The following is a 41,993-nucleotide window of genomic DNA, read 5'->3' on the forward strand; positions in this document are numbered from 1 at the left end:
CCGGGGTCGAGGAGGGCGGCGAGGTGTCGATCTTCTATGACCCGATGATCGCCAAGCTGGTGACGTGGGGCAAGACCCGCGACGAGGCGGCCGATTTGCAGGTCGCGGCGCTCGACCGTTTCGAGATCGAGGGGCTGGGCCACAATATCGATTTCCTGTCGGCGATCATGCAGCATCCGCGCTTTCGTTCGGGCGAGCTCACGACCGGTTTCATCGCCGAGGAATATCCCGAAGGCTTCCACGGCGCCGACGCGGACGAGGATGTGACGCGCGCACTCGCCGCAATCGCCGGCTTCATGGCGTCGGCGGAGGCCGACCGCGCCCGCCGCACCGACGGCCAACTCGGCGACCGACTGGATCCGCCCGCCAAATGGCAGGTGACGGTCGGCGGCAGGGACCACAAGGTGAAGGTTGGCCGCAAGCATATCAAGGTCGATGGCGACAAGCTTGACATCGCGCTCGAATATACGCCCGGTGACCGGCTGGTGGTGGCGGAGATCGACGACGGCGAACTGGCCGTGAAGGTCGCCAGAACACGCACCGGCTGGACGATGACGACGCGCGGGCGCATTCACGACGTCCGCGTCCTGCCGTGGCATGTTGCGCCGCTGACCCGGCATATGATCGAGAAAATCCCGCCCGATCTGTCGAAATATCTCATCTGTCCGATGCCGGGACTTCTGGTGGCGCTGCACGTCGGCGAAGGTGACAAGGTCGAGGCGGGCCAGCCGCTTGCGACGGTCGAGGCGATGAAGATGGAAAATATCCTGCGCGCCGAGAAGGCGGGCGTGGTGAAAAGCGTCAACGCGGCGCAGGGCGACAGCCTGGCTGTCGATGCGGTGATTCTGGAGATGGAGTAATTCCCCGGCCCGGTTGCACCGAGATTGTCGCGGCATCGCAGTTTCTTGTTCCCCGCGCTGAAGCAAGGAACAGCCATTTTCCTGCGCGTCGACATCCGTATCGGCACCATTGTCGAAGCGGGCGCTTTTCCCGAAGCACGCAAGCCCGCGTTCAAACTGAAGTTCGACTTTGGCCCCGTGATCGGCGTGAAGAAAAGCAGCGCGCAGATCGTCGATCGTTACACGCTGGACGAACTGGTCGGGCGGCAGGTCGCGGCGGTGGTCAACTTCCCTCCGCGCCAGATTGGCACGTTCCGGTCCGACGTGCTGACCCCGGGGTTCGCCGATGAAGACGGTGCGGTCATCCTTTTTGCGCCCGACCGCGCGGTCCCGAACGGGTCGCGGCTGTTCTGACCATGTCAGCGATGAACCGGGAAGGGCGTTCCGGTAAGCCGTCGTCCCCGGCAGGTGGCACCGGCCGCCGGCGTTATTCTGGGCTGCCTCGCTGCGTAAGCCGTCAGCGGCGCCCGCTTGCACAGGGTGTCGGCTGGTTCCGGTCGTTAAAGGCCGTCCGGTTCAGCCATCCACCAACGCCACGGCTCTGATCCATCCCGCGCTCGCGCGCTCGATCTTCACCGGAAAGCAACTGACGGTGAAACCCGTCGCGGGGATCGCCGACAGGTTTGTCAGCTTTTCAATCTGGTAATAGGGCCGGATGCGTCCCGCCTTATGCCCTTCCCAGATGATCGACGGGTCGCGCGTTTCGGCCCAGCGCCGCGCGGTATGGCTGAACGGCGCGTCCCAGCTCCACGCGTCGGTGCCGACGACCTGCACGCCGCGCTCGGTCAGATACAAGGTTGCTTCGGCGCCCATGCCGCATCCCTGATCGGTGAAATTGTCGGTTCCATAGACCGCGCCCGACTGGACGAGCACGATGTCGAGCGGTTGCAGGTCGTGGCCGATGCGCGCGAGTTCGGCCTCGACCTCGGCACTGCTCACGACATGGCCGTGCGGACGATCCGAAAAGTCGAGCTTCACGCCTGGACGGAAAAAGAGGTCGAGCGGGGCTTCGTCGATCGACGGGGCAGGGGAGGCGCCGCTATCGGTCGTCGAATGATAATGCCACGGTGCGTCCATGTGCGTGCCGTTGTGCGTGCTTAGCGACAGCATCTCGACCGCCCAGCCTTCGCCATCGGGCAGGTCATCGCGCGTCAGGCCGGGAAAGAACATCGCGATCTGTTCCCATGTATGTTCGTGGGTCATATAGCTGATCTGCGGGCGCATCACCGGCGGGTCGGAGACGACATCGTTGGTGATCGGGATGGACAGGTCGATGAATTGCATGAAAGGCATCCTGCCACCGGAACGGCGCGACGCCAAGAAGGCTTGCGCAGCGTCCGCCGCCCGTTAGAGATGGCGCAAAGCCCGCAAGGGGCAGGGGAGAGCATATGACCGACGCAGTTGCCGTCGCCAATCATGGCGCGGCCTATCAGCCGACGCAAAAGGAAATCCGCATGGTCATCGCCGCGTCGTCGGCGGGGACGGTGTTCGAATGGTATGATTTTTTCATTTACGGCACGCTCGCGGCGATTATCGGCAGGGCTTTTTTCCCCAGCGACAATGCGACGCTTGAAACCCTGCTCGTCTGGGCAGGGTTCGCCGTCGGCTTCGGTTTCCGGCCATTGGGTGCGGTGCTTTTCGGCTTCCTTGGCGACCGGCTGGGGCGTAAATATACCTTTCTCGTCACCGTCACCCTGATGGGCATCGCCACCGCGGGGGTCGGCATGATTCCGTCGGCGGCAACGATCGGCATCGCGGCGCCGATCATCGTCATCCTGCTGCGGATATTGCAGGGTCTGGCGCTCGGCGGCGAATATGGCGGTGCGGCGATCTATGTCGCCGAACATTCGCCGCCCGGAAAGCGCGGCTTCTATACCAGCTTCATCCAGGCGAGCGTCGTCGGCGGATTCGTGCTCAGCCTGGTCGTCGTGCTCGGCTGCAAGGCGATGATGCCCGACGCGGTTTGGGAAAGCTGGGGGTGGCGCGTGCCTTTTCTGCTGTCGCTGATCCTGCTCGGTATTTCGTTGTGGATGCGGCTCAAGCTGTCGGAAAGCCCGGTGTTCCAGGCGATGAAGGCAGAAGGTGAGATCGCCAGCAATCCGCTGAAGGAGAGCTTCACCTATCCGGGCAATCCGCGGCGCATCTTCATCGCGCTGTTCGGCATTGCCGCCGGGCTGACGGTGATCTGGTACACCGCGATGTTCTCCGGCCTCTCCTTCCTCAAAGGCCCGATGAAGGTCGAGGATACCGCCGCCGAAATCATCGTCGGGGCCGCGGCAGCGATCGGCATGGGATTTTTTATCTGGGCAGGGCGTCTGTCCGACCGCATCGGGCGCAAGAAGCCGATCGTCTGGGGTTATGGCGCGACGCTGCTGCTGCTGTTCCCGCTGTTCTGGTGGATGGGGAGCGTCGGCAATCCCGCGCTGACCGCCGCGGCGGCAAGGGCGCCGGTCGTCGTCACCGGTTCGCAGTGCAGCTTTGATCCTTTCGCGCAGAGCCAGGCCACGGCGTGCGGGCGAACGCTGGGCGAACTGACGAAACTTGGCGTGCCCTATGCGGTGGTCGAGACGCCGGGCGGCCTCGACAGTGTCGCCGTCCGCATCGGCGGCCGCGAAGTCGCGGGGGAGGATCCCGCGCTGCTCCGGCCCGCGCTCGAGGCGATGGGTTATGATTTTGCGAAGCAGGTTCCGGACCCCGGCGGGATTGCGATCATCTTCCTCGCGCTGCTCGGCCTCAGCGCGCTGTCGGGCTTCACCTATGGCCCCGTCGCGGCGCTGTTGTCCGAAATGTTCCCGCCGCATGTCCGCTATTCGTCGCTGTCGATTCCCTATCATATCGGGACCGGCTATTTTGGCGGATTTCTGCCGCTGATCGCCAGCTTCATCATTGCCAAGACGGGCAATGCCTACGCCGGGCTCTGGTATACCTGGGTCGTCGTGCTTGGGGCGTTTCTGATCACGGCCTTCATGCTCAAGGATCCCGTCGCGGGGCAGTGGGACCGGGCAAGGCATGGGGGGGCGTCCGCGAACTGACGCGCCCCATTGGCGCGGCGCCCGAAGCCGTATAGGGGCGGGGGGATGATCGCCATCGCTCCGCCGCTCCGCCTCCGTCTCGATTCCGCCGCGCTGGTCGCCAACTGGCGCTGGCTTGCCGCGAAAAGCGGCGCGGCGGCGTGCGGCGCGGCGATCAAGGCTGACGGATATGGACTCGGCGCGCGCGCGGTGATGGCGCGGCTCGCCGTCGCGGGTTGCCGCGACTTCTTTGTCGCGACCTGGGCCGAGGCCGCGGCGCTGATGCCGCTGCCCCAGGGTGTTTCGCTGTCGGTGCTCCACGGCGTCGGGGCGGACGATATGGTGGCGGCGCGGCTGCTCCCCGCGCGGCCCGTGCTGAACAGCGTCGAACAGGTGCAGCGCTGGCGCGAAGCGGGGGAGGGGCAGCCGTGCGACGTGATGGTCGATACGGGCATGAATCGCCTTGGTCTGCGCATCGAAGAAGCGTTGAGCGGCGCGCTCGACGGGCTGGCCATTGACACATTGCTGAGCCATCTCGCTTCGGCGGATGAGGATAGCGAGCAGAATGCGAGACAAGTCGCGACCTTCCGCGCCGTTCGCGCGCGCGTTACGGCGCGGCGCTACAGCCTTGCGAACAGCGCGGGTATCTGTCTTGGCGTCGATTATGCCTTCGACCTGACGCGTCCCGGTATCGCCCTTTATGGCGGCACGCCGCGCGAGGAAGCGCGGGGTCATATCGGGCAAGTCGTCTATCCCGAAGCGCGCGTGCTGCAACTGCGCGACGTTCGGGCGGGCGAAAGCGTCGGCTATGGTGCGACATGGCGCGCGGCGCGCGATACGCGCGTCGCGATCGCCAACATGGGCTATGCCGACGGCTATCTGCGCTGCCACGCGGGTTCGGGCGGTGCAACATGGCACGGCCGCGCGTTGCCGCTGATCGGGCGGGTGTCGATGGATTTGACCGCCTTTGACGCGAGCGGCGCAGAAGGGTTGCGCGAAGGCGACTGGCTGGCAATCGATTACGACCTGCCCACGCTCGCGGTCGGCACCGGCTTGTCGCAATATGAACTTCTAACCGGACTGGGAACCAGGTTCGGGCGTCTTATGTGCTGAACATCGACCTGCGCAACCTGCATCCATTCGTCGTCGCATTGAAATCGTGAAGCAAAGAAAAAGCCGCCTTCCCGAAGGAAGGCGGCGAGTTCTTGTCCAATTTCCAAACTATTACCAGCTCGCTTTGATACCGGCGTAGAAGTAACGACCAAAGCTATCATAAGGATCGCCGGCCGCAGTGCCGAGAAGTCCCAGCGGCGGTTGTTTGTCGAACACATTGTCGATGCCGACGTAGAAGTTGAACTTCTTGTCCACTTCCAGATTCGCCCGGAAATTGTGATACAGGGCATCGGGATAATATATCTGTGGAAACTGGTCAGCATTCTGCGGCGGAAGGGTCACGATGTCTCCGGGCGTGCAGGTGCCGCCGCCGGGGATGGTCCCGGTGGACGGGCACGGCCCCTTATAGGAGTTTTGTGCCTCCCACGTCCCGATCGTTTGCTTGCCGATATAACGCAAAGACCAGCTCAGATCGAGATCGCCGAAATCATAGTTGATACTGGCATTGGCTGCCCAGCGCGGGTCGCCAAGTTCGCTCATCTGACGGTTGGGGTTGTTGGGATTCAACGGATCGGTGAAGTTGTCGAGCCGCAGCAGATGGGTAGCGATGGCACGCAGCGACAGGCGATGCCCGTTATCGAACGTCCGGCGATAGGCCATGTCGAAGTCGATGCCTTCGGTCTTTTGCGCCGCAAAGTTGACGCCACCCGAAATCACCGCTCCAGCGGTCTGATCAAACAGGCCGGTTGCCGGATCGCGATTGATCGTCGCACAGAACTGGTTGTTGATCCCGTTTGGACTGTCGTAGCACAGGTTGATGATCGTTTGCGCCGTCAGCGTCGCGATCAGGCTCTTCACCTTGATCTTGTAATAATCGACCGTGAAGTTGAAACCGGGCAGGAAGCTTGGTTCGAACACGGCCCCGATCGTCAGGCTCTTGCCGATTTCATTCTGCAAGGTCGGGTTGCCACCCTGCTGAAAGCTGGTCGACGACGTGCGCGCCGTGCAGTTCACCCAGGGCGAACCGACGGGGTTGTTGAACGCCGTCGAGGAACAGGCGGCCTCCACAGCAGGCGTTACGGTAGCCGGCACACCCGCAGCCGCGCAGTTCGCGGTACGATTGGGGCCGTTGCCGATATTCTGGCTGTCGCACGGGTCGGCGATTTGCGCAAAGTTCTGGCTGAGCGGCGAAAACAGGTCCGATTGCGTGGGTGTGCGAACCGATTTCGCATAGGCCGCGCGGAAGCGAACGTCTGCGATCGGCGCGTAGAGACCCTGGACGTTATAGGCCCAAACCGTACCAGCCGATGTGTTGTAGTCGGAAACGCGAGCCGCCGCACTGACGGTAAGTTCCTTTGCCAGGGGTGCGTCGGCGAGCAGCGGGATGCTGATTTCGCCAAACGCTTCCTTCACCGTCAGCTTGGGCGGCGTGAACGGCTGGATGGCATTGAGGAACGTGCCGCCGCTGGCGGTCAGCTCGTCAAATGCCGATGAGGCGGTCTCCTCGCGATATTCGGCACCCAACGCGAACCCGACCGGACCGCCGGGCAATTCGAACAATTGCGACAGGTCGCCGCCGATGCTGGCCAAGGCCACGAACTCTTCGGCCTTTTCCTTGCGGATGGCCGTCGTGTTGACGAAATCGAGCGCAGCCTGGCTCGGCGCGCCGAAACCGAACACGTTGATCGGCACGCAATCGGGACGATCGTTGGTGGTGCTTGCATCGGCATTAACGCGGCAGACTATCTGCCCCTGTGCGTTGCGCGTCGCATCAAGCGCCAGAAGGAAGCCATCCGGATTGCCGTTGAGGTCAAACAGTTTGAGATTGTTCAGAGACCGCATCTTGGTCTCTAGACGGCCATAGTTCAGCGAGACTTCATAATTCCAGTCGTCGTTGAACGTGCCTTCGACGCCACCCACGATACGGAAGGTGTCGCGATCGTGCAATTCGCCGCGCCCCCCGAAATCGACGTTGAACCGCGACATGGCAAAGGCCCGCGAATCCGGCGTCGCGTTGCAAACACCAAAGCTGCGAAGTGTGTTGAACGCCTGCGAGGTCAGGAAGGGGTTGTCACAGCGCAGGTTGACCCCGCCACCGAAGAAGCCGGGAATGCTGCCCTGCCAGAAGCTTGGCTGGCCTTCCTGCACGGCGTCGACGTGGACATATTTGGCCTCGATGAACGGGCGAAACGCATCGCTGACGTCATAATGCGCGAGCAGATTGATCGCATAACGCTTCAATCCGGCCGCCAGCTGCCCGGTGTTGCGCAGAGTCGATCCCTGGCCGCCCTGCTGATTGCCCGATCCGAAGGGTGAGAAGGCACGGTCAGGAGTATCGATGAAAATATTCCCGTCAGGACCGAAGCGCAGATAGCGGCGCGTAGCGCTGGAGGCCGGGTCAATTGCACCAATCGTACCGCCATCGCTGATCGACGCGTTGTTGATGCCGCACAGGAAGGTATTGTCCGGAATGCCGTCGCCTGCAGCCGGCTCGCCCGTCGTGACGTCGGTCAGCTGGAACTGGCACCGCCCCGAATAAGCGCCCGTCAATTTGTCGCGATCGGTAAAATAGAGCGCGTCCGATTCGGCATATTCCGCAGAGACGGCGACATTGCCGCGGCCATCGGCAAAATTGCGGCCGAAAGTTCCGCTGATAAAGACGTTGCCGCGGTCGCCGCGCGATGAGATACCGCCCTGAGCGCGCAGATTGATTCCTTCAAAGTCCCTCTTGGTGATAAAGTTGACAACGCCGGCGACGGCGTCGGAGCCGTAAATCGCCGAATTGCCGCCGGTGACAATATCCACCCTTTCCAACAGGTCTACGGGAATGGTGTTCACGTCAACCAGGTAGCTGCCAGGGAGCGCAGTAATGTGCCGCTTGCCATTCACCAGCACCAATGTGCGGGCGGTGCCGAGACCACGAAGATCGAGGATATTGAGACCGGCGGTGCCGATAAAACGGGTCGAGTTTCCTTGGCTGAACGTGGAGCGGAGCGAGGGCAGGTCGTTGAGCGTATCACCAAGCGACACATCGCCAGTGTCCGTCAGTTCATCGACCGAAACAGACGTGAGCGGAACGGAGGATTCGAGCGTCGGCCGGGCGATACGCGAGCCGGTGACAACGATCGAGCGGTCACTGTTTTCGTCGGCATCACACACCCCATTTTCATTCGCATCGACGCAGCCTTCGGCCGTGTCCTGCGCAAAAACGGGCTGGCTGACAGATATGGCTACTGCAAAGGCAGCAGCACCCATAAGCAGGTGCGACTTTGTCATTGAATAACTCCCCGGTTGGCCCGTTCGAAATCAGAGAGGAACGGATTGCCTCTCAGAAAGACCGAAAATGCCCTAGGCACAAGCCCTTCATGGCAGTTTTGTGTCGCAACGTCGTGAACTCAGAACATCTGTGACATTTGCGCAACAGTGTCGCAACCATCCAGCGCGAGACGGCGGATAATATGGTTAGCCGGTGACGACAGGAATGCACATCATAACCGGTTCATATGAGAAAATATTACGTATGTATGGTTACTGATGTAACTATATTGCATCGAAGGTTGTGATGCGCGGCTTGGCATCGCTGAAGCAAACACCGAAAGCCGCCGCCCTGTCGGCGCCTTGGGACTCTGTCTCTGCATCGTGCCGCGACCGCGATCTTTGCAAAAGGACGCGCGCATCGAGTCGCCGAAATCATCCGCGCCGCATGTTGCGACGCATCATCATTTGGTGCTAACGCCCAGACTTGTCCGGAACGGCGCGGCTGCCACGAAACCGGGATGTGCAGGAGCTGGGATCATCATGGCGAAGTCCAAGGGGACGGCCGACGACGATGTCGTCACGATCAAGAAATATGCCAATCGGCGGCTCTATGACACCGAGCGCAGTTGCTACATCACGCTCGACGATCTCGGCACGATGGTTCGCGACGGGCGCGAGTTCCGCGTCGTCGATGCCAAGAGCGGCGAGGACATCACGCACAATGTGCTGACGCAGATCATCATGGACACCGAAACGCGCGGTGAAACATTGCTGCCTGTGTCGTTCCTGCGTCAGCTGATCGGCATGTACGGCGACAAGATGCAGGCGATGGTACCGCAATATCTGGAAGCGTCGATGGCGGCTTTCCGCAAGAATCAGCAGGATGTCCGCGCGGCGTTCGAAGGGGCGTTGGGCGCCAGCCCGCTTGCCGAGCTGACCCGACGAAACATGGAAATCTTTCAGCAGGCCGCGGGCGCGTTCCTTCCGGGAGCGAGCAAGGCAAAGGACGCCGAGATTGCGGCGCTGAAGGCCGAGATCGCCGAACTCAAGGCCGAACTGGCCGAGAAGAAATAAGCGCCGCGCCATTCCGCGCCCGAGTATAGAAACAGGACCGATGATCAAACATGCGCTCAGCGTAACCCGTCAGGCCGACTTTGCGGCCTGGTATCAGGACGTGATTGCCGAAGCCGACCTTGCCGAGGAATCGGGCGTGCGCGGCTGCATGGTCATCAAGCCGTGGGGCTATGGCATCTGGGAACGCATCCAGACGTTGATGGATGCAAGCATCAAGGACGCGGGCGTTCAGAACGCCTATTTCCCGCTGTTCATTCCCTTGAGCTTCTTTGAGAAAGAAGCCGATCATGTCGATGGTTTTGCAAAGGAAATGGCCGTTGTCACCCATCATCGGCTGATCGCCGACGGCAAGGGGCGGCTTGTTCCCGATCCGGACGCGAGGCTGGAAGAGCCGCTGATCGTCCGTCCGACTTCGGAAACCGTCATCGGCTCGGCGATGAACCGCTGGGTGCAGAGCTGGCGCGACCTGCCGCTGAAGGTCAACCAGTGGGCCAATGTCGTGCGCTGGGAAATGCGCACGCGCATGTTCCTGCGGACGAGCGAATTTCTGTGGCAGGAGGGCCATACTGCGCACGCCGACAGGGACGACGCCATGGCCGAGACGCTGCGCGCGCTCGGAATGTACCGCGCCTTTGCCGAGGATGTGCTGGCGATGCCCGTGATTGCCGGTGAAAAGCCAGAGAATGAACGCTTTCCCGGCGCGGTCGCGACCTATTCGATCGAAGCGATGATGCAGGACGGCAAGGCGCTCCAGGCCGGCACGTCGCATTATCTTGGCACCGGCTTCGCCGAAGCGGCGAACATTCGTTACCAGGACAGGGACGGCGGCCACAGCCTGTGTCATACGACGAGCTGGGGCACGTCGACGCGAATGATCGGCGGCGTCATCATGACGCATGGCGACGACGATGGCCTGCGTTGCCCGCCGCGCATCGCGCCGTTCCAGATCGTCATCGTCCCGATGCTGCGCGACACTGACGATGACTCGGCAATCCTCGATTATTGCCGCGACCTGGAAGCGCGGCTCAAGGCGCTCGATGCCTTCCGCGAGCCGGTGCGCGTGCTGCTCGACACCGGCGCGAACAAGGCGCAGACGAAACGCTGGGGCTGGGTCAAGAAGGGCGCGCCGATCATCGTCGAGGTCGGCCCGCGCGATGTTGCGGGCGGCAATGTCGCGGTGATCCGCCGCGATCGCCTGTATCAGGACAGCGGGAAGCTCAATTCGGCCTTCATCCCGAAAGATGCGTTCATCGGCGACGCGGCCGCAATGCTCGAGGATATTCAGGCCGGGCTATACGCCGAAGCCAAGGCGCGGCTCGACGCGAATATCCGCCGCGATGTCACCGACCTTGCCGACCATTACGGCGGCGACGACAAGTTCGTCGGCTGGGTCGAGGTGCAGTGGTCGCGCCCGACCGGCGAAAAGCTTGAAAGGATCGTCGAGCAGTTGAAGGCGCTCAAGCTGACGATGCGCAACACCCCGCTCGACGCCGCGCCCGCCGACGGCGCCTGCTTCTTTACCGGCGAACCCGCGGTCGAGCGGGTGCTCATCGGGCGGACCTATTGATATTGTTCACGCCGAGGCGCGGAGGCGCGGAGATGAGCGCGAGCGCCGAGGCGCCCGATAATCGATCGACCGGCGCGACATGGCGCGGCAAAGAGAAGGCTGTTTCCCGGCCGATGCGGCCTCTTCGCGCTCCCGCGCCTCCGCGTGAACCAGACAGGCGACGCTAGATGAAAAAGCCCAAGCCGCAGCCCGGCCTTCCCTCGCGCGACCAGATATTGCGCTTTATCGAGGACAGTCCCGGCGCGATCGGGAAGCGCGAGATTGCCAAGCATTTCGGGCTACGGGGCGCCGACAAGATCGCGCTCAAAGCCTTGCTCAAGGACATGACCGACGAAGGGCTTGTCGACATGGCGCCCGGGCGGGCGTTCCACAAGCATGGCGGCCTGCCGCGTGTCACCGTGCTGCGCGTCGCGGCGGTCGAGGGCGATGCCGTCTGGGCGGTGCCCGATCGCTGGGAGGGCGCCGGGGCGCCGCCGCGGCTGCGCGTGATGGAGAAGGGGCGGCGCGGCGCGCTGGGGATCGGCGACCGCATCCTTGCGCGGACCGAGGAGCGCGGCAGCGGCCATGTCGCGCACGCGATGAAAACATTGCAGGCGGGGGGAGAGACGATCATCGGCGTGCTCGTCTCCGACACCGGCCCCGGCGGCAAGCCGATGATCTGGCTGCGCCCCGCCGACAAGCGCGCGCGTTTCGACTTCGCGGTGTCGGACATGGGCGATGCGGCGATCGGCGACCTTGTCCGTGCCGAACTGTCGGGGGGCGGCCCGGCGACGAAGGCGCGCGTGATCGACCGAATCGGCGATCCCTTCGCGCCGCGCTCGCTCAGCATGATCGCGATCGCAAAGCATGAAATCCCGCACATATTTGGTGACGAGGTCATCGACGAGGCCGAGCGCGCGGCGAAACTGCCGCTGACCCCCGACGGACGCGAGGACCTGCGCGACCTGCCAATCGTCGCGATCGACCCCGTCGACGCGCGCGACCATGACGATGCCGTCTGGGCGATCCCCGACGATAACCCCGGCAACAAGGGTGGTTTCCGCGCCATCGTCGCAATCGCCGACGTCAGTTTTTACGTCCGTCCCGGCGGCGCGCTCGACCGCGAGGCGCGGCGGCGCGGCAACAGCGTCTATTTCCCCGACCAGGTCGTCCCGATGCTGCCCGAGACGCTCTCGGCCGGTGTCTGCTCGCTGAAAGCGGGTGAGGACCGCGCCGCAATGGCATGCCATCTCGTCATCGACAGGCACGGCAAGGTGACGTCATGGCGCTTCGCGCGCGCGCTGGTGCGGCTGCGCGCGAACATCGCTTATGAGGATGCGCAGGCGATGATCGACACGGGCAAGCTCCTCCCCTTCGAGCGAAGGGGTGGGGTGGGGGCTCCCGACAACGCGCCGCGTCGCACCGATAGCGTCCACCCCCCGACCCCCTTCCCTGGAGGAGAAGGGGAGATTTTGTCCGCGCTCCAGAACCTGTGGGCCTGCTGGAAACTGCTCGCCAAGGCGCGCGCGGCGCGGGCGCCGCTCGACCTCGATCTGCCCGAACGGCAGGTCATCCTCGACGAGCAGGGCGGCATCGCCGAAATCCGCGTGCGCGAACGGCTCGACGCGCACCGGCTGATCGAGGATTATATGATCGCGGCAAACGTCGCGGCGGCGAAGGCGCTGGAGGCGAAAAAATCGCCCGTGATGTACCGCATCCACGAACCGCCGAGCCGCGACAAGCTCGTCAGCCTGAAGGATTATCTGGAGACGTTCGATCAGCGTTTTGCCCTGGGGCAGGTCATCACGCCCGCGGTGTTCAACCGCCTGATCGACGGATTTGCGGGCGACGACCGCCTGCCGGAAATCATGGAGGCTATCCTGCGCAGCCAGACGCAGGCCTATTATGGCCCCGCCAATTCGGGGCATTTCGGACTCGCGCTCGGTTCCTACGCGCATTTCACTTCGCCGATCCGCCGCTACGCCGACCTCATCGTCCACCGCGCACTGGTCGACAGTTACCGCCTGGAAGCGCCGGGCAAGCCCAAGGGACTGCCTGCGAAAACCGGGTTGGGAGAGGCCGACGCCAAGGGGTTTTCGCGCATCGGCGAGGCGATCAGTGCGCTCGAACGCCGCGCGATGGAGGCCGAGCGCGAGACGGTCGATCGCTATGTCGCGGCATATCTGGCGGGCAAGGTGGGGGAAGTTGTCGCGGCGCGCATCACGGGGGTGCAGCCGTTCGGCTTTTTCGCAACCGTCGATGGTTTGGGCGGCGACGGGCTGGTGCCGGTATCGACCTTGGGCAGCGAGCGATTCTTTTACGACGAGGCGGCGCGGACGCTTGACAGCGAACATGGCCGCGTCAGCTATAGCGTTGGCCAGCGGCTCGAACTCAGGCTGATGGATGCCAATCCGGTAAGTGGCGCACTGCGCTTTGCACTGCCCGACGCGCCCGACGAAGGTTTCCGCAATCGGCCGCCGCGACGTGACGGGGTGAAGAAGGCGGGCAAGCATATGGTCGGCAAGCGCGGGCGACCGACGAACATCAAGCATAAGGGCAAGCGTCGCTGATCCACCCCGTCGGCATGCCCGCGAAAGCGCGAATCCAGAGCGGGCGTCGGCTGATCCCTTGCTGGTTTCCCGCTTTGGCGAAAATGAAGATATGGTCTACTGTCCGGCCATTTCCCGCAACAGCGCCGCGCTTTCCGCATCCGCCGGGAAAAAGGCCTCGATCGCCAGTTCGGACAGGGTGATGTCGACCGGCGTGCCAAAGATCGTCACCGTGGATACGAACCGGATCTGCCCCAGTGGCGTGTCGAGCATCAGCGGCACCGCGATCCCGTTTGCCGCGCTGCCGTCATGTCCGTCCGCTCCGTCGCCATAGCCCGCCAGCTCGGTCCGCAACGCGACCAGCCCCGCATCGGCGCTTGCGTCGATCTGGTGATCGAGCCGTTCGAACAGGTGCGCGCGCCATTCGCCAAGATTGACGATATGTCGCGCCAGCCCGTCGGGGTGCAACGCAACGCGAAGCACGTTGACCGGCGGTTCCAGCAGGTCGGGCGCCGCGAGCCGGGTGAGCAGCGCGACCGCGCCATTGGCGGCGATCATGTTCCAGTGCCGGTCGACCGCGAGCGCGGGATATGGTTCGTGCCCTTTCAGTACATGGTCGACGATCGCCTTCATGCCCGCCATTTCGGGGCTGTCGAGATCGCGTTCGCGATAATCGGGGGCATAGCCTGCCGCCAGCAGCATCGCGTTGCGTGCGCGGTTGGGCACCTCCAGGCAATCGGCAATCCGTTGCAGCATCAATGCGCTCGGCCGCGAGCGCCCGGTCTCGATGAAGCTGAGGTGCCGGGTCGAAATCTCGGTATCGAGTGCCAGGTCCATCTGGCTCATCCGGCGTCGGATGCGCCATTCGCGAAGCTGTTCGCCGACGGGTGCGGGGGTCATGGCCTGTCTCCTTCGTAACGGCAGCTATACCTCGGCCTTCGCTTTTTCCATTACCCTGGGCGTAATCGACGCCATTCGCTTTCGGGTCCAATTGGAGCGGGTCGAAAGGAGAATCACCATGTCGATCCGCAATCTCAAAACCATTCTTGTCCTCGATGCCGTCACCTGCGCCGGGGTTTTTGCCGCAGGCCTGCTGGCCGCGGACCCCGTCGGCGCGCTGTTTGGCCTGCCCGCGCAGGTGGTTTCGATCGGCGGCTGGATATGCCTTGCCGCCGCGCTGCTGATGATCGTCGCCGCGCGTCAGGCGGTGCCGAACGCCGCGCTCGTCAAGCTGATCGCGATCGGCAACCTCGGCTGGGTTGCCGCGAGCTTTGCTGTGCTCGCAACTTTCGCGGGCCAGATGACCGGCCTCGGCATCACGGTCGTAACCGTTCAGGCGCTCGGTGTGCTCGGCTTTGCGATTCTCGAATGGAAGGGCGCTGTAGCGCCTGCCGCTGCCGTTACCGTCTGAACGCGCATCAGCTCAACGCATCGAGCCGGGCGAGGTCGATCCCGCCCGGCACCAGCATCACCGGACAGGGGAGCGTGCCCGCATCCTGTCCGGTGAAATGCGACACCAGCGGGCCGGGCGCGCCGGTGGCGGCAGTGGCCAGCACGAGCGCGGCAATCTCGTCGCTCGCGCCGATGACTTCGCGCACGACATCGACGGGCTTGCCCGATTTCACCATGATCTGGGGCGTCACGCCGGCTTCCTTGACGACCGCGTCGGCGGCGGCGGCGACCAGTTGCTCGGCATGTTCGCGCGCCTCGGCCTCGATCGTTGCCTGGACGCCGCCAAAGGCGACGAAATCCTGGGGAGGGACGATGGCGAGCACCATGACGCCGCCGCCCGTCCGCGCCGCGCGCCGCGCCGCAAAGCGCAGCGCCAGCGACGCCTCCGGGCTGTCGTCGATCACCACCAGATATGTCCGCATCGCCCCGACCCCTTGATATCCTTGGGGCGAGACTGCGTCACATTCGTATGAAACGCAAGTTTGGCCCGCTGGACCTTGACCGGCGCACGGCTTATGGCGAGGAAGAATCCGTAGCGGCAGGCGCGGCCTGCAAGACTGACAGGGACACGCCTAGACATGCCAATCGAACTCAAAATGCCCGCTCTCTCGCCGACGATGGAGGAGGGCACGCTCGCCAAATGGCTGGTGAAGGAGGGTGATGAGGTCAAGGCGGGCGACCTGATCGCCGAGATCGAGACCGACAAGGCGACGATGGAGTTCGAAGCGGTCGACGAAGGCGTGGTGAGCCAGATTCTCGTCGCCGAGGGGACCGACGGGGTGAAGGTCGGCACCGTGATCGCGGTGATTGCGGGCGAGGGAGAGGATGCGAGCGAAGCGAAGGCGACGCCCGCTCCGGCGGCCGCGCCCGCTCCGGTGGAAGCACCTTCATCTCAATCCGTTCGCGCTGAGCCTGTCGAAGCGCCCCCCGCCTCGTCTCCGGCCGAAGGGAAGAAGGACGGTCCTTCGACAAGCTCAGGGCAAAGGGAAAAAGACGAAAGGATCAAGGCCAGCCCGCTCGCCAAGCGGCTCGCCGCCGAGCGGGGCATCGACCTCAAAACCCTGACCGGCACCGGCCCTGGCGGTCGCATCGTCAAGGCCGATCTCGAAAACGCGCCCGCGGGTGCCGCTGCGCCGTCGGCAACGGCCGCGCAGGTTCCCCCAGCCGCCGCGCCTGCCGCTGCCCCGGCCCCCGTCGGCCCGATCCCCGATTTCGGCATCCCGCACGAGGATGAAAAGCTGTCGGGCATGCGCAAGACGATCGCGCGCCGCCTGACGCAGTCGATGCAGGAAGCGCCGCACATCTATCTCACCGTCGATATTCGCCTCGATGCGCTGTTGAAGCTGCGCGGCGAACTTAACGCCAGCCTTGCCGATCGCGGCGTCAAGCTCAGCGTCAACGACATGCTGATCAAGGCGCTCGCGGTGGCATTGGAGCGCGTGCCGCAGTGCAACGTCAGCTTCGGCGGCGACGTGATGCGCTTCTACAAGCGCGCCGACATTTCGGTGGCGGTCAGCATTCCGGGCGGGTTGATCACCCCGATCATCACCGACGCGGGGGCCAAGTCGTTGTCGAAAATCTCGACCGAAATGGCCGAGCTCGCGGGCCGGGCCAAGGAAGGCAAGCTGAAGCCCGAGGAGTATCAGGGCGGCACCGCCAGCATCTCCAACATGGGGATGATGGGGATCAAGCAGTTCACCGCCGTCATCAACCCGCCGCAGGCGATGATCATGGCGATCGGCGCGGGCGAGAAGCGGCCCTATGTGGTCGACGACGCGCTGGCGATCGCCACGGTCATGTCGGCGACCGGCAGCTTCGACCACCGGGCGATCGATGGCGCGGACGGGGCGCTGCTGATGAAGACGTTCAAGGAACTGGTGGAGAGCCCGCTGGGGCTGGTGGCGTAAATGCCCGTGAAGGGGCAAAGCCCCTCTCCCGCGAGGGGAGGGGCTTTTGAAGGAGCCCATAATGGCTGATACCAAATACGACCTCATCGTGCTCGGCTCGGGCCCGGGCGGCTATGTCGCGGCGATCCGTGCGGCGCAGCTCGGCATGAAAACCGCAATTGTCGAGCGCGAGAATCTGGGTGGCATCTGCCTCAACTGGGGCTGCATCCCGACCAAGGCGCTGCTGCGCTCGGCCGAAATCTATCATTATATGCAGCATGCCGGCGCCTATGGGCTGAAAGCCGCCGAGATCAGCGCCGACATCGACGCTGTGGTCAAGCGCTCGCGCGGCGTCGCAAAGCAGCTCAATCAGGGCGTCGCGCACCTGATGAAGAAGCACAAGATCAGCGTTCATATGGGCGAGGGCAAGCTGACCGCGCCGGGGAAGCTGGAGGTCAAGGGCGAGAAGGGCACCGAAGCCCTGACCGCCAGGAACATCATCGTCGCAACCGGCGCGCGCGCGCGCGACCTGCCCTTTGCGCCCGCCGACGGCAAACGCATCTGGACCTATCGTCACGCGCTTGTGCCGCCCGAAATGCCCAAGAAGCTGCTCGTCATCGGATCGGGCGCGATCGGGATCGAGTTTGCGAGCTTTTACAGCGATATGGGCGCCGAAGTTACGGTGGTCGAGATGCTCGACCGGCTTGTTCCCGTCGAGGATGCCGATATTTCGGCCTTCCTTGAAAAACAGCTCAAGAAGCAGGGCATGACGATCCATACCGGGGCCGGGGTCGAGGAGCTGAAGACAACCGCCACCGGCATTACCGCGAAGATCAAGGGCAAGGACGGCAAGACCCAAAGCGCCGAGTTCAGCCACGCGATCGTTGCGATCGGCATCGTCCCGAACACCGAGAATATCGGGCTGGAGGCGCTTGGCGTCAAAACGACGAAGGGCCATATCGACACCGACGCGATGTGCCGCACCAATGTCCCCGGCATCTGGGCGATCGGCGACGTCACCGCGCCGCCGTGGCTTGCGCACAAGGCGATGCACGAATCGATCATCGCGGTGGAGGCGATCGCGGGCAATCACCCGCACGCGATGGACGTACGCAACATTCCCGGCTGCACCTATTGCCGACCGCAGATCGCCAGCGTCGGCCTGACCGAGGCGAAGGCGAAGGAGCTGGGTTATGAGGTGAAGGTCGGCACCTTCCCCTTCATCGGCAATGGCAAGGCGATTGCGCTGGGCGAGGCGGAAGGTTTCACCAAGACCGTGTTCGATGCGAAGACCGGCGAACTGCTGGGTGCGCACATGATCGGCGCCGAGGTCACCGAGCTGATCCAGGGCTATACCATCGGCAAGACCGCCGAACTGGTCGAGGATGACTTCATCGGCACCGTCTTTCCGCATCCGACGCTCAGCGAAACGATGCACGAAGGGGTGCTCGCGGCGTTCGGGCGGCCGCTGCATATCTGAGCGTCGTGCGCGTCCGCAATTTTTCCGCTGTCCTAATCGGTTCGCCTTTGCCATCTAGGCAAAGGGCATCAGCAAGGGACGGCCGCGATATGCAATTGAGCGTGAAACTGCACAGTTTTCTGGGGATCATGGGAATTGCCAGCATCGCGCTTGTGGGCGCGGCGAGCACGGGCGCCGCGGCGCAGGAAGCGGTGTCGCAGACGGTCATCACCGCGGCGCGCTACGTCGATGTGCTGAGCGGGAAGGCCGTCGAGCATCCCGCAATCTTCGTCGGTGCCGACGGCCGCATCACCGGCATCGCTGATGCGCGCACCGTGCGCTGGGGCAGCGACGTCAAACATATCGACCTGGGCGGCAAGACGTTGCTCCCCGGCCTCATCGACATGCACGTTCACCTCGACGGCCCCGCCGACATCGGCGGTTATCGCGGGCTGGAGTTTACCGATAGCTTTTGGGGCATGACCGCGGTCAAGAACGCGAACGACATGCTGAACGCCGGTTTCACCACCGTGCGCAATGTCGGGTCGTCCGACCGCAACGACATCGGGCTGAAGCAGGCGATCGATTCGGGCTATGCCACCGGGCCGCGGATCGTGCCCGCGGGCTATGCGCTGGGTGCAACCGGCGGCCATTGCGACAGCACCTTTCTGCCGCCCAGCCTGGAGAAGAAGGACGGCAAGGAGGAAGGGATCGGGGATACGCCCGACGAGCTGCGTTACCAGGTGCGCCGCCAGCGCAAATATGGCGCCGAGGTCATCAAGGTGTGCGCGACCGGCGGCGTCTTTTCGCGCAACACCGAGCCGGGCCAGTTGCAGGTGCCCGAAAACGAGCTGCGCGCGATCGCCGATGAGGCGCACCAATGGGGGCTGCGCGTTGCGGCACACGCGCATGGCGCAGCGGGCATTCGCGCCGCGATCGCAGCGGGCATCGACACGATCGAACATGCCAGCCTGGTCGATGACGAGGGCATCCGCATGGCGGTTGCCCGCCGGCAGCCCGTGTGGTTCGCGATGGACATATACAACACCGAATATACGCAGGCCGAAGGCGCGAAGAATGGCGTGCTGGAGGATAATCTGCGCAAGGATCGCGAGATCGCGCAGATCCAGCGCGACAATTTCCGCAAGGCGCACCGAGCAGGGGTGCGGATGGTGTTCGCGTCGGACGCGGGAGTGATGCCGCACGGCGACGTCGGCAAACAGTTCCGCGTGATGGTCGAATATGGGATGACGCCGATGCAGGCGATTCAGGCCGCGACGAAGAACGCGGCCGAAGCGTTGGGGCGCGAAAAGGACGTCGGCGCGATTGCGGTGGGGCGCTATGCCGACATTGTTGCCGTTGATGGCGACCCGCTCGCGAATGTCCGCGAGTTGGAAAGCGTCGATGCCGTGGTGAAGGGCGGGGTGCTGGTCAAGGGGGAGTAACGCCGCCCTAACGACCGTTCGTGCGGAGCTTGGCGCAGCACCGTTCTTCGTCAAGCGACGCCAAGGGCAGGAGCGGCCCTTTGACAAGCTCAGGGCGGACGCTTTTTGTTTCGACCTCAGCTACACCACCAACCGGTCAAGCAAAGCCTCGCGCATCGCCGGCGTGAAGTTCAGCACGGCTTCGGCATAGCTCGGCACGTCGCCATGATCGCGGCGCACGGTGGCGAGTGCGGCGTCGAGATAGGCGGGGTTGACCGACATCAGCGCGCGGATCGCATCGTCGCGGATTTCGGCGCCATAGCGCGACCGGATATGCGCCGCGCCCTGTGCAATCCGCTCCTCTATCTTGCCTGCGGTGTTGGTGAGCAGATAATCGTGCATCAGATCGTCCTCATGCACGCCGAGCAGCCGGTGCACGATCGCGACCGCAAAGCCCGTGCGGTCCTTGCCCGCGACGCAGTGGACGAGGCTGGGCGCGTCATATTCGGCGAGCGCCGCAAGATAGAGCCGCAGCGTCGCGACGAGCGCGGGGCGATAGGGCATGGCGGCATAGGTGTCGATCATCCGCGCGCGCGCCGTTTCGACATCGATCGCCCCCCCCGCCGCCTGAAGGTGCGGTGCAAGGCCCGCCGTCACGCCGCCTGCAAAGAGCACCCGCGCCGAAAAATTGTCCGACCGGCGACACGGGTGCATCGCGCGTTCGTCGTCGCCGCGCAGGTCGATGACTGTTTCGATCCCCAACTGGTCGAGCATCGCCAGATCGTCGTCGGTCGCGGCTTCATGGTGCGCCGACCGCCACAACATCGCATCGCGCAGCCGTCCGCCGCCTTCGACCGCATAGCCGCCATAATCGCGGAAATTATGGATGCCGGACAAGGGCAGGACGCGCTCGGCGAGCATGGTCATTCTCCTGTGAACACGGGGGACCGCTTTTCGACGAACGCATTGATCGCCTCGCGGTTATCCGCGGTTTCGTGGACGATCGCCTGATAGGCCGCGCTCAGTTCCAAAATATCGCTCATCCGGCTGTGCTGCGCTTCACGCAGCAATCGCTTCGTCAGGCGCAACGCCCGCGGCGGGTTGCAGACGATCCGATCGGCAATGGCGATCGCGCGGTCCAGCAGCTCCGCATCGGGCACGACGTCGGTGACCAGACCATATTCCTTTGCCTGGGCCGCGTCAAAGCGGTCGCCGGTCAGGAACAGTTCGGCGGCGCGCGGGTAACCCAGCACCTTTTGGAGCAGCCAGGCGCCGCCGTCGCCGGGGACGATGCCGACCTTGATGAAGCTGCATGCGAACTTCGCGCTTTCGGCCGCAATGCGGATGTCGCAGGTGCAGGCAAGATCGCAACCAAGACCGATCGCGTGGCCGTTGACCGCGGCGATCATCGGCACCTCGCAATCCATCAGCGCGCGGATCACCGCCTGCACCCCCTTGCGGTAATTGGCGCGCGTCGAGTCGGGCTGGTCGAGCACGCCGATGCCGGTGCGGTCCTGCATCCCCTTCAGGTTGCCGCCGGCGCTGAACGCCTTGCCCCTGCCAGTCAGAATGATCGCGCTGACGCTGCGGTCGTCACCCAGTTCCCGCAGCGTGTCGATAATGTCCCGGCAATCCTCGTGCGTGCCGATCGCGTTCATGCTTTCGGGCTTGTTCATGGTCAGGATCGCGATCCTGCCCCGCCGCTCGACACTCAGAAACTCGCCCATCGCCAATTATCCTTTGCTGCTTCCGAAAAGCTATTGCATGGCTGGCGCGACATGCAAGGCTTTGCGCTCTATCCCTTCGATCCGCCCGGCGATGTGGCCGCGCTGCGCGGCGAACTGCGCGGCTGGCTGGCGGCGAACCAGCCGACGGGCGACATCGTTGCCCGCGCGAATTGCTGGGCGAGTTTCGATCCCGATTTCAGCCGCGCGCTGGGCGGGGCGGGCTATATCGGGATGACGCTGCCGTCGCGCTATGGCGGCGGCGACCGGCATCCGCTCGAACGCTATGTGGTGATCGAGGAACTGCTCGCGGCGGGCGCGCCGGTCGGGGCGCACTGGATCGCCGATCGCCAGACGGGGCCGCTGATCCTGCGCTATGGCAGCGAGGAGCAGCGGCAGCGCTATCTGCCGGGGATCGCGCGGGGCGAGCTTTATGCCTGCATCGGACTGTCCGAACCCGGCGCGGGGTCGGATCTGGCGGCGGTGCGAACGGCGGCGCGCGAGACCGCCGACGGCTGGCGGATCAACGGCCAGAAGATATGGACCACCGGCGCGCATCTGTCGCACATCATGCTGGCGCTGGTGCGCACCGAGGAGGGGAGCGAACGAAATGCGGGCCTGAGCCAGTTGCTGATCGACCTCGACACCCCCGGCATCACGATCCGCCCGATCATCGACATGGCGGGGCGCCATGATTTCAACGAGGTTTTTTTCGACGATGTGCTCGTCCCGCACGGCGCGCTTGTCGGGGAACGCGGGCAGGGGTGGAAACAGGTTACCGCCGAACTCGGCCTGGAACGGTCGGGACCGGAGCGTTACCTGTCGAGCCATGCCCTGCTCGTCGCGCTGATCGACGCGGCGGGGCCTGATCCCGCCCCGCCGGTGGCCGCGCTGATCGGGGAACTCAGCGCCGAGTTGTGGACGCTGCGCCAGCTGTCGATGTCGACCGCGGCCAAGCTGGCGGCGGGTGAGGATCCGATGGTCGAGGCGTCGGTGGTCAAGGAACTGGGCAATGCGTTCGAGCAGGACATGCCACGCCGGGTGCAGGCGATCGTCGATTGCCCGTGGGACGATGCAAGCGATCTTGGCCGGTTGCTCCGTGCCTTGCTGATCGCATCGCCCAGTTTTTCGCTGCGCGGCGGGACGCGCGAAGTGATCCGCGGGATCATCGCCCGCGGACTGGGCCTCAGATGAGCGCGGCGCGCGAAATGCTGTGCGACACCGCGCGGGCGGCGTTTGCCGAGGCGGCGACCGCGGGGATGACGCCGGTCGAGGAGGCTGGCTTTGCCCTGCTGCTGGTGCCGGAGGGCGAGGGCGGTTTCGGCGGCGATTGGGGCGACGTCAATGCCGTATTGCAGATCGCGGGGGCGATGGTGCCCGACCTGCCGATCGCCGCACGGATCGCCCCCGAAGGCTTGCAAGCCGCCGCGACGATCAGCCTGATGGCGGGCGCGATGGGAGCGGCGCTGGCGTTGTCGATCGAGCATGTGAACACGCGCCAGCAGTTCGGGCGACCGCTGGGCAAGTTTCAGGCGGTGCAGCAATCGCTTGCCGTCATGGCGTGCGAGGTGCGTGCGGTGGAGGCGGCGGCAGCGGCACTGGCGGCGCGGCTCGACGTTGTCGGGCGTGATCCCGTGGCCGCTGATTTCGAGATCGCGGCGGCCAAACTCCGTGCAAACCGGGCGGTCGGTGTCGTGACGTCGATCGCGCATCAGGTGCATGGCGCGATCGGCTTTACCCGCGAATATGCGCTGAACCGGGTGACCATCCCGCTGATGCGCTGGCGCGGGGAGCATGGCAACGACGCCCATTGGGCGGCGCGGCTGGGCCGGCAGGTGGCAGGGTTGGGCGGTCAGGGGTTATGGGCGGCCATGACGGAACGGTCGGACAAGAACCGGATGCTTTGATCGGGAAGCGCTGGGCTTTCGCACAGGCGGGAACCGATCACCCGTTCGCGCCATCGGGAGCCAGCGGACGATGGGGCCCCGCCTTCGCGGGGATGCCGCGGCCCTTTACTTTACCGCGCCGCTGTCGCGCAGCGCCGCGATCCGGCCCGCGTCATAACCAAGCGCCGCCAGCACCGCATCGCCATCGGCCCCAACCGCGGGAGCGGGGCGCGGCGTGTCGTTGACCGTGACCGAATAGCGCGGCGCCGGGGCAGGCTGGATTGCGCCGCCGATTTCCACGAAGGTCGCACGCGCGACATTGTGCGGATGCCGCGGCGCCTCGTCGAGCGAGAGGACGGGGGCGAAGCAGATGTCGGTCATCTCCATGATCGCGCACCATTGGTCGCGGGTTCTGGTCGCGAACAGCGCGGTGAGCTTGTCCTTGAGCAGTCCCCATTTCGACGGATCGAGTTGGGCGTCGAAATCGGGGTCGGCGTCGAGGCCGGTCTTTTCGCGGAGCAGGGCATAAAATTGCGGCTCGATCGACCCGATCGAGATGAACTTGCCATCTGCGCACACATAGGTGTCGTAGAAATGGGCGCCGCCATCGAGCATGTTGACCCCGGCCTCGTCCTTCAGCCGCCCCATCGCCTTGAAGCCCCATGTCATGCCCGCGAGCAGCGCCGACCCGTCGGTCATCGCGCAGTCGATCACCTGTCCCTCGCCCGTCCGCGCCGCGTGGAGCAGCGCGCTGGTCATGCCGAACGCCAGCATCATGCCGCCACCGCCGAAATCGCCGACATAATTGACCGGCGGCACAGGCTTTTCGCCCGCGCGCCCTATGCCGTGGAGGACACCCGACAGCGCGATATAGTTGATGTCGTGCCCGGCGGCCTGCGAATAGGGACCATATTGACCCCAGCCGGTCATGCGGCCGTAAACGAGCCGGGGATTGTCGGCGAGCAGCACGTCGGGACCAAGGCCAAGGCGCTCCATCACGCCGGGGCGATAGCCTTCGATGATCGCATCGGCACCGCGGCACAGATCGCGCGCGACCTGCACCGCATCGGGGTTCTTCATGTCGAGCGCGATCGAGGTGCGGTTCCGCGACAGCGGGTCGCGCGGGTCGAGAAAGCCGCCGGGCCGGTCGATGCGGATCAATTCGGCGCCATGGTCGGCGAGCATCATCGCGCAGAAGGGGCCGGGGCCGATCCCGGCGAACTCGATGATCTTGATGCCGCTCAACGGACCCGTCATATCCAACTCCTCTTGTTCCCATTTTCCCGGTGCGCCTCGCGCGTTTGCCCCGGCCTTGTCATATTTGCGCCCTAGGGCACACCAAATCAAAAATCTGCAAGGACGCCGCCATGCTCGATCGCCGCAGTTTTGCACTTGCCGCTCTCGCCTTCGGGGGCTGGCGATCCAGTCGCGCGCGACCGAGAAAGGGCTGATGCCGACGGCGCCGGGCTATGGCCCGTTGCAGCCCGATCCCGCCGGGCTGATCGACCTGCCGCCGGGCTTTTCCTATCGCGTCATTTCCTCGCTGGGCGAGGCGATGAGCGATGGGCATCGCGTTCCCGACCGCGCCGACGGCATGGGCTGTTTCCAGCTGGACGGCGGCCGGATTGCGCTGGTGCGCAATCACGAACTTCAGCCGCGACACGGCAAGGATGGGCCGTTCGGCAAGGATGCGACGCTGCCCGCGGAAGCCTTCGACAGCCGCGCGGGCGCGGCGCTGCCGGGCGGAACGACAACGCTGCTGCTCGATCCCGACAGCCTGGTCGTGGAGAAACAATATCTGAGCCTGGTCGGCACGATCCGCAACTGCGCGGGCGGCATCACGCCGTGGAACAGCTGGCTGACGTGCGAGGAAAGCGTCGATGGCCCCGATCAGGGTGTCGGGCAGCCGCACGGCTGGATTTTCGACGTGCCCGCCGATGCCGGAAAGCTGGTGAAGGCCGAGCCGCTCAAAGCCATGGGGCGCTTCGTCCGCGAAGCAGCGGCGGTCGATCCGCGCACGGGCATCGTCTATATGACCGAGGACCGCGACGACAGCCTCTTCTATCGCTTCATCCCCGACGTGCCGGGATCGCTCCAGCGCGGCGGCCGCTTGCAGGCGCTGGCCTTTCACGACGAGTCGATCCGCGACAGCCGCAACTGGGGCGAACGCCGCATCGCTCCGGGAAGCTGGCTTTTCGTGCGCTGGATCGACCTTGACGACCCCGAAAGCCCCGCCGACGACCTGCGGCATCGCGGCGCCAGACAGGGCGCGGCGATCTTCGCACGCGGCGAGGGCATCCATTGGGGCGCCGACGAGCTTTATTTCACCTGCACGTCGGGCGGCGCCGCGAAAGAGGGGCAGATCATGCGCTACCGGCCCTCGCGGCACGAGGGGGCGGACCGCGAACGCACGGTTCCCGGCCGAATGCAGCTGTTCCTCGAATCGACCGATCCTGCCCATTACAGCTTTGGCGACAATCTGACGGTCGCGCCCAACGGCCATCTGATCGTGTGCGAGGACCAGTATCTCGATACGGTCGACAATCATCTGCGCGGCGTCACTCCCTTTGGCGAAGTCTATCCCTTTGCCCGGATCCGGGTTCAGACCGAACCGGCGGGCGTCTGTTTTTCGCCCGACGGCAAGACGATGTTCGTCAATCTTTACAGTCCGACCAAAACGCTCGCGATCCGCGGTCCCTTTTGATCAGACCCGCTCGATGATGATCGCGGGCGCCATGCCGCCCGCGGCGCACATGGTAACGAGGCCATAGCGGCCGCCCGATCGTTCGAGTTCGTCGAGCGCGGTGCCGATCAGGATCGATCCCGTCGCGCCGATCGGGTGGCCAAGCGCCATGGCGCCGCCGTTGATGTTCACCTTGTCGCGGTCAAGGTCGAGGTCGCGGATGAACTTTTCGGCAACGACCGCGAAGGCCTCGTTGATTTCCCAGACGTCGATATCGTCCTTGGTCAGCCCCGCCTTTTCGAGCACCTTCCTTGCCGCGGGGACCGGCGCATTGAGCATCAGGGTCGGATCGTCGCCGATGTTGGCATAGGCGACGACGCGGGCGCGCGGCTTCAGGCCGTGCTTGTCGGCATAGTCCTTCGAGGTGATGAGCAGCGCCGCAGCGCCGTCGACCACGCCCGACGAGTTGCCGGCATGGTGAAAATGCTGGATTTCAAGGTCGGGATAGCGGCGGTTGATCTGCTGCCGGAAGGTGAAGCCGCCCATGTCGAAATCGGCAAGCGCGGCAAAGCTGGGTTTCAGCGCCGCCAGGCCCTCGGCGGTGGTTTCGGGACGCGGAAACTCCTCATGGTCGAGCGCGACGCTGCCGTCGGGGTTGAGCACCGCGACGAGCGATCTGGCAAAGCGGCCTTCCTTGATCGCGCGGTCGGCGCGCTGCTGGCTGACGAGCGCAAGCGCGTCGAGATCCTCGCGGCTGATCCCCTCGATCGTCGCGATTGCGTCGCCGCAGACGCCCTGATGCGATTGCGGATGCAGTTCATCAAGTGCCTGGTGGCCCGATCCCATCAGGCGGGGTGGCAGGCCCGCGTTCGCCTGTTCGGCGGCGAAGGCGCTGGTATAGCTCATCATCTCGGTGCCGCCCGCGATGACGCAATCTTCCATGCCCGACATGACCGTTGCGGCCGCAAAGTTCACCGAACTGATGCCGCCGCCGCAAAAACGGTCGAGCGTCGTGCCGCTGGCCTTGACGTCATAGCCCGCCGACAGCGCCGCCATGCGGCCGAGATCGCCGCCCTGCTTGCCATTCTGCGACGAAGTGGACCAGACGATGTCGTCGACCGTCGCGGTGTCGAGATGGTTGCGGTCGCGGATGGCGGCAAGCACCGTCGCGGCAAGATGTTGCGGGTGCAGGTGCGACAGCGCGCCCTTGCCGGGCTTGCCGATCCCGCGCGGGGTGCGGACGGCGTCGATGATATAGGCTTCGGGCATAAAGAGTCCTTTCAGCGGGAAATAATGGTTTGATAGGCAAGCTCGCTGCTGCCCCCTTCATGTCGGGCGAATCGGGACAGCACGACGGCGGGCAGGGCCGATGGGCGTCTCGACTTCGCTCGACACGACGGGGGAAGGGATTCGCCATGGTTCAACGCGGGGCCATGCGGATCGCGCCGTCGAGGCGGACGGCCTGGCCGTTGAAATAGGTGTTGCGGACCATTTCCATCGCCAGGCTGGCATATTCTTCGGCCTTGCCGAGCCGCTTGGGGAAGGGGACCGAGGCTTCGAGGCTTTCCTTCACCTTCGGGTTCATGTTGTTGAGAAGGGGCGTCGCGAATACGCCCGGCATGATCGCATTGACACGAATGCCAAGGTCCATGAGGTCGCGCGCCATCGGCAGGACGAGGCCGTTGACCCCCGCCTTTGCCGAACCATAGATGACCTGGCCGATCTGACCGTCCTGCGCCGCAACCGAAGCGGTGAGGATGATTGCGCCACGCTCGCCGTCCTCCATTTCGGGCAAGCTGGCCATGCCTTCGGCGGCGATCGACGCGACCCGATAGCTCGCGGTCAATATCCCCTCGACGCCGAAGGCGTAATCTTCGGTTGGCGTCCTGCGATAACCTCCCGTTTCCTTGTCATAGGCGAGCGTCTTGCCGCGGCGCGACGTCATTGCGCAGTGGACGCAGATGCGCTCCTGCCCATGCGCGGCGCGCGCGCTGGCATAGCCATCGAGCACCGATTGTTCGTCGGTGATGTCGACATGCACGAACAGCCCGCCGATCGACGCCGCGACTTCCTCGCCGAGCGCATCGTTGATGTCGAAGATGGCGACCTTGACGCCCGATGCGGCGAGCGCCTCGGCGGTCGCGCGGCCGAGGCCCGAAGCGCCGCCGGTGACAACGGCAGCCAGGGTGGAGTCGATTTTCATGGAAAGCCTCCTCAGGCGGGGATCTGGTTGAAGGGAATGCCCTTGTCGGGGCGGTGATCCTGCGGCAGGCCGAGGATGCGTTCGGCAATGGTGTTGAGCAACGTTTCGTCCGACCCGCCCGCGATGCGGCCCGTTGGCGCGTTGATCCAGCTCGACGCCCAGTCATCCTTGGGCGAGGCATGTTCGTCGAACGCGAAGGCGCCCGTGCCTTTGAGGTCAAGCGCAAGTTCCGAAAGTTTCTGGCGTGAGCGCACCGCGATGAGCTTGTTCAGCGAGCCTTCGGGGCCGGGAGTCATCCCTGCCTGCATCATCAGCCGTGCACGCATGTTGATGGAATCGAGCCCCGCGCGCATCGCATGGTTGCGCGCGATCTGCTGACGGATACGGCCATCCTCGATCGCGGGACGGCCGTTGAGTTTCACCTCTTTCGCCAGTTCGACGAACAGGTCGAGGTGCGGGCCGAAACCGGCGCTGTCGGTCGCGACATAGCGCTCGATCATCAGCGTCGTCATGGCGACGGCAAAGCCGCCGCCGACCGGCGACATGCGGTGATCGTCGCCGATCTTCACATCGTCGAAGAAAACTTCGTTGACGTGGCTGTCGCCGCCCGCAAGCCTGATCGGGCGCACGGTGACGCCCGGCGCCTTCATGTCGACCCAGAAATAGGTCAGCCCCTTGTGCTTGGGGACCGTCGGGTCCGTTCGCACGACGATGACGCCATAATCGCTATATTGCGCCCAACTGGTCCAGACCTTTTGGCCGTTGATCTTCCACCCGTTGCCGTCGGGCTCGGCGCGCGTGCGCAGGCCCGCAAGGTCGGTGCCGCCCGACGGTTCGGAAAAGAGCTGGCACCAGATTTCCTCGCCCTTGAGCGCCTTGACGACGCGTTCCTTGACGAACGCGCGATCCGACCCGAACTGCATCAGCACGGGCACCGGCATCCCCAGCGATATGCCGAAATAGACGTTGGGAAAGCCGTGCTTCATTTCCTCGGCTTCAAAGCTGATCTTCTCGATATGGCCAAGCCCCTGGCCGCCATATTCGGTTGGCCAGTTGATCCCCGCAAAGCCGGCGTCAAACTTGGCTCGCTGATAGCGGCGGCCGAGCGCGAGATCCTCCTCGACGCTCAGCCCCTTGCGGGCTGCCTTTCCGAACTCGGCCACCATCGATTCACACCAGGCCGTAGCCCTGGCGCGCCAGGCTTCCAGATCGGTCATGCGCTTACTCCTGCAAGGCGGTCGACCAGCACATCTTCCCAGAAGAAGCTGCTGCCTTGTTCGAGCGCGAGCGTTCGCGCGCGGCGCATGTGGAGGTGCAAGCCGATTTCCCACGTAACGCCGATGCCGCCATGGATCTGGACGCAGTCGCGCGCGGCGGTGTCATAGGCTTCCGTTGCCGAAAGGCGCGCCGCGGCGGCGGCGGTGATGAAATCATCCTTGCCCTCGCGCGCGGCGGCGTGGATCGCATTGGCACGCGCGAGTTCGACAAGGCCGTAAAGTTCGGCAATCCGGTGCTTGATCGACTGGAATGCGCCGATCGGCTGGCCGAACGCCTTGCGCGTCACGGCATAATCGCGCGCGATTTCCATCAGGGCCTCGGCGCCGCCGGTCTGTTCGTGCGCGGTCACCACCGCCTGCAGCGCAAGGATGTGGAGCGCCGCCGCGAACGCCGCATCGGCGGTGACGAGCGCTTCCGCGGACGCGTCGGCAAACAGGAGGTCGGCGATGCAGCGGCTGTTGTCGAAGCTGTCGACGGCCCTGCGTTCCACCCCCGCAAGGTCGACGACCAGCAGCGCGGGCGTCCCCCCGTCTTGCGCGAGAATGATCGCGACGTCCGCGAACAGTCCGCCCGATACACCCGGAACCGTTCCTGTGACCTGACCGGCCCGCCATGTCACCGAAGGTTTGGCGGGCAAGGCGTCCGGCCCCGAAGCAAAGGCGATGGCGCCGATGGTCTGGCCGCTTGCAAGGCCTGGAAGCCAGCGTGCCTTCTGATCTTCGCTGCCGTAAAGTTCGATCGCCTTGGCCGCACCGAAACTCGATGTCAGAAAGGGCGCGCCGCTCAGCGTCCGCCCCGCCTGATGCGCGATCAGCCCAAGTTCGACGAGGCCAAGCGCGAGACCGCCGAAGGCTTCGGGAAGCGCAAGCGCAGTCCAGCCCTGTTCCTTCGCCATGGTCCAGAAACCCGCATGATATTGCCCACGAGCGTCGAGCAGCGGCAGCAGATCGTCCTTGCTTACCCTGGCTTCGAGCGCCCGCCGCGATTCGGTTGCGATCGCCTGTTGTCCTTCGTCGTACAAGATCGACATCGGCCCGTTTCCTCTACCCCAAAATCGTTCCGCCATCATTCCGACGTTAACGTAAACGTCAAGTGCTTTGCTGCGCGCCCGGAGCAAGGGTCAACTGGCGTCCGCGTCAGGTGGCCATGGCCGTCCGCTCGACTTTGATCCTTTTGCACGGCCCCATTTGTCAATTTTGGTCGACGCGTCGCGATCGCCGCGGCGTGGCGCTCCTTATCCTTTCTCACAAGGCATGACTGGTTCGCGGACGAGGGCTTCGACCACAGCGGCGATCGGCAGCGCATGATCCGATATGTCCCTTGCGTTCCGTCATGCCGATTCCCTTCGCTTCCTAACCATTATGGCAGTCAACCCGACGTTGACGTAAGCGTCAAGTTATTTCATGGGTCGCCGGGCGATGCCATGCGGGCAGGGTGAGCGAGGAGGGATATTATGGCTTTCAAGACGCGCATTACCGAAATGCTGGGCATCGAACATCCGATCGTTCAGGGCGGGATGCAGAGCGTGGGCTATGCCGAACTGGCCAGCGCGGTGTCGAATGCGGGCGGCCTCGGCATATTGACCGCGCTGACGCAACCCACGCCAGAGGCTCTGCGCGCCGAGATCGAGCGCTGCCGCGCGATGACGGACAAGCCGTTTGGCGTGAACATGACCGTTTTCCCGACGATCAACGCGCCCGACTACAAGGCTTATGCTCAGGCGATTATCGACGGCGGGGTCAAGATCGTCGAAACCGCCGGCACGCAGGCGGTGCGCGAGATCTGGGAGATGCTGAAACCGCACGGGATCACCATCCTCCACAAATGCACCGCGGTCCGCCACGCCCTGTCGGCCGAGCGCGCGGGCTGCGACATCATTTCGATCGACGGATTTGAATGTGCAGGGCATCCCGGCGAGGACGATATTCCCGGCCTGATTCTGATCCCCGCCGCCGCCGACAAGGTGAGGATTCCCTTGCTGGCGTCGGGCGGTTTCGGCGACGGTCGCGGGCTGATCGCGGCGCTGTCGCTGGGGGCCGAGGGGATCAACATGGGGACGCGCTTCTGCGCGACGAAGGAAGCGCCGATCCACGACAATGTGAAGCAGGCCTATATCGACAATGACGAGCGCGGAAGTTTTCTGATCTTTCGCAGCCTCAAAAACACCGCGCGCGTTGGCAAGAGCGCGGTGAGCGAAGAAGTGGTGCGCCGCCTTGCGGTTCCCGGCGCCACCTTCGCCGACGTTGCCGAGTTGGTGAACGGCAAGGCAGGCCGCGAACTGCTCGAAACGGGCGACCTCAGCAAGGGTGTCTTTTGGGCCGGCATGGTCCAGGGGCTGATCCACGACATCCCGACCTGCAAAGAGCTGATCGATCGGATCATCGCCGAAGCCGACGCGATCGTCGACAAGCGCCTGGCGGCGATGCGCGCGTGATGCGCCTGCGCGCTGGCGCACTCCGTTGGCTTTCGATATGATCCGATTCCTGACAGTCTGATTGCATCGAAGCCTGCCGACATCACGGTCCGTCGGCGCCGCAAGGGGGATATTTGAGCCTTATTCAGTATAAGGGTTTCGGGGGTGTCAGCCTGTCCGCCGACATGCTGGGCGACGAAAATGATCCCGCGGTGCTGCTGGTGCCCGACATTGGCCAGCGCCGCGCGATGTGGCGCGATGTCGGCGACGCGCTGGTGCTGTCGGGCCGCCGTGTCGTCAATCTCGACCTGCGCGAGGATGCCGGACCGGAAGAGAGTCGGTCGCTTGCGCCGCATGTCGAGGATCTGCGCGCCGTGCTGGCGCAAATGGGGTCGCGCCCCGTCGTCGTCGCGGGCGGGCGCGGCGGGTGGATCGCGGCGCGCGCGCTGGGGCTTGACGGTGCGCATCTGGCGGCGGGCCTCGTCCTCGTCGACGTGCCGGTGGATCAGCAGGGACCGATGGACGACGTCGCGGCACGGCTTGCGCTGCCGACGCTGGTGGTGCGCGGCGGGCTTGCGCCCGTCAATGATGATATCATTCCCAATGCCTTCGATGCCGCGCTGCCGCTCGGCGAGACGGCGCATATCGACGATTGCGACCTCGCGCTTGCCTCTGATCGCAAGGAGGCATTGCTCGGCCAGCTTCTCGAGTTTCTGGAACGCCGCCAGCCCCGCGAGGCCATGGAGTTCAAGGCCGGGTCGGACCCGCGTACATTGCGCGATGCGATGGGCTGTTTCGCGACGGGCATCACCATCGTCACCGCGCTGGGTGCCGACGGTGCGCCGGTCGGATTGACGGCGAACAGCTTTACTTCGGTCTCGCTCGACCCGCCGCTTCTGTTGGTCTGTATCGCCAATTCGGCTGGAACCGCACCGACGCTTCGGGCCGCCAGGCATTTCGGAGTCAATGTCCTCCAGATCGGTCAGCAGCCGACGTCGAACCGCTTTGCGACGAAGGGCGAGGATCGTTTTGCGAACCAGCCCTGGGCGCCGGGGCAGACAGGCGTGCCGCTGCTCGATGGCTCGCTCGTGTCCTTCGAATGCCAGCACGAATCGCTGCACGAAGCTGGCGACCATTTCATCCTGGTCGGCCGCGTCGTGCGCGCGCAGTTTGAACCGCACCGCGACCCGCTGCTCTATTTCCGCGGCAAGTACCGACGGCTGCACTTTGCGTGATTGGCGGTGGACAAGAGCCTGCGGACGAACTCGCTCTGAATGTCTCTGAGTCACAAGGCAAAACCCGTAAATTCAATGCATCCAGTTGGCAGAGAGTGTTTCCGCTTGCCGAAGTACTGTCTGCACGGCAGCGTCCTGAAGGTCAGGCGGATATCCATGCTTGCGCAAGATCCGCTTCACCAGCACACGCATGCGTGCACGGGCACTTTCACGGTGTGACCAATCCACCGTAACGCTGCCTTTTAGGCTGACGAGAAGCTCGTGCGCGATCACCTTGAGGGAGTCATTGCCCATCAGCTCGACAGCGCTTTCGTTCTCAGCAAGCGCGTCATAGAAGGCGATCTCGTCTTGTGACAGGCCTTCATCTTCGCCTCGACGTTGGGCGGCGCGCACCTCTTTCGCGAGTTCGATCAGTTCCTGCAGTACTTCGACCGTGCTGATGGCATTTGTGTGATAGCGAGCAATGGCGGCTTCGAGGCGCTCGGAAAAGCGCTTCGTTTCAACCACGTTCGTCTTGCTGCGTGAGCGAATTTCATCGTTCAGAAGCTTACGAAGTGCCTCAAGGGCCAGGTTCTTTTTCTCGAGCTGTTGAATTTCCGCGAGGAATTCATCCGAAAGGATCGAGATATCCGGCGTTGTGATCCCTGCGGCCGCGAGAATATCCACGATCCCGGTTGAAACGACCGCACGATCCAGGATTTGCTGAATGGCGAATTCCCTATCAGCAGTGCTCCCACCGCCGCCGTCCAAGGATTTTACCAGCGCAGCCCGAACCGTCTGGAAGAAACCGACTTCATCCCGGATTTCGCGGGCCTCGTCAGTAGCGGAAGCCAAGGCGAAAGCCTTGGACAGCGCAAGCACGGCATCCTGATAGCGTCGATTTTCCTGGCGCTTCGCGTCTTCGCTCGATTCTTTCGCTGCGGCTTCTTGCTGGCGGGCAAGGATCCATTCGATGGCCTCGACGAGCACGACTAGGCGCTCATGGGGCGTACCAGCCAAACCGTGCTCATAGTCGAAGCCGTGGAACATCGCCTTCACGACTTCGTACTTCTCAAGGAGAATGGCGACCGCTTCGGACTCGTCGATCCCGACCTGGCGCTGGTCTGACCCCGAATACTGACCCAGGGCATTCTTTAGGTTCTGAGCGATACCGATGTAGTCAACGACGAGGCCGGCAGGCTTATCACGGAAAACGCGGTTCACCCGGGCGATCGCCTGCATGAGGCCGTGCCCCTTCATTGGCTTGTCGATATACATGGTATGCATCGAAGGCGCGTCGAAGCCCGTCAACCACATGTCTCGGACGATGACGAGCTTTAGAGGATCCTTCGGGTCTTTCGCGCGCTTCGCCAGGAGATCGCGCCGCGCCTTGGTCCCGATGTGTGGCTGCCAATCCTGAGGATCCGATGCAGAGCCGGTCATGACGATCTTGACGAGACCCGAGGCGTCATCATCGCTGTGCCAATCAGGCCGAAGCGCGATGATTTGGTTATAGAGCGCAACGCAGATTCGACGGCTCATGCAGACCGCCATGGCCTTGCCGTCCATTGCGGCGACGCGGTCCTCGAAGTGTTGCACAAGATCAGCCGCCACCATCGCAAGCCGTTTCTCGGAGCCCACCAGGGCCTCAACAGTGGCCCATTTCCGCTTGATTTTCTCCTGTTCAGTGGTCGCTTCGTCTTCGGTCAGCTCCTCGATTTCGGCATCGATCTTTGGCTTCTCGTCTTCGGGAAGCTCTATGCGTGCAAGGCGGCTCTCGTAGTAGATCGGGACCGTTGCACCGTCCTCTACCGCCCGGCTGATGTCGTAAACGTCGATGTATTCGCCAAACACGGCCGGCGTATTCACGTCGTCCTTCTCGATGGGCGTTCCAGTGAACCCGATGAAGGAGGCGTTCGGTAGTGCGTCACGCAGATATTTTGCAAAACCGTATGCAATTTCGCCGGTCTTTTGTTCAATCCGCGCCTTAAAGCCATACTGGCTGCGATGCGCTTCGTCGGCAATGACGACGATGTTGCGGCGGTCTGACAGCATTGGATAGCTTGCCTCACCCGCCGGAGGTGAGAACTTCTGGATGGTCGTGAAGATGACGCCGCCAGCGGCCCGGCTCAGCGCAGATTGCAGGTCCTCCCGGCTTTCAGCCTGAACAGGCGTCTGTCTGATCAGATCCCGGCACATGGAGAAGGTCGCGAAGAGCTGATCGTCCAGGTCATTGCGGTCGGTAATGACGACAATAGTCGGGTTCTCAAGCTCAGGGCGCCGCACCAGCTGTCCGGCATAAAAGGCCATCAGCAGGCTCTTACCCGATCCCTGGGTGTGCCAGATCACGCCCACCTTCCTGTCGCCCTCAGGGGAAGATGCCTCGACGGTTTTCTCCACAGCGTGCCGCACGGCGTGGAACTGGTGATAGCCCGCGATGATCTTTGCGAGGCCCGACCCCGTCTCCCCGAAGACGGTGAAATCGTGCAGCAAATCGAGGAGACGACGCCGCTTGAAGATGCCCTCGATCAGCACGCCGAGTTCGGGCTGCCCTTTGGCTGCGATGATTTTGCCGTCCGTCGTGCGCCAGGGCATGAAGCGCTCCTGATCGGCGGTCAGCGAACCCACGCGCGCGGTGATGCCATCCGAAGTGACGAGGACAGCGTTCGTTCGAAAGAGCGAGGGGATTTGCGCCTTGTAGGTCTGTAGCTGATTGAACGCCCCGGCAAGCGTCGCGTTCTCTCCGCCAGGGGCCTTGAGCTCGATCACGCCGAGAGGCAGGCCATTGACGAACACCACGACATCCGGTCGTCGGTTGATGCTGCCTTCGATGACCGTGAACTGGCTGGTCGCCAGCCAGTCGTTCCTGTCTTGGTCGGTAAAATCGATCAGATGGACCTTGTCGCCGCGGATCGTGCCATCGTCACTGTAGAATTCGACATCGACGCCCTCGACCATCAATTTGTGCAGACGCCGGTTTTCTTCCACAAGTGACGGCTTCTCGGTCGCCAGAACCTTGCGCACGGCATCGGCGCGGGCTTCTGCAGGAATGGCGGGATTGAGCCGGTCGATGGCTGCTGTCAGGCGTTTGATCAACACCACATCAGCATAGGCTTCGCGTTCCGGAGCCTTGCCATCCGGTCCGATGTCGGCATCGGTGGCTATCGAGTAACCAAGCGTGGCAAGCTGATCGAGCACGACCTGTTCAACGGCGGCTTCGGAAAGATAGGCCATCAGGCAACCTCCGCATCTTGAGGCGCAGAGGCCTTGGCCTCACGACATGCATTGAGCACGAGTTTGTAGGCCTCCCGATCCACACCGAACAGCAGACGCGAGGGCTCGATTGCCAGCGGCAACTCTTCGCCGCCGGGAAGGCTGACGATCACCTGGAGAAAGCCCTCGTCATCGGTTTCCCCCCGAAGCGAAGCCAGTTCATCGATGATCGCATTAGACGCTTCGAACCGCTCATAGGGTTCAAGGGTTCGCACCGGGTCTGGCTCACGCTCCAGATAGGCCTCGTGCAGAAATGTGATGATCGCATCTGCCGCCAAAATGGCCGAGCGGCGATGATGAGCGGACAGCTTGGCGATGAAGCCGTCCTTGCCATGGCTCACTGTTCCGGCCTCGTTTCGCAAGACCCGCAGCGTTTCTGTAAGCTTGTTGTGCTGCTTGATGAGGTCTGCAAAGGCACGGTGGCGGATTGCGCCAAGATCGAGCAGACGCGTGGCCACGCCGACGAGGTGGCCTAGTGGCGTATCGGCTGCTTCCGGCTTGAGGGGCGCCAGCGGATCATCGAGCTCTTCAATCAAGACACGGCAGGCGCATTCGACAAGGCCCTTGGCAGCATCGATGCAGGCGTCGTTCTCGTCGGCAAACTCCCGCTCCAGCGTCGCGAAGGTCTGCTGGAGCATCGGCGCATGCTTCCAGTGCGTGCAGAAGGCGCGAATGCCGGGATACCAGTCTGCGCTCATGCGGCCCTCGGCGCTGGCCCAAGTACGAACCGGGCGCGTTCCCGCCGGAGCATTTCATAGGGGCTGATGCAGGTCAGGCCCAGCCCGATGCAGGCATTGGGAATCTTGATCTTGCGCGTTGAATCCGAAGGCACCTCGTGCGTGACGACGACAAATTCATGGGCCAGCGCGTGCGCGACCAGCCAGTAGTCGGCCACCTGCAGAAAGGTAGCGATTGCTGCCGCCTCGTAGTTCTGGCCCGTTGCCCAGGCGCTGACGCGCCCAAGGGCCGGGACGACGGGATCATCCGGCGGCAGGAAGAATTCACGCCCGCGTGCGGTGGCCCAGTCGGACAGATCGTCGCCTCCGGACTGCAATTCATCCCCGACCTTGTCGATGCTGGCGACGCGGCCGGCGCCGTTCTCATTGATCAGCCATTCCCAGAACGCCGGGCAGAAATCAAAGCCGTAATGCAGGTTCTTCGCCTGAATGAAAATGTTCGTGTCGAGAAGGTAACGGGTCATCCCATGGCCCCCACTTCCCGCCCGATGTTGTGGAACGTCTCCGTCTTCTTGACGCCCAGCATCCGGAAGGCATCGCGGTAGAGGGTCTGTCCTTCCAGCGTGCTTTCGACAAGTGCCCGGGCAAAACGGCGACTGACGCGCGAAAGTGTGGTGCGATAGAAATCCCCGCCGCCCGCTCCAGCCCGGACGAGTTCACGCAGACGCGCGCGTTCTGCCGCCCATGCGCGGTCAAAGCCCGGGCGGTCGAGCGCGTCCGCATCCAGAAGGCGGCGCAAGATGACCAGCGTGCTGACCTTGAACTGCCGTGCCAGGCGCTGCATCGCCTCATCCAGCGGCTCGCCCTGTTGGATCGCGGGTCGCAGGGCATCGAGCGGCACGAGGAGCTCGGCCGCCACCGCATTGCACCAGACTTCCTCACGGGCATAGCCATTGAGTGGCGCGGCGCTGGCATCCGACACTGCCGAGGAGCCGAGCCAGAGATGCGCCATCTCGTGCGCCAGCGTGAACATCTGGCCGGATTTCGTGTCCGCCCCGTTGATGAACACCAGAGGCGCCCGACTGTCAGCCAGCGCGAACCCGCGGAACTCCTCCGGGTCAAGGGCACGGCGGTTGTTCGACAGGACAACGCCGCTCACCATCACCAGGACGCCTGCCGCATCGGCCTGTGCGATGAACAGCCGCAGTGCCTCCTCCCAGGTGCGGCAGGCGGCGCGATCGGCCACATCGAAGCCGAGCGTTTCGGCCATGCGCGCCGCCACGTCCTGCGGTGGGTCATCCAGACTGGCGCTGCCCACAAAGCCCGCCTCGGGCATGCGCACCACAGCCGCAAAGTCTCGATACCAGCCCTGCCGCTCCTGGCAGGCGAAGATCATGTCCAGGAGATCTGGGCTGGCGCGCCGCACGCCGCGCCCGTCATGCGTGCGGAAATCGGGGATCGGGAGCGGCTCTTGCGGCGGCTCGGGCAGGAACAGATAGCCGATGGGCACATGCACGGCCTGCGCGAAGGCCTCCAGCTGCTTGAGCGTGGGCTGCGTCTCGCCGGTTTCCCATTCGGCCAGCTTCGGGAAGCGGCCCATCAGGTCGGCCGCGTCATGAATGCCAGCCCGCTCCCGCGCCCAGCGAATGAGTTCAGGACGGACAGGCGCTCGGGTCATGTGGCCTCCCCGACGAGCTTTTCGGCGTCTCTGACGCGAATTTCGCCGGACATGAGCTTGGGCAGGAGGAGGTCGCGGGTGGCGGCGAGGGTGCGGGACTCGTGAATGTTAGCAACAATGCGCTCAAGCATCGGCTCAATGCACTCATTGAAGGATTTAAGGACCGCCTGGTTTGGAATGCATAGCGAGTAACGCTCCATCCGGCCCCAACTGGTGCGAGGCATCTTTGTCCCATCCGACGTTCTGTCGGTGAAAGCGACGAACTCATCTTGCGATATACAAGCCAGCACAAATGCAGCTGCTTCCCGCTTGCGAGAGTTGAGAACGACGATGTCGGTAGAACAGATCCCATCGACCGGTGCTATGCCCACTTTGTGGAAGTAGGGCCTGAGCTTCCCAAACAGAAAATCACCCTTGCGGAAAGCGAGCTTTCCACTCGATACCTTATCGGCACCGTCCCAATCAGAAAGAGCAATCGACTTGCGCGGCATATGCTCAAGTCCGATGTAAGGTGTGCCTGGATCAAGCGCTTCGGGCTTAACCGACTCACCTACCTGCTGCGCGACGTCACCCAGAGTTCCAAGACGCCACCCCTCCGGCTTGCCTTCGTCATCGAGGCGGTCGGGGAAGAGGACCCAGATGTCCGGCGCGAGGTAAGGCGCGCGGGCGACATTGTGCTTCTGCGGGTCTTCGCCCCGCATGGCCATCTTGGCGCGGGTCGGGCCGAAATCGACGAACCAGTCCTTGAAGATCGCCCGCGCCATCGCCTCCAGCGTCTCATTCATCTGCCTAATCAGGTCAATCTTTTCCTGAAGCGGGCCAATGATTTGAACGATTTTCGATTGTTCTTTCTCATTCGGAACAGCAACGCGCATTCGCTTGAGGTCTTGGATCGTTACATGCCCAAGCCCTGTGGTTTGCTTGTTTCTGGCAATCTCTGCAAAGCGCGGCCTCAGCCACTTGAGGAGAAAAAACAGGAAGGGATCAGACAGACCTTCACCAGCGGTAACCTTAAAAATGTGCTGATTAAGCCATCCATCTTCACCCTCCCATCGAAAAACGTCGATCGAGGTGTCGGGATTACCCGACCAAGAAAATAGCATGTCCCCGGCTTTGACAAAGACAGACCGATCATAATCGGCCATCGTTCGTGCAGTCTGAGGCGATACTCCGTTTTTTAATTCTGCGATCTTGATCACGGGTCGCCCATGATCAGAAAAATCTATATTTTTGAAGGCAAGGCCGTTTTTCCAGTGCGCAAGATCGAACACACTGGAGACATTCCAATCGTGCGGGCCAACAAGCTCATACATTGGCAGAAATCCAGCCAAGCTTCTGACGAATAATCGTGTTGAGGTCATCAGAGCGCGAAAACTGCGCGTCAAGTTTGCTGCTGAGAAGCGAGATGCGTTCAGCGAAGGGCATCTCGTCCTCGTCAGCTTCGGCCGCGCCGACATAGCGTCCCGGCGTCAGCACATAGCCGTGGCTCTTGATGTCCTCCAGCGTTGCCGACTTGCAAAAGCCGGGCACGTCCTCGTAGGCGCCTGCATCGCCTTCCCCGCGCCAGGCATGATAGGCGCGGGTGATCTTTGCGATGTCGGCGTCGGAGAACTCCTTGCGCGTGCGGTCCACCATGTGGCCAAGCTTGCGCGCATCGATGAACAGCACCTCGCCCCGCCGGTCGCGCAGTTTCGCATCGCGGGCAATGCCGTTCGACTTGTCGCGGGCGAGGAACCACAGGCAGACGGGAATCTGGGTCGAATAGAAGAGCTGGCCTGGCAGCGCGACCATGCAATCAACGACGCCGGGCGCGTCGTTCACGCCCTCGATCAACGCGCGGCGGATTTCCCCTTCGCCGTTCTGCGTGGACGACATCGAGCCATTGGCCAGCACCACGCCGGCCACGCCGGAAGGCGAGAGGTGATGCACGATGTGCTGCACCCAGGCGAAGTTGGCGTTGCCGGCCGGCGGGATGCCGTATTTCCAGCGCACGTCCTCGCGCAGGCGATCGCCGCCCCAGTCGGAAATGTTGAAGGGCGGATTGGCGAGGATGAAATCGGCCTTCAGATCGCGCAGTTCGTCCTTGTGGAAGCTGCCCTCGCTGTTCCACTTGATGTCCGCATCGATGCCGCGCACGGCAAGGTTCATCTTGCACAGCCGCCAGGTGGTGTAGTTCGACTCCTGACCATAAACGGCGATGTCGCCGATGCGCCCGCCATGCTCTTCCACGAAGCGTTCGGATTGCACGAACATGCCGCCAGAACCGCAGCAGGGATCGTAAACCCGGCCCTTGAAGGGTTCGATCATCTCGACCATGACCCGCACGACCGAACGTGGCGTGTAGAATTCCCCGCCGCGTTTTCCCTCAGAGCCAGCAAACTGGCCGAGGAAATATTCATAGACACGGCCCAGCACATCGCGCGCCGCGCCGCGCTCGCGCCCCAGCGTGATGCCGGAAATCAGGTCAATAAGCTCGCCCAGCATCACCGCGTTGAGCGCGGGCCGGGCATAGTCCTTCGGCAGCACGCCCTTCAGGTTCTCGTTGTCCTTCTCGATGGCGATCATCGCCTCGTCGATCAGCTTCCCGATCGACGGCTGCTTGGCGTTGGCCTGCAGGTGAGACCAGCGCGCCGTGGGCGGCACCCAGAAGACGTTGTCGGCCGCGTATTCGTCGCGGTCCTCGGGGTCGGCGCCCGGTTCTGCCTGCAGCTCGGCGCGCTTTGCCTCGAAGCTGTCGGAGATGTGCTTGAGGAAGATCAGGCCCAGCACGACATGCTTGTAGTCCGACGGCTCCATGTTGCCCCGCAGCTTGTCGGCTGCCTTGAACAGTTCCGCCTCGAAGCCGAGATCACCGCCCTTGCCGTTGCCCTTGGCGCGGGCGGGCCGGTCACGGGCAGAGGCCGGTGCAGCCTTGACCGCCTGCGCTTGTGCGGCATCGGCAAGCGAAACGGAACCGCCGCGACCACGGCCCGGCACGAGACGCCCTTGCGCAATCAGCGCATCTTTCACGGCATCATAGGCCTGCTCGTCCCATCCCAACGCTTCACGCAGGCGGCCATTACCTGCCGAGCCGCCAAGCTCGGTCAACACCGCCACGAACCTGTCCTCTTGCGCCTGATCAACCATTCTTGCCTGCCTTCGCGTTTTTCAGTCGCTCATACTCTTCCACAGCCAGCACGACGACGACAGCCCGACCATGCTTCTCGACAGTAACAGGCTCAGCCCGTGCTATGTCGATGAGTTTGCCGAAGTGATACTTCGCCTCTTTGGCAGAGATTGTTTGCATGGTTTGA

34 protein-coding genes are annotated in these 41,993 nt (G+C 63.7%); 16 read left to right on the forward strand and 18 right to left on the reverse strand.

Annotated features, from left to right (window positions below; all coding sequences use genetic code 11):
• On the forward strand, positions 1–860 hold an 860-nt coding region (locus tag HUW43_RS01270; RefSeq protein WP_223181182.1), incomplete at its 5' end, for a biotin/lipoyl-containing protein.
• Between the two features lie 45 nt (positions 861–905).
• The gene (locus HUW43_RS01275; protein ID WP_317450801.1) at positions 906–1,253 is read left to right on the forward strand and encodes a tRNA-binding protein; all 348 of its coding nucleotides are present in this window, start codon (positions 906–908) and stop codon (positions 1,251–1,253) included.
• A gap of 162 nt (positions 1,254–1,415) precedes the next feature.
• Here HUW43_RS01275 and HUW43_RS01280 read toward each other — a convergent pair whose 3' ends face one another.
• Positions 1,416–2,183 carry a cyclase family protein gene (locus HUW43_RS01280; protein WP_188235738.1) on the reverse strand — a complete coding sequence of 256 codons (768 nt, stop codon included), beginning with the start codon at positions 2,181–2,183 and terminating at the stop codon, positions 1,416–1,418.
• A gap of 104 nt (positions 2,184–2,287) precedes the next feature.
• Between HUW43_RS01280 and HUW43_RS01285 the strand changes: the two genes are divergently transcribed.
• Both HUW43_RS01285 and HUW43_RS01290 read left to right on the forward strand, forming a co-directional pair.
• Positions 2,288–3,931, forward strand: coding sequence for an MFS transporter (locus tag HUW43_RS01285; protein WP_188235739.1), 1,644 nt, complete (start codon positions 2,288–2,290; stop codon positions 3,929–3,931).
• Positions 3,932–3,976: 45 nt separating this feature from the next.
• Positions 3,977–5,023: an alanine racemase gene (locus HUW43_RS01290; protein WP_188235740.1), complete on the forward strand. Its 1,047-nt coding sequence runs from the start codon at positions 3,977–3,979 to the stop codon at positions 5,021–5,023.
• Positions 5,024–5,134: 111 nt separating this feature from the next.
• Here HUW43_RS01290 and HUW43_RS01295 read toward each other — a convergent pair whose 3' ends face one another.
• On the reverse strand, positions 5,135–8,299 hold the full coding sequence (locus HUW43_RS01295; RefSeq protein WP_188235741.1) for a TonB-dependent receptor domain-containing protein: 3,165 nt from the start codon (positions 8,297–8,299) through the stop codon (positions 5,135–5,137).
• Between the two features lie 522 nt (positions 8,300–8,821).
• Between HUW43_RS01295 and phaR the strand changes: the two genes are divergently transcribed.
• The 3 genes from phaR (at position 8,822) to HUW43_RS01310 (ending at position 13,471) form a co-directional block, all read left to right on the forward strand.
• Positions 8,822–9,355, forward strand: a complete 534-nt coding sequence (phaR, locus tag HUW43_RS01300; protein ID WP_188235742.1) for a polyhydroxyalkanoate synthesis repressor PhaR — start codon at positions 8,822–8,824, stop codon at positions 9,353–9,355.
• A 40-nt stretch (positions 9,356–9,395) separates the two neighbouring features.
• On the forward strand, positions 9,396–10,922 hold the full coding sequence (locus tag HUW43_RS01305; protein ID WP_188235743.1) for an aminoacyl--tRNA ligase-related protein: 1,527 nt from the start codon (positions 9,396–9,398) through the stop codon (positions 10,920–10,922).
• 167 nt (positions 10,923–11,089) lie between these two features.
• Positions 11,090–13,471 carry a ribonuclease R family protein gene (locus tag HUW43_RS01310; protein ID WP_188235744.1) on the forward strand — a complete coding sequence of 794 codons (2,382 nt, stop codon included), beginning with the start codon at positions 11,090–11,092 and terminating at the stop codon, positions 13,469–13,471.
• Positions 13,472–13,567: 96 nt separating this feature from the next.
• On the opposite strand, the gene HUW43_RS01315 is transcribed toward HUW43_RS01310, so the two are convergent.
• Positions 13,568–14,350, reverse strand: coding sequence for a helix-turn-helix domain-containing protein (locus HUW43_RS01315; RefSeq protein WP_188235745.1), 783 nt, complete (start codon positions 14,348–14,350; stop codon positions 13,568–13,570).
• Positions 14,351–14,468: 118 nt separating this feature from the next.
• Between HUW43_RS01315 and HUW43_RS01320 the strand changes: the two genes are divergently transcribed.
• Positions 14,469–14,861: a hypothetical protein gene (locus tag HUW43_RS01320; protein WP_188235746.1), complete on the forward strand. Its 393-nt coding sequence runs from the start codon at positions 14,469–14,471 to the stop codon at positions 14,859–14,861.
• Between the two features lie 7 nt (positions 14,862–14,868).
• Here HUW43_RS01320 and HUW43_RS01325 read toward each other — a convergent pair whose 3' ends face one another.
• Positions 14,869–15,324 carry a universal stress protein gene (locus HUW43_RS01325; protein WP_188235747.1) on the reverse strand — a complete coding sequence of 152 codons (456 nt, stop codon included), beginning with the start codon at positions 15,322–15,324 and terminating at the stop codon, positions 14,869–14,871.
• Positions 15,325–15,480: 156 nt separating this feature from the next.
• Here HUW43_RS01325 and HUW43_RS01330 point away from each other — a divergent pair, with 156 nt between their 5' ends.
• From HUW43_RS01330 to HUW43_RS01340, 3 genes are all read left to right on the forward strand, one after another.
• On the forward strand, positions 15,481–16,809 hold the full coding sequence (locus HUW43_RS01330) for a pyruvate dehydrogenase complex dihydrolipoamide acetyltransferase (RefSeq protein ID WP_188235748.1): 1,329 nt from the start codon (positions 15,481–15,483) through the stop codon (positions 16,807–16,809).
• Positions 16,810–16,870: 61 nt separating this feature from the next.
• Positions 16,871–18,268 (forward strand): dihydrolipoyl dehydrogenase, encoded by a 1,398-nt coding sequence (gene lpdA, locus HUW43_RS01335; RefSeq protein ID WP_188235749.1) that lies wholly within the window; start codon positions 16,871–16,873, stop codon positions 18,266–18,268.
• A gap of 89 nt (positions 18,269–18,357) precedes the next feature.
• A complete protein-coding gene (locus HUW43_RS01340; protein ID WP_188235750.1) occupies positions 18,358–19,692 on the forward strand; it encodes a metal-dependent hydrolase family protein in 1,335 nt (444 codons plus the stop codon).
• A gap of 120 nt (positions 19,693–19,812) precedes the next feature.
• On the opposite strand, the gene HUW43_RS01345 is transcribed toward HUW43_RS01340, so the two are convergent.
• The gene (locus tag HUW43_RS01345; protein ID WP_188235751.1) at positions 19,813–20,598 is read right to left on the reverse strand and encodes a tyrosine-protein phosphatase; all 786 of its coding nucleotides are present in this window, start codon (positions 20,596–20,598) and stop codon (positions 19,813–19,815) included.
• Complete coding sequence (locus HUW43_RS01350) at positions 20,595–21,398, reverse strand: crotonase/enoyl-CoA hydratase family protein (protein ID WP_188235752.1); 804 nt, start codon at positions 21,396–21,398, stop codon at positions 20,595–20,597. Before HUW43_RS01350 ends, HUW43_RS01345 begins: the two co-directional genes overlap by 4 nt.
• A gap of 51 nt (positions 21,399–21,449) precedes the next feature.
• Here HUW43_RS01350 and HUW43_RS01355 point away from each other — a divergent pair, with 51 nt between their 5' ends.
• A complete protein-coding gene (locus HUW43_RS01355) occupies positions 21,450–22,589 on the forward strand; it encodes an acyl-CoA dehydrogenase family protein (RefSeq protein ID WP_188235753.1) in 1,140 nt (379 codons plus the stop codon).
• Positions 22,586–23,302, forward strand: a complete 717-nt coding sequence (locus HUW43_RS01360; protein ID WP_188235754.1) for an acyl-CoA dehydrogenase family protein — start codon at positions 22,586–22,588, stop codon at positions 23,300–23,302. The genes HUW43_RS01355 and HUW43_RS01360 overlap by 4 nt, the downstream gene beginning before the upstream one ends.
• A 105-nt stretch (positions 23,303–23,407) precedes the next feature.
• Here HUW43_RS01360 and HUW43_RS01365 read toward each other — a convergent pair whose 3' ends face one another.
• Positions 23,408–24,538 carry a CaiB/BaiF CoA transferase family protein gene (locus HUW43_RS01365; protein ID WP_188235755.1) on the reverse strand — a complete coding sequence of 377 codons (1,131 nt, stop codon included), beginning with the start codon at positions 24,536–24,538 and terminating at the stop codon, positions 23,408–23,410.
• 193 nt (positions 24,539–24,731) lie between these two features.
• Between HUW43_RS01365 and HUW43_RS01370 the strand changes: the two genes are divergently transcribed.
• Positions 24,732–25,985 carry an alkaline phosphatase PhoX gene (locus tag HUW43_RS01370; protein ID WP_223181183.1) on the forward strand — a complete coding sequence of 418 codons (1,254 nt, stop codon included), beginning with the start codon at positions 24,732–24,734 and terminating at the stop codon, positions 25,983–25,985.
• Here the strand turns inward: HUW43_RS01370 and HUW43_RS01375 are convergent, their stop codons facing one another.
• From HUW43_RS01375 to HUW43_RS01390, 4 genes are all read right to left on the reverse strand, one after another.
• Positions 25,986–27,233 carry an acetyl-CoA C-acetyltransferase gene (locus tag HUW43_RS01375; RefSeq protein WP_188235756.1) on the reverse strand — a complete coding sequence of 416 codons (1,248 nt, stop codon included), beginning with the start codon at positions 27,231–27,233 and terminating at the stop codon, positions 25,986–25,988. It lies immediately after the preceding gene.
• 151 nt (positions 27,234–27,384) lie between these two features.
• Positions 27,385–28,167, reverse strand: coding sequence for an SDR family NAD(P)-dependent oxidoreductase (locus HUW43_RS01380; RefSeq protein ID WP_188235757.1), 783 nt, complete (start codon positions 28,165–28,167; stop codon positions 27,385–27,387).
• Positions 28,168–28,178: 11 nt separating this feature from the next.
• Entirely contained in the window at positions 28,179–29,384 is a 1,206-nt protein-coding gene (locus tag HUW43_RS01385) for an acyl-CoA dehydrogenase family protein (RefSeq protein ID WP_188235758.1), read from the reverse strand.
• Entirely contained in the window at positions 29,381–30,475 is a 1,095-nt protein-coding gene (locus tag HUW43_RS01390) for an acyl-CoA dehydrogenase family protein (RefSeq protein ID WP_188235759.1), read from the reverse strand. The genes HUW43_RS01385 and HUW43_RS01390 overlap by 4 nt, the downstream gene beginning before the upstream one ends.
• 423 nt (positions 30,476–30,898) lie before the next feature.
• On the opposite strand from HUW43_RS01390, the gene HUW43_RS01395 reads away from it, so the two are divergent.
• Both HUW43_RS01395 and HUW43_RS01400 read left to right on the forward strand, forming a co-directional pair.
• On the forward strand, positions 30,899–31,879 hold the full coding sequence (locus tag HUW43_RS01395; protein WP_188235760.1) for an NAD(P)H-dependent flavin oxidoreductase: 981 nt from the start codon (positions 30,899–30,901) through the stop codon (positions 31,877–31,879).
• Positions 31,880–31,992: 113 nt separating this feature from the next.
• The gene (locus HUW43_RS01400; protein ID WP_188235761.1) at positions 31,993–33,093 is read left to right on the forward strand and encodes a flavin reductase; all 1,101 of its coding nucleotides are present in this window, start codon (positions 31,993–31,995) and stop codon (positions 33,091–33,093) included.
• A 72-nt stretch (positions 33,094–33,165) separates the two neighbouring features.
• On the opposite strand, the gene HUW43_RS01405 is transcribed toward HUW43_RS01400, so the two are convergent.
• Genes HUW43_RS01405 through HUW43_RS01435 form a run of 7 tightly spaced genes read right to left on the reverse strand, consistent with a single transcriptional unit; the run spans position 33,166 to position 41,986 of the window.
• Complete coding sequence (locus HUW43_RS01405; protein WP_188235762.1) at positions 33,166–36,306, reverse strand: type I restriction endonuclease subunit R; 3,141 nt, start codon at positions 36,304–36,306, stop codon at positions 33,166–33,168.
• Entirely contained in the window at positions 36,306–37,043 is a 738-nt protein-coding gene (locus tag HUW43_RS01410) for an abortive infection family protein (RefSeq protein WP_188235763.1), read from the reverse strand. Before HUW43_RS01410 ends, HUW43_RS01405 begins: the two co-directional genes overlap by 1 nt.
• Positions 37,040–37,546, reverse strand: coding sequence for a DUF4411 family protein (locus tag HUW43_RS01415; RefSeq protein ID WP_188235764.1), 507 nt, complete (start codon positions 37,544–37,546; stop codon positions 37,040–37,042). The genes HUW43_RS01410 and HUW43_RS01415 overlap by 4 nt, the downstream gene beginning before the upstream one ends.
• Complete coding sequence (locus HUW43_RS01420; RefSeq protein WP_188235765.1) at positions 37,543–38,700, reverse strand: helix-turn-helix domain-containing protein; 1,158 nt, start codon at positions 38,698–38,700, stop codon at positions 37,543–37,545. Before HUW43_RS01420 ends, HUW43_RS01415 begins: the two co-directional genes overlap by 4 nt.
• Positions 38,697–40,013, reverse strand: a complete 1,317-nt coding sequence (locus HUW43_RS01425; protein ID WP_188235766.1) for a restriction endonuclease subunit S — start codon at positions 40,011–40,013, stop codon at positions 38,697–38,699. The genes HUW43_RS01420 and HUW43_RS01425 overlap by 4 nt, the downstream gene beginning before the upstream one ends.
• Positions 40,006–41,826: a type I restriction-modification system subunit M gene (locus HUW43_RS01430; RefSeq protein WP_188235767.1), complete on the reverse strand. Its 1,821-nt coding sequence runs from the start codon at positions 41,824–41,826 to the stop codon at positions 40,006–40,008. The genes HUW43_RS01425 and HUW43_RS01430 overlap by 8 nt, the downstream gene beginning before the upstream one ends.
• Positions 41,819–41,986, reverse strand: coding sequence for a type II toxin-antitoxin system Phd/YefM family antitoxin (locus HUW43_RS01435; RefSeq protein ID WP_188235768.1), 168 nt, complete (start codon positions 41,984–41,986; stop codon positions 41,819–41,821). The genes HUW43_RS01430 and HUW43_RS01435 overlap by 8 nt, the downstream gene beginning before the upstream one ends.
• Between the last annotated feature and the right edge of the window lie 7 nt (positions 41,987–41,993).

Origin of the sequence: Sphingopyxis sp. LK2115, from assembly GCF_014595975.1 — a bacterium.
Classification (GTDB): Bacteria; Pseudomonadota; Alphaproteobacteria; order Sphingomonadales; family Sphingomonadaceae; genus Sphingopyxis.

Bases quoted from the DNA above. Each gene is read 5' to 3' on its own strand.
- HUW43_RS01280 (WP_188235738.1), bottom strand. From the start codon at position 2,183: ATGCAATTCATCGACCTGTCCATCCCGATCACCAACGATGTCGTCTCC.
- HUW43_RS01285 (WP_188235739.1), top strand. From the start codon at position 2,288: ATGACCGACGCAGTTGCCGTCGCCAATCATGGCGCGGCCTATCAGCCG.
- HUW43_RS01290 (WP_188235740.1), top strand. From the start codon at position 3,977: ATGATCGCCATCGCTCCGCCGCTCCGCCTCCGTCTCGATTCCGCCGCG.
- HUW43_RS01295 (WP_188235741.1), bottom strand. From the start codon at position 8,299: ATGACAAAGTCGCACCTGCTTATGGGTGCTGCTGCCTTTGCAGTAGCC.
- phaR (WP_188235742.1), top strand. From the start codon at position 8,822: ATGGCGAAGTCCAAGGGGACGGCCGACGACGATGTCGTCACGATCAAG.
- HUW43_RS01305 (WP_188235743.1), top strand. From the start codon at position 9,396: ATGATCAAACATGCGCTCAGCGTAACCCGTCAGGCCGACTTTGCGGCC.
- HUW43_RS01310 (WP_188235744.1), top strand. From the start codon at position 11,090: ATGAAAAAGCCCAAGCCGCAGCCCGGCCTTCCCTCGCGCGACCAGATA.
- HUW43_RS01315 (WP_188235745.1), bottom strand. From the start codon at position 14,350: ATGACCCCCGCACCCGTCGGCGAACAGCTTCGCGAATGGCGCATCCGA.
- HUW43_RS01320 (WP_188235746.1), top strand. From the start codon at position 14,469: ATGTCGATCCGCAATCTCAAAACCATTCTTGTCCTCGATGCCGTCACC.
- HUW43_RS01325 (WP_188235747.1), bottom strand. From the start codon at position 15,324: ATGCGGACATATCTGGTGGTGATCGACGACAGCCCGGAGGCGTCGCTG.
- HUW43_RS01330 (WP_188235748.1), top strand. From the start codon at position 15,481: ATGCCAATCGAACTCAAAATGCCCGCTCTCTCGCCGACGATGGAGGAG.
- lpdA (WP_188235749.1), top strand. From the start codon at position 16,871: ATGGCTGATACCAAATACGACCTCATCGTGCTCGGCTCGGGCCCGGGC.
- HUW43_RS01340 (WP_188235750.1), top strand. From the start codon at position 18,358: ATGCAATTGAGCGTGAAACTGCACAGTTTTCTGGGGATCATGGGAATT.
- HUW43_RS01345 (WP_188235751.1), bottom strand. From the start codon at position 20,598: ATGACCATGCTCGCCGAGCGCGTCCTGCCCTTGTCCGGCATCCATAAT.
- HUW43_RS01350 (WP_188235752.1), bottom strand. From the start codon at position 21,398: ATGGGCGAGTTTCTGAGTGTCGAGCGGCGGGGCAGGATCGCGATCCTG.
- HUW43_RS01355 (WP_188235753.1), top strand. From the start codon at position 21,450: ATGCAAGGCTTTGCGCTCTATCCCTTCGATCCGCCCGGCGATGTGGCC.
- HUW43_RS01360 (WP_188235754.1), top strand. From the start codon at position 22,586: ATGAGCGCGGCGCGCGAAATGCTGTGCGACACCGCGCGGGCGGCGTTT.
- HUW43_RS01365 (WP_188235755.1), bottom strand. From the start codon at position 24,538: ATGACGGGTCCGTTGAGCGGCATCAAGATCATCGAGTTCGCCGGGATC.
- HUW43_RS01370 (WP_223181183.1), top strand. From the start codon at position 24,732: ATGCCGACGGCGCCGGGCTATGGCCCGTTGCAGCCCGATCCCGCCGGG.
- HUW43_RS01375 (WP_188235756.1), bottom strand. From the start codon at position 27,233: ATGCCCGAAGCCTATATCATCGACGCCGTCCGCACCCCGCGCGGGATC.
- HUW43_RS01380 (WP_188235757.1), bottom strand. From the start codon at position 28,167: ATGAAAATCGACTCCACCCTGGCTGCCGTTGTCACCGGCGGCGCTTCG.
- HUW43_RS01385 (WP_188235758.1), bottom strand. From the start codon at position 29,384: ATGACCGATCTGGAAGCCTGGCGCGCCAGGGCTACGGCCTGGTGTGAA.
- HUW43_RS01390 (WP_188235759.1), bottom strand. From the start codon at position 30,475: ATGTCGATCTTGTACGACGAAGGACAACAGGCGATCGCAACCGAATCG.
- HUW43_RS01395 (WP_188235760.1), top strand. From the start codon at position 30,899: ATGGCTTTCAAGACGCGCATTACCGAAATGCTGGGCATCGAACATCCG.
- HUW43_RS01405 (WP_188235762.1), bottom strand. From the start codon at position 36,306: ATGGCCTATCTTTCCGAAGCCGCCGTTGAACAGGTCGTGCTCGATCAG.
- HUW43_RS01410 (WP_188235763.1), bottom strand. From the start codon at position 37,043: ATGAGCGCAGACTGGTATCCCGGCATTCGCGCCTTCTGCACGCACTGG.
- HUW43_RS01415 (WP_188235764.1), bottom strand. From the start codon at position 37,546: ATGACCCGTTACCTTCTCGACACGAACATTTTCATTCAGGCGAAGAAC.
- HUW43_RS01420 (WP_188235765.1), bottom strand. From the start codon at position 38,700: ATGACCCGAGCGCCTGTCCGTCCTGAACTCATTCGCTGGGCGCGGGAG.
- HUW43_RS01425 (WP_188235766.1), bottom strand. From the start codon at position 40,013: ATGTATGAGCTTGTTGGCCCGCACGATTGGAATGTCTCCAGTGTGTTC.
- HUW43_RS01430 (WP_188235767.1), bottom strand. From the start codon at position 41,826: ATGGTTGATCAGGCGCAAGAGGACAGGTTCGTGGCGGTGTTGACCGAG.
- HUW43_RS01435 (WP_188235768.1), bottom strand. From the start codon at position 41,986: ATGCAAACAATCTCTGCCAAAGAGGCGAAGTATCACTTCGGCAAACTC.